This window comes from Veillonella sp. CHU110 (genome assembly GCF_003992255.1).
GTDB lineage: Bacteria > Bacillota > Negativicutes > Veillonellales > Veillonellaceae > F0422.
The window spans coordinates 1-57671 of sequence record NZ_RQVA01000004.1; the positions used below are offsets into that span (position 1 = coordinate 1).

General features: G+C 37.2%; 62 protein-coding genes and 1 riboswitch (1 of these 63 running past the window's edge). Of the genes, 51 read left to right on the forward strand and 11 right to left on the reverse strand.

Annotated features, from left to right (window positions below):
* The first annotated feature begins 175 nt into the window (after positions 1–175).
* Positions 176–306, forward strand: a riboswitch (FMN riboswitch).
* A 95-nt stretch (positions 307–401) separates the two neighbouring features.
* The 12 genes from ribD (at position 402) to EO122_RS02415 (ending at position 13390) form a co-directional block, all read left to right on the forward strand.
* Complete coding sequence (ribD, locus tag EO122_RS02360; RefSeq protein WP_164725941.1) at positions 402–1532, forward strand: bifunctional diaminohydroxyphosphoribosylaminopyrimidine deaminase/5-amino-6-(5-phosphoribosylamino)uracil reductase RibD; 1131 nt, start codon at positions 402–404, stop codon at positions 1530–1532.
* 22 nt (positions 1533–1554) lie between these two features.
* Positions 1555–2166, forward strand: coding sequence for a riboflavin synthase (gene ribE / locus EO122_RS02365; protein ID WP_240632634.1), 612 nt, complete (start codon positions 1555–1557; stop codon positions 2164–2166).
* Between the two features lie 14 nt (positions 2167–2180).
* The gene (locus EO122_RS02370) at positions 2181–3377 is read left to right on the forward strand and encodes a bifunctional 3,4-dihydroxy-2-butanone-4-phosphate synthase/GTP cyclohydrolase II (protein ID WP_127009213.1); all 1197 of its coding nucleotides are present in this window, start codon (positions 2181–2183) and stop codon (positions 3375–3377) included.
* 89 nt (positions 3378–3466) lie between these two features.
* Positions 3467–3925 carry a 6,7-dimethyl-8-ribityllumazine synthase gene (gene ribE, locus EO122_RS02375; RefSeq protein ID WP_009353515.1) on the forward strand — a complete coding sequence of 153 codons (459 nt, stop codon included), beginning with the start codon at positions 3467–3469 and terminating at the stop codon, positions 3923–3925.
* A 14-nt stretch (positions 3926–3939) separates the two neighbouring features.
* Positions 3940–4812 (forward strand): Hsp33 family molecular chaperone HslO, encoded by an 873-nt coding sequence (gene hslO / locus EO122_RS02380; protein WP_127009214.1) that lies wholly within the window; start codon positions 3940–3942, stop codon positions 4810–4812.
* 29 nt (positions 4813–4841) lie between these two features.
* The gene (mtnA, locus tag EO122_RS02385) at positions 4842–5894 is read left to right on the forward strand and encodes an S-methyl-5-thioribose-1-phosphate isomerase (RefSeq protein ID WP_127009215.1); all 1053 of its coding nucleotides are present in this window, start codon (positions 4842–4844) and stop codon (positions 5892–5894) included.
* 9 nt (positions 5895–5903) lie between these two features.
* Positions 5904–7181 carry an amidohydrolase gene (locus EO122_RS02390; RefSeq protein ID WP_127009216.1) on the forward strand — a complete coding sequence of 426 codons (1278 nt, stop codon included), beginning with the start codon at positions 5904–5906 and terminating at the stop codon, positions 7179–7181.
* Between the two features lie 297 nt (positions 7182–7478).
* Positions 7479–8429: an ABC transporter substrate-binding protein gene (locus tag EO122_RS02395; RefSeq protein WP_164725931.1), complete on the forward strand. Its 951-nt coding sequence runs from the start codon at positions 7479–7481 to the stop codon at positions 8427–8429.
* Between the two features lie 21 nt (positions 8430–8450).
* The gene (locus tag EO122_RS02400; protein ID WP_127009218.1) at positions 8451–10598 is read left to right on the forward strand and encodes a TonB-dependent siderophore receptor; all 2148 of its coding nucleotides are present in this window, start codon (positions 8451–8453) and stop codon (positions 10596–10598) included.
* A gap of 124 nt (positions 10599–10722) precedes the next feature.
* Positions 10723–10902, forward strand: a complete 180-nt coding sequence (gene rpsU / locus EO122_RS02405; RefSeq protein WP_009353131.1) for a 30S ribosomal protein S21 — start codon at positions 10723–10725, stop codon at positions 10900–10902.
* 20 nt (positions 10903–10922) lie between these two features.
* Complete coding sequence (locus EO122_RS02410) at positions 10923–11375, forward strand: GatB/YqeY domain-containing protein (protein WP_062402848.1); 453 nt, start codon at positions 10923–10925, stop codon at positions 11373–11375.
* A 119-nt stretch (positions 11376–11494) separates the two neighbouring features.
* Positions 11495–13390, forward strand: coding sequence for a glutamine synthetase (locus EO122_RS02415; protein ID WP_127009219.1), 1896 nt, complete (start codon positions 11495–11497; stop codon positions 13388–13390).
* A gap of 248 nt (positions 13391–13638) precedes the next feature.
* Here EO122_RS02415 and EO122_RS02420 read toward each other — a convergent pair whose 3' ends face one another.
* Together EO122_RS02420 and tpx are read right to left on the reverse strand one after the other, a co-directional pair.
* Entirely contained in the window at positions 13639–14058 is a 420-nt protein-coding gene (locus tag EO122_RS02420) for a phosphate-starvation-inducible protein PsiE (RefSeq protein WP_164725932.1), read from the reverse strand.
* A 69-nt stretch (positions 14059–14127) separates the two neighbouring features.
* Positions 14128–14643, reverse strand: a complete 516-nt coding sequence (tpx, locus tag EO122_RS02425) for a thiol peroxidase (RefSeq protein WP_127009220.1) — start codon at positions 14641–14643, stop codon at positions 14128–14130.
* Between the two features lie 122 nt (positions 14644–14765).
* Here tpx and EO122_RS02430 point away from each other — a divergent pair, with 122 nt between their 5' ends.
* From EO122_RS02430 to EO122_RS02475, 10 genes are all read left to right on the forward strand, one after another.
* Complete coding sequence (locus EO122_RS02430; protein ID WP_127009221.1) at positions 14766–16502, forward strand: ABC transporter ATP-binding protein; 1737 nt, start codon at positions 14766–14768, stop codon at positions 16500–16502.
* Positions 16492–18225 carry an ABC transporter ATP-binding protein gene (locus EO122_RS02435; protein ID WP_127009222.1) on the forward strand — a complete coding sequence of 578 codons (1734 nt, stop codon included), beginning with the start codon at positions 16492–16494 and terminating at the stop codon, positions 18223–18225. Before EO122_RS02430 ends, EO122_RS02435 begins: the two co-directional genes overlap by 11 nt.
* A 102-nt stretch (positions 18226–18327) precedes the next feature.
* Complete coding sequence (locus tag EO122_RS02440) at positions 18328–19134, forward strand: RNA methyltransferase (RefSeq protein ID WP_127009223.1); 807 nt, start codon at positions 18328–18330, stop codon at positions 19132–19134.
* Positions 19135–19190: 56 nt separating this feature from the next.
* Complete coding sequence (locus tag EO122_RS02445) at positions 19191–20057, forward strand: ChbG/HpnK family deacetylase (RefSeq protein ID WP_127009224.1); 867 nt, start codon at positions 19191–19193, stop codon at positions 20055–20057.
* Positions 20054–21052: a flippase-like domain-containing protein gene (locus tag EO122_RS02450; protein ID WP_127009225.1), complete on the forward strand. Its 999-nt coding sequence runs from the start codon at positions 20054–20056 to the stop codon at positions 21050–21052. Before EO122_RS02445 ends, EO122_RS02450 begins: the two co-directional genes overlap by 4 nt.
* Positions 21053–21054: 2 nt before the next feature.
* On the forward strand, positions 21055–21507 hold the full coding sequence (locus EO122_RS02455) for an ACT domain-containing protein (RefSeq protein ID WP_126937264.1): 453 nt from the start codon (positions 21055–21057) through the stop codon (positions 21505–21507).
* 18 nt (positions 21508–21525) lie between these two features.
* Positions 21526–22818, forward strand: coding sequence for a homoserine dehydrogenase (locus EO122_RS02460; protein WP_127009226.1), 1293 nt, complete (start codon positions 21526–21528; stop codon positions 22816–22818).
* Between the two features lie 9 nt (positions 22819–22827).
* Complete coding sequence (thrB, locus tag EO122_RS02465) at positions 22828–23757, forward strand: homoserine kinase (RefSeq protein ID WP_127009227.1); 930 nt, start codon at positions 22828–22830, stop codon at positions 23755–23757.
* Positions 23758–23833: 76 nt separating this feature from the next.
* Positions 23834–24697: a zinc metalloprotease HtpX gene (gene htpX / locus EO122_RS02470; protein ID WP_126937261.1), complete on the forward strand. Its 864-nt coding sequence runs from the start codon at positions 23834–23836 to the stop codon at positions 24695–24697.
* Between the two features lie 66 nt (positions 24698–24763).
* Positions 24764–25267 carry a cob(I)yrinic acid a,c-diamide adenosyltransferase gene (locus EO122_RS02475; protein ID WP_127009228.1) on the forward strand — a complete coding sequence of 168 codons (504 nt, stop codon included), beginning with the start codon at positions 24764–24766 and terminating at the stop codon, positions 25265–25267.
* A 129-nt stretch (positions 25268–25396) separates the two neighbouring features.
* Here the strand turns inward: EO122_RS02475 and EO122_RS02480 are convergent, their stop codons facing one another.
* Positions 25397–25747 (reverse strand): hypothetical protein, encoded by a 351-nt coding sequence (locus tag EO122_RS02480; RefSeq protein ID WP_127009229.1) that lies wholly within the window; start codon positions 25745–25747, stop codon positions 25397–25399.
* Positions 25748–25820: 73 nt separating this feature from the next.
* Here EO122_RS02480 and cobU point away from each other — a divergent pair, with 73 nt between their 5' ends.
* From cobU to pcp, 28 genes are all read left to right on the forward strand, one after another.
* Positions 25821–26408, forward strand: a complete 588-nt coding sequence (gene cobU, locus EO122_RS02485; RefSeq protein ID WP_127009230.1) for a bifunctional adenosylcobinamide kinase/adenosylcobinamide-phosphate guanylyltransferase — start codon at positions 25821–25823, stop codon at positions 26406–26408.
* Complete coding sequence (locus tag EO122_RS02490) at positions 26401–27921, forward strand: cobyric acid synthase (RefSeq protein WP_127009231.1); 1521 nt, start codon at positions 26401–26403, stop codon at positions 27919–27921. Before cobU ends, EO122_RS02490 begins: the two co-directional genes overlap by 8 nt.
* A complete protein-coding gene (cbiB, locus tag EO122_RS02495) occupies positions 27906–28898 on the forward strand; it encodes an adenosylcobinamide-phosphate synthase CbiB (protein WP_240632635.1) in 993 nt (330 codons plus the stop codon). The genes EO122_RS02490 and cbiB overlap by 16 nt, the downstream gene beginning before the upstream one ends.
* Positions 28899–28904: 6 nt before the next feature.
* Positions 28905–29642, forward strand: a complete 738-nt coding sequence (cobS, locus tag EO122_RS02500) for an adenosylcobinamide-GDP ribazoletransferase (RefSeq protein WP_127009233.1) — start codon at positions 28905–28907, stop codon at positions 29640–29642.
* Between the two features lie 19 nt (positions 29643–29661).
* On the forward strand, positions 29662–30540 hold the full coding sequence (locus EO122_RS02505; RefSeq protein ID WP_127009234.1) for a GHMP kinase: 879 nt from the start codon (positions 29662–29664) through the stop codon (positions 30538–30540).
* Between the two features lie 20 nt (positions 30541–30560).
* Positions 30561–31661 (forward strand): threonine-phosphate decarboxylase CobD, encoded by a 1101-nt coding sequence (gene cobD, locus EO122_RS02510; protein ID WP_127009235.1) that lies wholly within the window; start codon positions 30561–30563, stop codon positions 31659–31661.
* 1 nt (position 31662) lies between these two features.
* A complete protein-coding gene (locus tag EO122_RS02515) occupies positions 31663–32307 on the forward strand; it encodes a histidine phosphatase family protein (protein WP_127009236.1) in 645 nt (214 codons plus the stop codon).
* Positions 32297–33022: a pseudouridine synthase gene (locus EO122_RS02520; protein ID WP_127009237.1), complete on the forward strand. Its 726-nt coding sequence runs from the start codon at positions 32297–32299 to the stop codon at positions 33020–33022. The genes EO122_RS02515 and EO122_RS02520 overlap by 11 nt, the downstream gene beginning before the upstream one ends.
* 74 nt (positions 33023–33096) lie before the next feature.
* The gene (locus tag EO122_RS02525; protein WP_127009238.1) at positions 33097–34167 is read left to right on the forward strand and encodes a Xaa-Pro peptidase family protein; all 1071 of its coding nucleotides are present in this window, start codon (positions 33097–33099) and stop codon (positions 34165–34167) included.
* 14 nt (positions 34168–34181) lie between these two features.
* A complete protein-coding gene (efp, locus tag EO122_RS02530; protein ID WP_126937372.1) occupies positions 34182–34739 on the forward strand; it encodes an elongation factor P in 558 nt (185 codons plus the stop codon).
* Positions 34740–34836: 97 nt separating this feature from the next.
* Positions 34837–35199 (forward strand): Asp23/Gls24 family envelope stress response protein, encoded by a 363-nt coding sequence (locus tag EO122_RS02535; RefSeq protein WP_127009239.1) that lies wholly within the window; start codon positions 34837–34839, stop codon positions 35197–35199.
* Positions 35200–35207: 8 nt separating this feature from the next.
* Positions 35208–35588, forward strand: coding sequence for an Asp23/Gls24 family envelope stress response protein (locus tag EO122_RS02540; RefSeq protein WP_127009240.1), 381 nt, complete (start codon positions 35208–35210; stop codon positions 35586–35588).
* Positions 35575–35967 carry a transcription antitermination factor NusB gene (gene nusB / locus EO122_RS02545; protein WP_127009241.1) on the forward strand — a complete coding sequence of 131 codons (393 nt, stop codon included), beginning with the start codon at positions 35575–35577 and terminating at the stop codon, positions 35965–35967. Before EO122_RS02540 ends, nusB begins: the two co-directional genes overlap by 14 nt.
* A 1-nt stretch (position 35968) precedes the next feature.
* Positions 35969–36964, forward strand: a complete 996-nt coding sequence (locus tag EO122_RS02550) for a metallohydrolase (protein ID WP_127009242.1) — start codon at positions 35969–35971, stop codon at positions 36962–36964.
* Positions 36964–38172 (forward strand): exodeoxyribonuclease VII large subunit, encoded by a 1209-nt coding sequence (xseA, locus tag EO122_RS02555; protein ID WP_127009243.1) that lies wholly within the window; start codon positions 36964–36966, stop codon positions 38170–38172. Before EO122_RS02550 ends, xseA begins: the two co-directional genes overlap by 1 nt.
* Positions 38165–38374 carry an exodeoxyribonuclease VII small subunit gene (gene xseB / locus EO122_RS02560; RefSeq protein ID WP_126937244.1) on the forward strand — a complete coding sequence of 70 codons (210 nt, stop codon included), beginning with the start codon at positions 38165–38167 and terminating at the stop codon, positions 38372–38374. Before xseA ends, xseB begins: the two co-directional genes overlap by 8 nt.
* Positions 38375–38456: 82 nt before the next feature.
* A complete protein-coding gene (locus EO122_RS02565; protein WP_127009244.1) occupies positions 38457–39335 on the forward strand; it encodes a polyprenyl synthetase family protein in 879 nt (292 codons plus the stop codon).
* Positions 39336–39344: 9 nt separating this feature from the next.
* Positions 39345–40148: a TlyA family RNA methyltransferase gene (locus tag EO122_RS02570; protein WP_127009245.1), complete on the forward strand. Its 804-nt coding sequence runs from the start codon at positions 39345–39347 to the stop codon at positions 40146–40148.
* 8 nt (positions 40149–40156) lie between these two features.
* The gene (locus EO122_RS02575) at positions 40157–41035 is read left to right on the forward strand and encodes an NAD(+)/NADH kinase (RefSeq protein WP_127009246.1); all 879 of its coding nucleotides are present in this window, start codon (positions 40157–40159) and stop codon (positions 41033–41035) included.
* A complete protein-coding gene (locus EO122_RS02580; protein WP_127009247.1) occupies positions 41032–41607 on the forward strand; it encodes a class I SAM-dependent methyltransferase in 576 nt (191 codons plus the stop codon). Before EO122_RS02575 ends, EO122_RS02580 begins: the two co-directional genes overlap by 4 nt.
* Entirely contained in the window at positions 41607–42062 is a 456-nt protein-coding gene (gene argR / locus EO122_RS02585) for an arginine repressor (RefSeq protein ID WP_127009309.1), read from the forward strand. The genes EO122_RS02580 and argR overlap by 1 nt, the downstream gene beginning before the upstream one ends.
* Before the next feature lies 1 nt (position 42063).
* Positions 42064–43737 carry a DNA repair protein RecN gene (gene recN, locus EO122_RS02590; protein WP_127009248.1) on the forward strand — a complete coding sequence of 558 codons (1674 nt, stop codon included), beginning with the start codon at positions 42064–42066 and terminating at the stop codon, positions 43735–43737.
* 14 nt (positions 43738–43751) lie between these two features.
* Positions 43752–44546: a 4-hydroxy-tetrahydrodipicolinate reductase gene (gene dapB / locus EO122_RS02595; protein WP_127009249.1), complete on the forward strand. Its 795-nt coding sequence runs from the start codon at positions 43752–43754 to the stop codon at positions 44544–44546.
* Positions 44547–44731: 185 nt separating this feature from the next.
* Positions 44732–45763 (forward strand): aspartate-semialdehyde dehydrogenase, encoded by a 1032-nt coding sequence (locus EO122_RS02600; protein WP_127009250.1) that lies wholly within the window; start codon positions 44732–44734, stop codon positions 45761–45763.
* Positions 45764–45786: 23 nt separating this feature from the next.
* Positions 45787–46671 (forward strand): 4-hydroxy-tetrahydrodipicolinate synthase, encoded by an 885-nt coding sequence (gene dapA, locus EO122_RS02605; RefSeq protein WP_127009251.1) that lies wholly within the window; start codon positions 45787–45789, stop codon positions 46669–46671.
* A 196-nt stretch (positions 46672–46867) separates the two neighbouring features.
* The gene (locus tag EO122_RS02610; RefSeq protein ID WP_127009252.1) at positions 46868–47542 is read left to right on the forward strand and encodes a DUF969 domain-containing protein; all 675 of its coding nucleotides are present in this window, start codon (positions 46868–46870) and stop codon (positions 47540–47542) included.
* A gap of 14 nt (positions 47543–47556) precedes the next feature.
* Complete coding sequence (locus tag EO122_RS02615) at positions 47557–48486, forward strand: DUF979 domain-containing protein (protein WP_127009253.1); 930 nt, start codon at positions 47557–47559, stop codon at positions 48484–48486.
* Positions 48487–48502: 16 nt separating this feature from the next.
* Positions 48503–49156, forward strand: a complete 654-nt coding sequence (gene pcp, locus EO122_RS02620; protein WP_127009254.1) for a pyroglutamyl-peptidase I — start codon at positions 48503–48505, stop codon at positions 49154–49156.
* Positions 49157–49244: 88 nt separating this feature from the next.
* Here pcp and lexA read toward each other — a convergent pair whose 3' ends face one another.
* A complete protein-coding gene (gene lexA / locus EO122_RS02625; protein ID WP_126937232.1) occupies positions 49245–49925 on the reverse strand; it encodes a transcriptional repressor LexA in 681 nt (226 codons plus the stop codon).
* Between the two features lie 196 nt (positions 49926–50121).
* Between lexA and EO122_RS02630 the strand changes: the two genes are divergently transcribed.
* Positions 50122–50439 carry a LysM peptidoglycan-binding domain-containing protein gene (locus tag EO122_RS02630; protein WP_164725933.1) on the forward strand — a complete coding sequence of 106 codons (318 nt, stop codon included), beginning with the start codon at positions 50122–50124 and terminating at the stop codon, positions 50437–50439.
* 227 nt (positions 50440–50666) lie between these two features.
* Here EO122_RS02630 and EO122_RS02635 read toward each other — a convergent pair whose 3' ends face one another.
* The 7 genes from EO122_RS02635 to dnaJ form a co-directional block, all read right to left on the reverse strand.
* On the reverse strand, positions 50667–51662 hold the full coding sequence (locus EO122_RS02635; protein ID WP_127009256.1) for a site-specific integrase: 996 nt from the start codon (positions 51660–51662) through the stop codon (positions 50667–50669).
* Between the two features lie 132 nt (positions 51663–51794).
* Positions 51795–53306 carry a beta-Ala-His dipeptidase gene (gene pepD, locus EO122_RS02640; RefSeq protein ID WP_127009257.1) on the reverse strand — a complete coding sequence of 504 codons (1512 nt, stop codon included), beginning with the start codon at positions 53304–53306 and terminating at the stop codon, positions 51795–51797.
* A 16-nt stretch (positions 53307–53322) separates the two neighbouring features.
* Positions 53323–53673 carry a histidine triad nucleotide-binding protein gene (locus tag EO122_RS02645; RefSeq protein WP_127009258.1) on the reverse strand — a complete coding sequence of 117 codons (351 nt, stop codon included), beginning with the start codon at positions 53671–53673 and terminating at the stop codon, positions 53323–53325.
* Between the two features lie 169 nt (positions 53674–53842).
* Positions 53843–55144 carry a tRNA (N(6)-L-threonylcarbamoyladenosine(37)-C(2))-methylthiotransferase MtaB gene (mtaB, locus tag EO122_RS02650; RefSeq protein WP_127009259.1) on the reverse strand — a complete coding sequence of 434 codons (1302 nt, stop codon included), beginning with the start codon at positions 55142–55144 and terminating at the stop codon, positions 53843–53845.
* A 7-nt stretch (positions 55145–55151) separates the two neighbouring features.
* Positions 55152–55892, reverse strand: a complete 741-nt coding sequence (locus EO122_RS02655) for a 16S rRNA (uracil(1498)-N(3))-methyltransferase (protein ID WP_127009260.1) — start codon at positions 55890–55892, stop codon at positions 55152–55154.
* A gap of 12 nt (positions 55893–55904) precedes the next feature.
* Positions 55905–56786, reverse strand: a complete 882-nt coding sequence (locus EO122_RS02660) for a 50S ribosomal protein L11 methyltransferase (protein WP_127009261.1) — start codon at positions 56784–56786, stop codon at positions 55905–55907.
* A 24-nt stretch (positions 56787–56810) separates the two neighbouring features.
* Positions 56811–57671: the 3' portion of a molecular chaperone DnaJ gene (gene dnaJ / locus EO122_RS02665; protein ID WP_127009262.1), read on the reverse strand. The gene runs 327 nt beyond the window's last position; 861 of the gene's 1188 nt are visible here — the last part of the coding sequence; its start codon lies off the right edge, out of view; its stop codon occupies positions 56811–56813.

A 57671-nucleotide genomic window follows, 5' to 3' on the forward strand; every position in this document is an offset into this window, starting at 1 on the left:
ACCCAATGAATATATAGCAGAGTACTTCTTAAATAAACTTTTAGGAGGTTGTGTCACAAATGTTTGACTACCGTAGAGTGATATAGTTACTCTGAATGGCAACGTTCATTGCTATATCAAGCAATGTATGATACAATAAACTCATCTTATAAAGATAAGAACAACAATCAAATACACGAGTCTTTGAGGCAAGGTGCGAGGGAAACCTCAATTCCTGACCGGCGGTATAATAGTCCGCAAGCTCTTAGGAGCAGATCCGGTGGTATTCCGGAACCGACAGTAAAGTCTGGATGGGAAAAGACAGTATATTGGTAGCTATATATAAGCTATCAAATAATTGGAATGCTAAAGGGACTATGTAGATAGTCCCTTTTTTGTGTAGAGGTGAGCCGATGACACACATGACAACTGATGAAAAATATATGGCAAAAGCTATTGAATTAGCTGAAAAAGCAAGAGGATGTACTTCACCGAACCCTATGGTAGGTGCGATTATCGTAAAAGATGGTCGCATTATAGGTGAAGGATATCATCAAAAAGCGGGTGAACCCCATGCGGAGGTGTATGCCTTACATCAAGCAGGTATGGATGCTAAAGGTGCGACCTTATATGTTACGTTAGAGCCATGCTCGCATTATGGTAAGACGCCTCCATGTGCCAAACGAGTAATCGCAGCAGGTATTTCTCGTGTCGTAATAGGTATGATTGATCCAAACCCATTGGTAGCTGGAAAAGGATTACAAATGTTACAAGAAGCAGGTATTTCTGTGGAGGTTGGTGTTTTAGAACGGCAATGTGTAGAAATGAATGAAGCTTTCATTACCTACATCAAAACAGGAAAGCCCTTTGTAATTTTAAAATCTGCTATGTCTATGGATGGAAAAATAGCTACTGCTAGCGGAGAGTCAAAATGGATTACAAATGAAGAGGCTCGTATTGATGGCCATCGTATACGAAAAGAAGTAGATGGCATGTTAGTAGGTGTCGGAACAATTATGGCGGACAATCCATTGTTGAGCTGTCGCTTACCACAAGAAACTGTAGATAATCAACCGCATTTGTATATCTTAGATTCCCAAGGGCGAACGCCATTAGATGCTACGATTTGGACTGTACCGAATCGTTCAATTACTATATTTGTAGGTGAAGATTGTGGGTTAGAGCAAATGGGTGCCTTTAGTGACAAAGGTGCGGAAGTGATTGTGACACCATCTAATGAACGAGGCTTAGATATTTCTTTTATATTGGAGGAATTAGGCGCTCGTCAATGTATGAGTATTCTCATTGAGGGCGGTAGTCAAGTCATGGCTAGCTTTGTGGAAACGAAGTCTTTTGATAAATTGGTAACCTATATTGGTAACCGCATTATCGGTGGCATAGGTGCCACGCCTGCAGTAGGTGGACTAGGGTTTTCCAGCTTAGCAGATGCTGTACAATTAGATATCCACGAAGTGATGTCTGTAGGGGATAATATGAAGGTCATTAGTTATCGAAAAGAAAGAGAAGGTGTCTATGTTTACGGGGATCATTGAGGAGATTGGCACGATACATAGTGTGAAGCGAACTCAGAATTCTCTTACATTAGAAATTTCAGGCACCCAGATTTTTGATGACTTGAAAATTGGTGATTCTGTAGCGGTGAATGGTGTATGTTTAACTGCAACGACTATAGGATCCGATCGTTTTACCGCTGATGTCATGCCAGAATCTGTAAAAATGACTACTTTATTGAATCTTTCAGCAGGCAGTCCAGTGAATTTGGAGCGGGCTATGGCTGCTAATGGTCGTTTTGGTGGTCACGTAGTAGCAGGACATGTAGATGGTCAGGGAAGTATTATAGGAAAAGACCATGTAGGTAATTCCATTGTATTCCGTATTACTACATCTTCTGATATTTTGCACTATATTATATATAAGGGATCTATCACAGTAGATGGAGCTAGTTTAACAGTATCAAAGGTAGGACAAGGATGGTTTGAAATTTCCATTATCCCTCATACAATTGGAAATACTATTTTACAATATGCTTCTATTGGTACAACAGTGAATTTAGAAACAGATATTTTTGGCCGTTATATTGAACATTTCATGAAAGATTCTTCTCAAGAATCTACTACACCTAGTAAGGTGACGATGGACACATTGTTGCGTAACGGCTTTTTATAGAAAGGATGATACTCATGTCCTATACATTAAACTCTATTGAGGAAGTAATTGAAGATTTAAAAGCAGGAAAACCTGTCATAATCGTTGATGATGAAAGCAGAGAAAACGAAGGTGATTTAGTCATTGCTGCTGAATTTGCTACTAGAGAAACGGTAAACTTCATTATTAAAGAAGCACGAGGATTACTTTGCACTCCTATGCTAGAAGCAGACTTGCTTCGTTTAGGCATTCCACAAATGGTTGAAAAGAATACAGATAATCATGAAACTGCGTTCACTGTATCTGTAGACCATGTAGATACGACTACTGGCATTTCTCCTGAAGAACGTGCTATAACGATGCAGAAGCTCATTGACCCTAATGCAAAACCAGAAGACTTTAGACGCCCTGGACATGTATTCCCGTTGCGTTATAAAGAAGGTGGCGTATTGGTTCGTCAAGGTCATACAGAAGCTTCTATTGACCTTTGTAAATTAGCCGGATTATATCCAGCAGCAGCGATTTGTGAAATTACAAATGATGAAGGCTATATGTCTCGTATGGATGATTTAGTGGCGTTTAGTAAGAAGCATAATTTAAAAATTGCTTCTGTGGAAGCCTTAGTGGAATATAGAAAACGTCATGACAAATTGGTGAGTATTGCTGCAGAAACTAAGTTACCTACCAAATTTGGTGAGTTCCGCATCATCGTTTTTAAAAATGAAGTGGATCACAAAGAACATCTGATGATTGTAAAAGGTGATGTGCGTGGAAAATCTGATGTGTTGATGCGTATTCATTCTGAGTGCTTAACAGGGGATGTATTTGGTTCTCATCGTTGTGACTGTGGGGAACAATTGGAAAATGCATTGCGCTCTATTGAAGAGCAAGGAGAAGGCATTGTTATATACATGCGTCAGGAAGGTCGTGGCATAGGTTTAACTAATAAAATCAAAGCTTACACATTGCAAGATCAAGGTTATGATACAGTGGAGGCTAACGTAAAGCTAGGGTTCCCTCCTGATATGCGTGAATATTCGTTGGCGGCACAAATGCTTCGTGAATTAGATGTGAAAAGTGTTAAGTTATTAACGAATAATCCTGAAAAGAAAGAGGATTTAGAACGTTGGGGTATTACTGTATCTAAGCGCGTTCCTATTGTGATTAAAGCCAATAGCATCAACGCTAAGTATTTGAGCACAAAGAAAGAAAAAATGCGTCATATGTTGTAATATTGTTTGAAATGCTATGTATGACTACTAGTATGATGAAACGTTTGATGCTATAGTTAACTATATTGAAATTAATAAGGAGATATACAATGATTCAAGAAGGTAAATTGATAGGTACTGGTAAAAAATTTGCTATTATCGGATCTCGTTTTAATGAGTTTATTACATCTAAATTAATTAGTGGTGCTAAAGATGCCTTGTTACGACATGATGTACAAGATAGTGATATTACTACAATCTGGGTACCAGGTGCATTTGAAATTCCTCTAATTGCTCAAAAAGCTGCAAAAAGTGGAAAATATGATGCTGTGATTTGTTTAGGTGCTGTTATCCGCGGAGCAACGACTCATTATGATTATGTATGCAATGAAGTAGCCAAAGGGATTGCACATGTATCTTTAGAATCTGGCGTACCTGTGATGTTTGGTGTAGTTACTACTGAAAATATTGAACAAGCTATTGAACGTGCTGGTACAAAAGCAGGCAATAAAGGTTTCGATTGCGCAATGGGGGCTATCGAAATGATCAATCTATTGGAGTCTATGTAGAAAGAAGGATATCCGTGGATTTTATTAAACGTTATACAACAGCAGAAGGACTTAGACTTTCCATTGCTGTTACAACAGATACAGTAGAAGAGGCGAGAGTTCGCCATGATTTATGGCCGGTGGCAACAGCGGCTCTTGGTCGTACTATGACGGGAGCTATGTTAATGGCCAGCGACTTTAAAAATGATGAGAATGTTAGCATTCGTTTGCGTGGTGATGGTCCGTTGGGGATTGTTCATGTAGATGCATTTAGTAATAATACAGTTCGTGGCTATGTAGATCATCCACATGTGGATGTACCATTGCAACGAGCAGGTAAATTAGATGTGGGGGCTGCTGTTGGACGCACTGGGGAAGTGCAAGTTACACGATTTACGAAGCTACGACAAAATTATACATCCCAAAGTCCAATTCAAACAGGCGAAGTAGCTGAAGACTTAGCTTATTATTTAGCGATGTCCGAGCAAGTGGGGTCCGTTTTAAGTTTAGGAGTCTTAGTAGATCCTGACTATCATACAGTTGTAGCTGGCGGATTCTTAATTCAAGCCTTACCAGATGTTACGAATGATGCTTTTGACATGATTGAAGCTAATTTGCAGACAATTGGTCCTATTACAAAATACTTAACAACACATCCTAATGCAGAGCAATTAATGGAGAGAATCCTTAAAGGGTTTACTGTACAGGAAGTGTATAGTGAAAGAGTACATTTTGAATGTCCATGTAGCCGAGATAGATTCTTCGATCGTCTAGCTAGTTTACCAATGCATGATAAAAAGGAGCTTGCTCAAGACGAGGTAACTGAATTAACATGTCATTATTGTAATGAAAAGTATCATTTTTCCAAAGAGGATATGCAAACATTATTGATTGAAGATGTGCATTAACAGAAATAATCTCTACGGAGGGAATAAGTATGAAAAGCATTGAATGGAATGGAACAGAAGTCATCATCTTAGACCAAACCAAATTACCTACATCTGTGGAATACTTACACTGTACAGATTGGCGACAGGTAGCAGAGGCTATTAAAATGCTCCGTGTTCGAGGTGCACCAGCGATTGGTGTATCCGCTGCCTATGGATTGATTTTAGCCTTCCGTGAAAGTTTTCATCGAGGTGGATCCAGTGTAGAAATTCTAACGGAGTTTAGAGCTTTTGCGGAAACCTTACGTCAAACTAGACCTACAGCCGTCAATCTGATGTGGGCTATTGACCGGATATTACGAGTGGTTGATACTTTTACAGGTCATATTAATGAGTTAGATGAAGTTCTTGTTAAAGAAGCGATTGCCATCGATACAGAAGATGTAGCCTTAAATGTGAGCATGGCAAAACATGGTGCTACTTTATTTCAGGATAAAGAAAACTATCGTATTTTGACTCATTGTAATGCAGGAGCCTTGGCTACTGCTGGCATTGGGACTGCCCTAGGAGTGATTCGAGAAGTACATGCACAAGGACGACTAGAGCGTGTGTATGCAGATGAAACACGACCACTATTACAAGGGTCTCGTCTGACTGCTTTTGAGTTGCATCAAGATGGTATTCCTGTCACATTACAGACGGATAATATGGCTGGTTATGCTATGCAACAAGGTTTGATTGACGCAGTTATCGTGGGTGCTGACCGAATTACGTTAGAAGGAGACGTGGCCAACAAAATTGGTACCTATAGTGTAGCTGTATTGGCAAAGCATCATAATATTCCTTTCTATGTAGCAGCACCATATAGCACATTTGACTTTTCTATGGAAACAGGGAACAATATTCCTATTGAAATGCGTAATCCTCAAGAAGTGCTACAATTTCAGGGAGTTCCTTCTGCACCACAAGGTATTGAAGTATTGAATCCTGCGTTTGATGTTACACCTCATGAACTAGTAACAGCTATCATCACAGAAGAAGGAGTATTACGACCTCCTTTCATAGATAGTATTCGTGGTTTACAAGAAAAGAAAATGAAATAGGAGTATAGCATGGTAGATTTAGTCATTACACATGTAGATGTGTTACAAGGAAATACGATTATAAGAGATACTGCCATTGTAATTGACAATGGATATATCAAAGATTTTGTACCTAATACAGACGTACCACAATCTAAAGAAGTCATTGATGGTAAAGGTATGTTAGCTACGCCAGGTATGGTGAATACACATACGCATATTGCAATGGGATTGTTGCGTAACTATGCTGATGATCTAGAATTAATGGACTGGTTACAAACTGCGATCTGGCCAGCAGAGGCAAAATTGAATGATCATTTAGCCTATTGGGGTACGCAATTAGGTATTGCAGAAATGTTCCGGTCTGGTACAACTTGCTTTAGCGATATGTATTTTTTTATGGATCAAACAGCAGAAGCAGTGAAAGAAACAGGTATCCGTGCCGTATTATCCCGCGGCATGGCAGGTGTAGCTCCTACGGCAGAACAAGCATTAGTAGAAAGTAAAGAATTGTTCTTAAACTATCATGGGTATAATCAGGGCCAAATTAAAGTAATGCTAGGACCTCATGCTCCTTATACGTGCCCAGATGACTACATAGAAAAAGTTGTGAACCTAGGCCAAGAGTTAGGGGCTCAAATTCATATGCACTTAAGTGAAACTAAGGGTGAAGTAGAGAACGTTATCAAAGCGACAGGTAAAACACCTATTGCTCATATGAATGATTTAGGCTTATTTGATTTAGGCTGTTTAGCAGCGCATTGTGTTCATGTCACTGATGAAGATATGGATATTATGAAAGAAAAATCAGTTCGTGTAGCACATAATCCACAATCAAATCTGAAATTAGCCAGTGGCATTGCACCAGTTCCAGAAATGCTTGCCAAAGGGATTGTGGTAGGTTTGGGGACAGATGGTTCAGCTAGTAACAACAATGCAGACATGCTAGAAGAAGTGCGCTTAGCGGCAATGTTGCATAAAGCGCGTTTATATGATCCATTGGCTATACCTGCTCAAACTGCATGGGAATTAGGAACTGTAATGGGGGCAAAAGCATTAGACTATGATGATCTTGGTGTATTAGAGGCTGAATATCGTGCTGATATCGTTCTCTATGATACATCAGGATTACATTGGCAACCTCGCTACAATGACGTAGCCTCCTTGGTATATGCTGCGAATGCATCTGATGCAACTACTGTTGTAGTAGGCGGCAAAGCGGTGATGAAGGATAAAGAATTATTGACGATTGATGAAGAAAAATTGCGCCATGAAATTAAAGTGGCACAAGCTATCTTTCAAGCGTAGTAGGAGTTAGTATAAGTTGATCCAGCTATTTATTGGGGATGCTCAGTGATATATCGTAGTTCCTGACTTATGGATTTAATGATTCCTTTCATAGTGTTGTTATAGCTATATCATTTATAAGCGAGGTCTAATAGGCCTCGCTTTTAATTGACAAAAGATTTCATTTATATTATGATAATCATATTGATTTAACATTTTGTAAATTTAAGTAACAAGTGAGCAAGTGCTCAATATATAGTATTCGGATAAGTTCCATTTTCCTTAGGGAAGATGGATTTTTTTGTTGGGAGGAAACCAATGCGACGGTGGAATACAGTAGCTTGTGTCTCTGTTTTATGTGGATTGCTAGTCGTATCAGGGTGCTCTTGGACTGGAGATACTCCAACAGCAGTAAGCCAAGAGGCATCTACGAGAACAGAAATTGACAAAACTGGAGCCTCAGTGGTTATGCCAACTCATCCTAAACGGGTAGTTATATTAAATACGGCTAATATTGATATGTATTTAGCGGTAGAAGGTACAATTGTAGGGCGTATGGATGCGGCGTCTCTCACAGGGGATTTACGTGAAAAGGTTAAGGATATTCCTTCAGTAGGGAATACATATAATCCAGATATAGAAAAGATTATTAGTCTCCATCCAGATTTGGTGATTGGTATGAATATAGCAAATCACATAAAACTTCGGGAGGCTTTAACATCAGCTAACATTCCTTTGTATATTAATGATTTAGATTCTTTTGAAGATGTCAATCGGTCCCTGCAACTATTCGGTGAGCTTACGAATCATCCAGATATAAGCAAGATACAAATAGAGAAAATCAATACTGTATTTGCAAACTATCAAGCGAAAATAAAGGATAAGCCACATCCTAAAACATTGTTATTACTGGGTACACCAGGTAACCTAAATGTAAGTACAGAACATTCATTTAGTGGAAAATTATTGGATACCTTAGGTGCTGATAATATTGGCAAATATATAGGAAGCGATGCATCGTATGTACCACTTAGTTTAGAATTTATTCAGGAACAAAATCCTGAGCGAATTATTTTTGTTGTTATGTATCCAGACCCATCGATTAAGGAATCCTTTTTGAAAGAGATGCAGTCGAATCCAGCATGGCAACATGTAAAAGCTGTAGAAATGGGACAGATCCACTATGTGCCGGGTGGTTTATTTGCATTGAATCCTGGCACAAGAATTACAAACACATTGGAATTAATGTATAACGCATTATATGAATAATCATAATGGAGGAGAAAGATTATGAATACACTTTTAAAGGCATCTCTATACGGAGCAATTTTCAGTAGTTTGTTGGCACCTGCTTACGTAGCACAAGCTATGGATAGTAACGATAACCATACAGTTGTAGTTACGGCCTCAAAGCGGGCAGAAACAATTAAAAATAGTTCTGCAGCTGTACAAGTTGTTACTCAAGAAGACATGAAACGCTTAGGTGCAGATAGTGTTCAGAGTGCATTACAATTGGTTGATAATATTAATTTATCAGAAGCAGGAATGACTGGTAATCAAGTGATGATTCGGGGGATGGAATCTCGACACTCTTTGGTTCTTGTGAATGGCCGTCGTTTGGCAGGTGAAGATGCATCCAATACGACAAACGTATATACATTAGGACGTATCAATTTAGATCAAGTAGATCGAATTGAAATTGTGCGTGGATCTTCCTCTGCATTGTATGGATCCGATGCAATTGGCGGTGTCATTAATATCATTACTAAACAGCCAACAAAAACTTCTCAAACAATCGGCATTTCAACAGGGACTAAACGTGAACAGGCGCATTATTCCTATGCTAGTGGTAATCAAGGCAATTGGAATGTGACTTTCAATGTGAATGCCACTAAAGAGCGTCCTATTAACCGCCATATGTCTGACAAGACGTTCAATGAAAGAACAAAACAATTAACTGGCTACACAGAAGGATATCGCCGTATTATGTACGGTGATAAACAATCCTACAACGGAAGTGTAGAATATAGTTTTAATAATAGTAATAATAATAAACTAAAGCTAGATGTAAGTTATTATAAAGAAAAGTTGCAAACAGATAATGCAAATCGCTATTCCACTGTATTCCACAAAAGTGGAATGGTCTTTGCAGCAGCTCCCAAAATGGTACCTGTCAATTTGAATAAAACAGAACGTTTTGATAATAAGAGTTTACAAACGGGTATTATTTACAGTGGTAAAACCAATAGAAACAATTATGAAATAGGAGCTTATTATAGTCAATTAGATAAAAATTATCTAATGACAGATGACCGTACTTTACCTGAAGGTGTTATCAATGTGATGATGCCAAGTAAACCACCAACACCACCAACATCATTGAAGTTTGATTATCAGTCCTTATATCCAGCTCATGATTATGATGCAGCAAAATATAAAACCTATGTGGTAGAGGGTAAAGATACGATGTATGTAGGAGACCACCACAATGTAACATTTGGTGGTGAATATCGTTATGTGTCATATGAAGGCACTCGCCTAGGCGGACTAGATGGACACGGAGCAAAACAAATCAAAGGATTCCACTATGATTCTTGGGCTGCCTATGGAGAAGATTTATGGGAAGTAAATAAAAAACTTTCCTTAACCCCTGCGATTCGCTATGAACACAATAGTCAATTTGGTGATAATGTGACACCTAAATTAGGGGCTGTCTATGCATTTGATGGTGATACACGCTTAAAAGTTAACTACGGTAAAGGGTATAAAGCACCAAGTATTTCTGAAATGTATTTGAATATGTTCCACACTACGCCTATTGGTGTATTAAACATTGTGGGGAATCCTAATTTACAACCAGAAACATCTACTTCCTTTGATGTATCTGTAGAAGCGGAACGTGGTCGTACATTTGGTAAAGCAAGTTACTACCATAGTCGTGTAATTAATCTGATTGATAGCCATAAGGTTGAGTCTAGCGTAGCTGGTGTATCACAACGTCATCAATACTACAATGTAGGTAAAGCAAAAATCCAAGGTTTAGAATTTAGTGTAGGTCATAAAGTATCTGACCGTATCACTGTAAAGGGAACTTATAATCATATTGATGCTAAGGATGTGACAACTGGTGAGCGTTTAGATAACCGTCCACGTTCAATAAGTACATTACAAATCATGTATGATGATCATCAACCAGATGGATACAGTGCTGTATTGTGGGATAGCTTTACACATAAATATAGCTTTACTGCAGCACAAGCTAGAGGCACTAGCATGCATAATGAATATTCCTTCAACACATTGAACTTCAGTGTGAACAAAAAATGGAATAATGGTCTTTCCGCATATGTAGGCATCGACAATCTATTGAATCGACAAGTTCCGGAGTTATACCTTGATGGTCGCATGTTCCGTATTGGTATGGAAATGAAATTGTAAGATGAATTCCTAGAAACTATAGGGGAGTAGGCTTGACAAATGAAGGTCTACTGCTTATAATATCTGTATGTGCGTATAAGAATTACCTGCACTTCCATTATACGTTTTGGAGGGGGGGATATAGATGTCAGAAATTAAAGTCGGTAAAAATGAATCGCTTGAAAGTGCACTTCGTCGTTTTAAACGCTCCTGCCAAAAAGCAGGTGTTTTATCTGAAGTACGCAAACGCGAACATTACGAAAAACCAAGCGTAAAAAGAAAGAAAAAATCTGAAGCAGCAAGAAAACGCAAATTCAAAGCGTAAGTCAATCTTGGAGGTACAACATGTCCTTAAAAGATCAGCTTAAGACAGATATGAAAGAAGCTATGAAAGCTCGCGAAGCTGGTAAAGTAGCTCTTTCAGTCATTCGCATGGTAAATAGCGCCATAAAAAATACAGAAATCGATAAGAAAATTGAATTAGAAGACTCAGATATTATCGCTATCTTAGCGAAAGAAATGAAAATTCGTCAAGATTCTTTAGCTGAGTTTGAGAAAGGTCATCGTGATGACTTAATTGCTCAAGTAAAAGCTGAGATGGAAGTATTAGCAAAATATTTGCCTGCCCAATTAAGTGAAGAAGAAATTCGTCATATTGTGGTAGAAGCGATTTCCACCCTAACTGCACCAATTAAGATGGGTGACCTTATGCCGTTGGTAATGCCAAAGACTAAGGGGTGTGCAGATGGCAAGTTAGTCAATGCCATTGTCAAAGAAGAACTTGCAAAAGTCAACTAATCTGTTGACAGACTTAATTGATTATGTTACTATAATCGCATAATATAATACTAAGTCAATGAGGACTCTAAGAAACATAGTTTCTTGGAGTCTTTTTGTTTATTATGAGGAGGTTTATTATGAGCAAAGAATTATTATATTACATTCCAGCAGGTCAATATGGTAAAGAAGGTGTTCTTGCCTTACTAGAGCAACATCCTGAAATTCGTTTCGTATCTTTAGTGGGTGTTGATTTGGCCGGTAACGATACAGATGAAAAAATTCCAATGGAACAATTCTTTGACGATTATGAATCCTTCTTTGAAGGTCGTGCGGTACAAACAGATGGGTCTTCCGTTGTGTTGACAAATATTGCCACATTAAATAATGCTCGTGTAGATATGTGGGGGGATCCAAGTGTTAACTGGTTTGTAGATTATAACTATGAACATATTGATGAAGAGACTGGTAAACCGACAGGTACACTTCGTATTCCAGCTTTCTTAAAACATTGTGATCGCTATGTAGACTCTCGCTCTATTTTAAAACGCAGTTGTGAATATGTTAAAGATGAATTGATGAAACTGTTACAAGCTAACCAAGTAAAAGGTATGGAATTCATCGATGCTAATGAAATTGCTGATGTGATTTTTACATCTGCTACAGAATTAGAGTTCTGGGTAAAAACTCCGTCTAAAAATGTAGATGCGAAAGCCTTATCTGTATCTCAAAAACTACAAGAGCAATACTGGCAACGTACACATGGTTCTGTTCGTACTGCATTAGAACAAGCAGTGTCCTTGTTGGATAAATATGGCTTACATGCAGAAATGGGACATAAAGAAGTAGGCGGTGTCAAAGCAAAACTTGACGATGAAGGTAATGTGGACTGGGTATTAGAACAATTAGAAATTGACTGGAAATACACAAATAATCCATTACAAACGGCAGATAATGAACTACAAGCTCGTATCATCGTTCGTGAAGTATTCCGTGAAAATGGTTTAGATGTAACATTCAATGCGAAACCAATTATCGGTGTAGCCGGTTCTGGAGAACATACACATTTCGGTGTAATGGTTAAAATGAAAAATGGAAAAGTATATAATTTGTTCTCTCCAGCTGATTTGCGAAAAGAACATGCCAGTCCATTAGCATATGGTGCGATTATGGGTCTTCTTAAACATTATGAAGCGATCAACCCGTTCATTTCCTCCACAACAGATTCCTTGAATCGCTTAAAACCAGGTTTTGAAGCACCAGTATGTATCGTTACATCCTTGGGTACAGATCCTGCGTTGCCAAGCCGTAACCGTACGATTCTTTGTGGTTTGATTCGCGATGTGGATACACCAATGGCAACTCGTTTTGAATTGCGTTCTCCAAACCCATATACCAATACATACACAGCATTAGCATTGATTTACTTATCTGCTTTCGATGGAATGAAATATGTTATCACATCTGGTAAAGCTCCTGAAGAAATTTTAGCAGAATTATCTAAAAAAGAAGGAGAAGCTGCTGATTACTTAGAAGCATCCCGTGAATATCGCTCTGAAGTTGACGTGTTTGATGACTTTACGGCAGAAGAACGAGATCGTAAGTTTGGTAAAGCACCAGCTACTGTTTGGGAAAATATTAAAGGATACACGAATCATCCAGAAAAAGTGGCTTCCTTAACATTAGGGGGAGCATTTGATAAAGACTTGATGGACTCTTTCATGGCAGGTGTATTAAATCGTTGGAAACTAGAATTAGCAAATCGTATTGTCCCTGCTAATATTCAATTAGTGCGTTCTTTACAAGCAGTTCATGATCCTGCAGATGCATTCGATAGTGCTAATTGGAATAAAGTAAACACATTGCGTTTATACCTAGCTAAAGATAGTGTGGATACTAAATCTTTATTCTCTCGAATTACAGAGTCTTTAGGTAATGGTGACTATGATACAGCATCTACTTTACAAGTAGAAATGAATGAAAAAGTAATTGAATTAGAAGTGTTATATGCAGAATATACTCGTAATATTCTATAATAGATATCTATAGAATATTATCTAATAGCATATTATACGTAACACGATTATTTTGGAGTTGCCTAGATTGAACAACTCTGTAAAAGAAGTGTTATGAGAATCTAATAGATTATAATTTTATTGATGAAAAAGGACTGAACACGAAATCGTGAACAGTCCTTTTTTTGATGCATAGATCATAGATTGCTAAGAAAATAAACATTCGATAGATATATAAAATTCTAGTTTGCATAGGATAGATTAAGAGCTTATAAGCGTTCACCACTGTTAGGTTCTTTACCATATCGAACCACTAAGACTAAACTGATGACTAAAGCTAAAATGGAAGATGACCATAGGAATAGGTCCATAGATGATTCATGGGACACAATGATCAACCGAATAATAGCAGTTATTCCAATATAAATAAAGTATCTCAGAGGGAAGTGGAAATTATTTTTAAAATACTTAACTACTAAGGATAAAAATTCAAAGAATAAAAAGAAGTTAATAATTTCTTCCATAAAAGTGGTGTAAGCTATATCTGTTGTAAACAAACCTGGTATTAATGTAACTATATAATAGGCTGTATTAAGGACAGCTACAGTTAATACAATACCGATAGCAAATAATGTACCATTCAGAACCCACTGAAAAAATGTGGATATGTTTTTTAGAATATGATTCATAGAGACCTTTCCAATAAAAAAGGGTGGAGTGACGAATCACTGCACCCTTATATAGTTAGTACGTAACGATTAAACTAATTCTTTTGTTGCTGCTTCAGCTGCATCAAAGTTAACAGCAGAAGTTACTTCTGGTACGTATTCTACATAGCGAACTACATCATCTTTGTCGATAACAACGATACCACGAGATAATAAGCGCAAGCCTTCAAGAATGAAGCCATAGTTTTCACCAAAAGAAAGATCGCGGTGATCGGATAATGTTTCTACTTGATCGATACCAGCAGCACCGCACCAACGTTTTTGAGCGAATGGTAAGTCTACAGATACAGTTAATACAACTACGTTTTCACCTAATTTGGAAACGTTTTGATTGAACCAACGAGTTTGTGCATCACATACACCAGTATCCAAAGATGGCACTACAGAGATAACTTTTACTTTACCTGCATAGTCAGCTAATGTTTTTTCACCTAATCCATTGTCTAACAATGTGAAAGCAGGAGCTTTGTCACCTACTTTAACTTCTTTACCCAATAAAGCGATTGGGTTACCTGCAAATGTTACTACACCTGTACGTTTTTCCATTGTATGTTCCTCCTTTAATTACGGAATAATATCTTTTGTATAATGACATTATAACATGGTACAATAAAATTAGTAAATAAACTTTATCGAAAAAAATCGAAATTAATATAAGTGAGGTAGTTATGAAGGGTATTCATTTGTTTCGCCACTTTTTCAAAGAGCATTCGTACAAATATATCGTGGGTATTATTTTATTATTAATCATTAACGGACTATTCTTATTAGTTCCTACTTGGATGGGGGAAGCTATCAATACATTATATGTGGGTAAAGATGGAATCTGGAACTATGTAGGATTATTCATTGCCCTAGGACTTGTTGTTACATTTCTAAAATATATTTCAAGACATATGCTGTTGGGATCTATTCGAAATTTTGAGTTTTATCTGCGAAGAGAATTATTTCACCATGCATTACGTATTCCAACTTCCTATTACGATGAGCATGGACCAGGAAAAGTAATGGCATTGATGACGAATGATGTTACATCTTTGCGAGTTTCTCTTGGCCTAGGGGTGATGTTATTTGTAGATGCTATCTTTTTTGGAGTCATTGCATTCTGTATATTAGTACAAAAAATGTCTTTATGGCTTGCTGTGGTAACGATTTTGCCGATGCCTTTCATTGTAGTTGGTATGTTGCAATTATCTAAACGGTTACGTAGATGTCAAAAAGAAGCACAATCCTCCTATAGTGATGTTACAGAATATGCACAAGAGCTGTTCTTAGGAATGGCTGTTATTCAAGCTTTCAATAAGGAGTACAGAAGTTGGAAACGATTCACTGCTGTGAATAAAATAAATTATAATAACAATTTGGAAGTGGTAAAGATAGATTCTTTATTAACTCCTTTAACTTATATGGCACCATTTGTTTGTTATGCCTTGAATATGTATGTGTGTGGGCAAGCTATTATTCAAGGTAATCTGACAGTTGGTGAATTTGTTGCATTAAATGGGTACGTCATGCTAGTGATAGGACCGATTATGGCGATTGGATCCTTGACGGCTGTGTTACAAAAAGGGATGGCTTCTTTGGAACGGATGGTAGATTTTTTTGATCTTCCCCAGGAAGAAGTGCAAACAGATGTCCAAACCTTAGGATTGGAAGATATTACTATAAAACACTTAGATTTTACGTATCCATCTAGTAAAGAACCTATTTTGAAGGATGTTACTATGCATATTCCTAAGGGCTCTTTTATCGGTATTGTCGGTGGGCCTGGATCGGGTAAGTCTACGTTGTTTAAACTCCTATTAGATATTCAACATGCTCCAAAAGGTTGTATATATTTTGGAGATATGGATATTCATGAGATTCCTGTAAGTACGTTGCGGCGCAGTATTGCCTATGCACCGGCTACGCCATCTTTGTTAAGTGTAAGCATACGTGACAATATTCAGTTTGGCTATAGTGATGAAAATAGGCATACTCTCTCTATTGAAGAGGCTGCAGAACGAGCTGGTTTATTCAGAGATTTAGAAGAGCGCATTGAGGGAGCACGTAAAGATGATAGTCTAGGAGAAGGTGGAAGTGATGTATCCGGTGGACAGCGCCAACGCATTTCTTTAGCAAGAGCCTTTTATAAAGAAGCTCCTTATACGTTATTAGATGATGCATTTTCCGCTTTAGATGCGCATAGTCTTTCACATATTTTAGAAACATTGCGTACACATAGGAATCAAACAATTCTTTGTATTTCACAGAGACTGGAAGCATTGAGAGATGCAGATTGTATTTATGTATTCCATGAAGGTCGTATTATAGAGTCAGGCACACATGATGAATTACTAGCTAAAGAGGGTATGTATCATCAATTAGCGATGCTACAACGACGAGGAGAAGGTCATGAAGAGTAAGAAGAAAACTGATTATCATGTGCTGTTACATCTCAGTACGTTTATGAAACCCTATGTTGGATATATGTGTCTTGGCGTTTGTATGCTCATTCTTGTATTAGGGGTACAACTTGTTCGACCGGTTATTATGAAAGAGTTTATAGATGTAGGTATAGCCACTAAAGACATGGGTCTCATTACGAACTATGCTGTTATATACATTGGTGTCATCCTATTTGGTATGGTTGCCTTAGGCATCGAAAACTATGCCTTACAAAGTTTTGGACAACGAATCATTTATGATATTCGAAATAAAATTTTTTCTAAAATATTGGCCATGGGACCTAGAGAATTTTCTTCCTATCCTGTAGGAAATCTAGTCACTCGTGTCACGAATGATACAGAGGCTATACGCACATTATATACTGAAGTATTAGTTAAAATTAGTAGTAGTATTTTTCAGATTATAGGCATATTAGTGTTTATGTTTTGGATTGATACAACATTAGCTTCGATTATACTATTGCTGATGCCAGTATTTACGGGGATTATATTTGTATATCGCAAATACGCTAGAAAAGCATTTCGTGGTGTACGTAGCAAAGTAGCTGCATCTAATGCATCGGTTCAGGAAATGCTGAATGCTATTTTGATGATTAAAACCTATGTGGGAGAAGTCATCATGGAAAAAAGTTACGATCGTGTGAGTCGTGAGTTTTTGCAGGCGGGTCTATTTGAAGTCAAAACATTTGCTATTTTTAGACCGATTGTGGATGGATTATTTTTTATTGCTTTGATTGCTATCTTTACAGTAACGGGATACTTTGATTCTATTACGGAAGCCGGTACTGTATTTGCTTTTTTACAATATATCAATCGTATCTTTGAGCCTATTAAAGAGATTGCAGAAAAATATGGTAATTTACAATCAGCTTTAGCAGGAGCTGAACGTATTATTCCGATGTTAGAAGAAGGTAAGGGTAGTGTTGAGGCGACAATTTCTATTCCCTCTGAATTTGATACCATACGATCTATCGAGTTTGACCATGTGTATTTTTCCTATGATGGATCTGATAACTATGTGCTAAGAGATATTACTTGGTCACTGCAAGAAGGTGAGTTCTTAGGTATTGCCGGTCCATCAGGTGGTGGTAAATCTACGATGATGCAATTGTTATTAGGGTTTGAAACGCCCACCAAGGGGACAATTCGTATCAATGGAAAAGATGTACAGGACATGGATCTAAGGATGATTCGCCAGTCCATTGGATATGTATTTCAAGATTCTCATTTATTTAAAGGGTCCATAAAAGATAATATTTCTTTATTTGATGATGCAGTTACTTTGGAGATGGTGCAAGCAGCTGCTGAAAAAGCACATTTACATGCATCCGTGCAGCGGTTAGAAGCAGGCTACGAAACGCCAGTAGGGTATCTAGGATCTTTACTTTCACAAGGGCAAAGGCAATTGTTATCGTTGGCTAGAACACTAGTACAAAATAAGTCGTTGCTAGTATTTGATGAAGCTACTTCGAATATAGACAGCCATACAGAAGAATTATTGCAGCAATCTATTGGAAATATTAAAGGGGAAAAAACTATGATTGCGATAGCGCATCGTTTATCTACATTGCGAGATGCTACTAAAATTATTGTCATCTCAGAGGGTGCCATTGTAGAATCTGGTACATTAGAGGAAGTATTAGAGAATAAAGGACTATTCTATTCTTTATGGAATGCATAGTCGTATATACTTAGTCGTCAGTAGAGATTTCATAGTATGTAAGACACACTATGGGAAATATTGATACATCATTGCTAGTATTACCACAATAGAAAGGTGCTTATGGAAGAAATTAGTTCAAGAGATAATAAAAAAATCAAACATATTTTGCAACTATATAAAAGAAAGTATAGAAATACACATAAGGAATTTGTAGCTGAAGGATTTCGTGCTGTTATGGACATGTTACCTACCGGAACAATCCGCTATGTCATTGTTAATACAGAAATAGTAAAAGAGGAACAGTTACAAACTCTGATTACATACTGTCATACCTATGATGTAGATGTATACTCTATATCTAGTAGCATATGGAAAAGTATTGAGTCAACAGTGCATGGGCAAGGTGTGTTGGCAGTTGCATGTCAAAAAAAAAGTAGGCTACATGATTTTAGTATAGCACCTGACGGACTGTATATCTTACTGGATGGCGTACAGGACCCAGGTAATTTAGGAACATTGATACGTACGGCTGTTGCAGCAGGTGTAGATGCTATGTTTTTAACGTCTCATACAGTAGATATCTATAATGAGAAGACTGTACGCAGTACTATGAGTGGGCTTTGCAAAATTCCTATTTACAATAATTTGGAGTTGCAAGATATACAGTCCTTACTAGCCAATACTTCAATGACGGTGTATGGAACAGTATTAGAAGATAGCATTAGTTATGGCGTTCCCGACTATGAAGGACCGACGATGATTGTATTGGGGAATGAAGCAAATGGCATTAGTAAAGAGCTATTACAATTAGTACAACAACGTATTTCCATTCCTATGTATGGTCCTATGGAATCGTTGAATGTTGCTATAGCTGGAGCTTTGTGCATGTATAAAGTACAAGAAGTAAAAAAATGTCTATCCAAATAGGTATGATTCTGGTAAAATAATACATATATCCATTTAGTGTGTACAGGAAGGTAACTATGAAACGTCTTATTGTTAATGCAGATGATTTTGGGCTACATCCCCTTATCAATGAAGGGATCCTTGAAAGTCATCAAAAAGGGATTGTTACTAGCACATCTTTGTTAGCTTCTGGTGAAGCATTTGATGATGCTATCATATTAGCAAAAGAAACAGAAACATTAGGAGTGGGCATCCATATTTGTCTTGTCGGTGGATTAGCGCCTGTAAGTGATCCAAAAGAAGTATCTAGCTTATTAGTGAATGGTAAGTTTCCAGAAACACATACTGAATTTATGAAACGCTTATTTACTGGAAAAATAAATGGTCAAGAATTGCGCAAAGAGATAGAAGCCCAGTTTAATAAAATTATGAGTACCGGTGTTCCTATTACACATATAGATGGACATCAGCACATGCATGTATTGCCACAAGTATTACCGATTGTAGCGGAACAGATGAAACGATATGGTATCAATAAGATACGTATGCCTGATGAAAGTCCATTTCTATGTAATGGAGTGAGGTCCATTGGTCGATGGATTGGAAAAGTAGGATTAACGACAATCACACAACAAGCCTATACAACGTCTCGAGATTTAGGCTTTTCGTCCCCTCTTTATTTCTGGGGAATGATGAATGGTGGCCAGTTACATGAGGATGCGTTGCTGGGAATTCTGTCCAAGGTTTCCAATAAACACGGTGTACATGAAATTATGACACATCCAGGAAAGGACAATAGAAGTCTTAATGCATTATATCCATGGGGCTACCATTGGGACGAAGAGCGATGGGCTATGACGTCATCAAGAGTGAGAGAATATCTATCTGCTAATGAGATCAGTCTCATTCATTACGGACAATGGAATGAAGGAGATCGTCCATGAATACGATGGCTAAAAGAGGTATATTCATTGGACTTTTGCTACTCATCGTTTCAGGAGCAACTATTTATTTCACCATTGATCTTGAGTCACTAGGTACATTGGGGACATTTAATCTTACCTCGTTAGCGTTAGCAGGACTTGTGTTAGTAATGGGAATGTACTTTGATGGGTTGCGTTTGCAACGATTAGTTCGAATGGGTGGATATACATTGCCATTAGTTGCTATTTTGCGGGTTATCTTTGGTAACTATTTTATGGCTATGTTGACCCCTGGTGCTAGTGGAGGTGCTGTAGCACAAGCTTTGATATTACGCTCTTATCAGGTGCCTATCGGAAAGGCAGCGCCTATTGTATTGGTAAGAACTGTATTTTCTATATTATTTCTTATTGTTATGTTGCCTATTATTTTACTTACAGATCCTATTGAAATCCCTTATATTACAAATACAGAATTACTTTGGGCTTCTGTGTTTGTAGTTATTTCAACATTTATGGGAATGTATCTGTTACAAACGCGTTTAATGAAACACCTTGTGGCATGGCTTTCAAAAGTCACAAAAAAAGGAAATGCCAAAGCATGGTTGCTAAAACTAGATGAATTTAATAGTGGGCTAAGCTTATTATATGCAAACCCTATTCAATCTTTGATTGTATTCGTTGAATCTGGTCTAAGTCTACTCTGTTTATATGCAATTGCACCGGCATTGATGTATGCATTTACTACAGATATAAGCATTGTTGAAATATTGAATCGAATGATTTTATTAAATTTAATTTTATATTTTGCTCCCACCCCAGGAGGCACTGGAGTAGCTGAAGGTCTATTTGTCTATTTATTTGCTGCTTTTTTACCTGTTGGTACTGTGGGGCTAGTTGCGGTGGCTTGGCGGATTGTTGCTGAATACATTCCATTCTTTATTGGCATGTATTCCGTATTTACCTTATATGGTCAACATATTGCAAGTTCCGTGTCCACAAGTAGTGAAGAGGTATAGTTATGGCTGCAAAAGGAAAAAAAGACAAATTTTATTTAGTGAACGAAGTGATTTTACCAGAGGCAATTAAAAAGACGATTAAAGTAAAATCTATTCTTCAATTAGGAGAAGCAAAAACGATTAATGAAGCTGTTGAAAAAATGGATTTAAGTCGTTCTGCCTATTATAAATATAAAGATTATGTATTTCCTTTTTATGAGCTTTCACAGGGGAAAATTGTGTCCATTAATGCATTAATTTCAAATGAATCTGGCATGCTGTCCAATATATTGCGAATCATTGCTGATCATAATGGAAGTGTATTAACAATCAATCAAAATTTACCATTACAAGGTGTGGCTCATGTGAATATTTCTTTTGAAACAAAGGAATTGACGTTACCAGTAGAAGATGTATTGCACGAAGTTAGACAATTAGACGGAGTTATAAAGGTAGAGCTAATTGGTCAGGCCTAGTGTTCAAGGAGATAAAGAATGAAGCAAGGCGTAAAGATTGCCCTATTGGGTTTTGGTACAGTTGGTCAAGGTACTGTTGAATTGTTGACCACAAATTTGGAAGTGATTCAACATCGCATCAATGTTCCAGTCATTGTGGACAAGATTTATGTTAGAAATCCAGATAAATATAGTCATGTAACATTGCCTAGTACAGCAAGTTTTGTGACAGATTATAAAGAAATTTTGCAAGATCCATCTATAGATATTGTGGTGGAAGTAATGGGGGGCACAATCTTTGCTCGTACTTGTATTGAAGAGGCTATTATTGCTGGTAAGAATATTGTGACTGCGAACAAAGATTTATTAGCAGAAGCTGGCCCATACTTGATGGAATTAGCTAGTAAACATCAGGTAGATTTACGCTTTGAAGCTAGTGTAGCGGGAGCTATACCAGTGATTCGTGCTTTATATGATTCATTTGGAAGCAATCAAGTTTCTGAAATTATGGGTATTCTAAATGGTACCACAAACTTTATTTTATCCAAGATGAGCGAAGATGGATTAGGGTATGAGGAAGTACTGAAAGAAGCACAAGAGCTTGGATATGCAGAAGCAGATCCTACATCTGATGTAGAGGGCTATGATGCAGCTCGTAAATTGGCTATTTTAGGCTCCATAGCATTTAATAAACGTATCTTTTTTGAAGATGTAAGCTGTGAAGGCATCACAAAGATTGATGCCAGTGATATTCAGTTTGGTAAAGAATTTGGCTATACAATTAAACTATTGGGTATTGCGAGAGAAACTAAAAAAGGCCTGTCTTTAAATGTACATCCTGCATTCATTGAAAATACGCATCCATTGGCTTCTGTACGTGGATCTTTTAACGCGGTCTTCTTGCGAGGCAATGGATTTGATGATGCCATGTTCTATGGTCGTGGAGCAGGTAGCCTTCCGACAGGGAGTGCCATTGTCAGTGATGTTATGGAAGTAGCTCGTAATGTAGCTCAAGGCAAAACAGGGGAAATGAGACAATTCTATTACCCACAAAAAACAATGTATAATTCTAGTAAAATTGAGTCTGCCTATTATATTCGTATGACAGTAGATAATTCTACGGGAGTGTTGGCTAAGGTAGCTACTAAACTTGCGGAACAACGTATCTCGGCGCATTCTGTAATTCAACGAAAAGCTGATAATGATACAGCTACATTAGCAATTATTACTTCTAAGTGTCCACATGCATATATACAAAATCTAATCGATTCGTTCAATCATTTACGGGTAGTAAGAGAAGTAGGTAGTGTTATCCGCATCATGGTAGAATAAGGAGTTTTCATGAAATCAATTACGGTACAAGTACCGGCTACAAGTGCCAATTGTGGTCCTGGATTTGATTGTCTAGGTGTAGCATTAAACTTATATAATTTATTTACATTTGAACCAGATACAGAGGCTATGTCTAATTCATACACCTTTGAGGGCTTTGGGGCTAACTTGCTAGAGCAAGAGGACCATAGCCAAAACTTGGTGGGAATTGCTATGGAGCGGGTCTTTAAAGAAGTACATGCCAAGCCTGTATATGGTCGCATCCATTCCAATACACAAATCCCTCCATCTAGAGGTTTGGGGAGTAGCTCTACGGCGATTGTAGGTGGATTGTTGTTAGCCAATGCTTATTTAAAAGAACCGTTGACAAAAGATGAGCTATTGTTAATCGCTAATGATATGGAAGGTCATCCAGATAATGTAGCGCCAGCTATTATGGGTAATTTAGTATGTGCTGTAGGTGGCAATGACACTGTATTTCACTCCCATATTGATGTACCAAGTAATTTGACATTTGCAGTAGTAGTACCAGAAGTCATTGTAGAAACATCGTACGCAAGAAGTGTATTACCAAAAGAATTAAGCTATCAAGAGGCTGTGGCCAATGTAGGTTTTGCTACATTATTTGTTGGATCTATGATTCAAAATCGAATGGATAATTTATCCATCGCATTACAGGACTACCTACATGTGCCGTATCGTAAAACATTAATTCCGTATTGCGATGATGTATTTACAGCAGCCAAAGAACATGGAGCCTACGGCTCTACCATAAGCGGCTCAGGTTCTACTCTCATCGCGTATTGTTCTCCAGAACATGCGGTTACTATTGCAGATGCAATGAGCGCCGTATTTATGGAGCATGATATCGACTGTAGACGCTTTGTATTACATGCTGATCGAGAAGGTGCTAAAGTCGTTAAAATTAAATATGAATAGAAAAATTCATGAATCTTTTAATATTTATATGCTATACTTTAAGCATATATATTCTATGAAATAAGTAGGAGGATACATGAATACTATAAAAACAGCAGCTTTATTGGCTTTAATGACAGGGCTACTGATGGTAGTGGGACAACTAGTCGGTGGTCATTCTGGCATGATACTTATGTTTTTTATTTCTTTGGGAATTAACTTTTATACGTATTGGAATTGCGCATCTATGGTGTTAAAAGCCTATGACGCTATAGAAATTACACCACAGAATAATCCAGCAATTTTTCAAGTTGTGCAAAAGTTAGTTACTCAGGCTAACCTACCGATGCCTCGCGTATACTTAATTCAATCCGATGTACCAAATGCATTTGCTACGGGCAGGGATCCAGAACATGCCGCAGTAGCATTGACAACTGGCATTATGAATTTGCTAACTGTAGATGAAATCGAAGGCGTGTTAGCTCATGAATTAGGTCATGTGAAGCATAGAGATATATTAATTAGTACCATTGTAGCTAGTATGGCAGGATTTATTGCTATGGTAGCTAATATGTTGCAATGGACGGCGATATTTGGTGGAAATGATGAAGAAGGCAATAGCAATCCATTAGCATTAATTGGAACTATTATCTTAGCGCCACTGGCTGCTACATTAATTCAGATGGCGGTATCTCGTTCTCGTGAATATGCAGCTGATATGGAAGGAGCTATCATTAGTCGCAAACCTTTATCATTGGCATCTGCCCTTGCTAAAATCGAACACTATGCGAATTATGGTTCTTTACCATCTCAAAATCAGGGGCAAGTTTCTGCTACTGCGCATATGTTTATCATTAATCCTTTAAGTGGACTTTCATCCACCGTGACTCAGCTATTTAGTACGCATCCAAGTACAGAAAGTCGTATCCAACGACTACGTGAAATAGCAAGTCGTATATAAAGGGTGCTTAGGCACAGTATTCATTACAGAAATCGTAAGATTTCTTACATTCTAAGGAGGTATACTATGGCAAAAGTGTACACAAAAACAGGTGATGCAGGTTCAACTGGTTTATATACAGGTGAACGGGTAGGGAAGGCATCGCAACGAGTATGTACGTATGGAACAATTGATGAAGCACAAGCATTTTTAGGAGTAGCACGTGCATATTCAGACAAAGCTGTTGTACAGGAAACTCTGTTGCAACTGGAAAAAGAATTATGGATGATTATGGCTGATATTTCTAGTTTAGGCCAAGAAGCAACGATTACAGAAGAACATGTAGTCAACCTGGAGCAGATTATTGATAGATTTGATGAACAATTAGAACCATTGTCTAAATTTATTCTTCCAGGAGATAGTAAAACATCAAGCTTCTTGCATTTGGGGCGGACCATTGTTCGTAGAGCAGAACGTGATCTATGGAAACTAGGCGAAACAGAAGAGATACACATGTCTAACGTAAGATATTTAAATCGTTTATCTGATTTGCTATTTATCTTAGCCCGTGTAGAAGATGAAATAAAATAAATTAAAAAATACATGTCGGGAATGTACGGTTACAATTCCTGGACATGTATTTTTGTTTATAAGAAATTCACATTTGGTAATATGAAAGTCTTTAGAATATGCTATAATACTATGTATGATGATTTTGGATTAGTGTTGTACTTCTTGTACATCTACTGTTTTATTTAGTACATCTTCTGGACTAGGATAGAAGAAGTAGATTTGATCGATTTCATTTTTGAATTTTTCTCGAATATGAACGGATAATAGTGTTTCAAATTGAATGATATCCGCTGAATCCATTACGGCATCTTCCACTAATACAAATAATTGTGGATCAGCTTTAGGTGCATTTTGTGGTAATCTTTCTGGTGAAAGAGGGATATTCACAATAATACGCACAGAGGCTACATAGTTACCGTTTTGATCTTTAATGGCTGCACGATATGTATGTTCCCATAATGTAGCCATCAATTGAATGTCTAAATTTAATAATTCCATAATTGTCTCCTTTTAGCAATGAATGTACAGTACATATCATACCTGATAAGAGACAATTTTGTATAGGTATATTATGAAAAATCGTATAATATTTTGTACAGGTGGTGCTAGGAGTGGAAAAAGCGAATTTGCTGAAAAACTCGCATTATCTATTGAAGGACAAAAGGGATATATTGCCACGGGACAAGCTTATGATGATGAAATGAGACATCGTATTCACTTGCATCAAGAGCGTAGACAAGATAGGTGGCAAAACTATGAAGTTCCCTATTATATCAGTGAATATATACATAGTATTTTAGAAGAGTGTTCTGTCATACTGGTAGACTGTTTGACCATGTGGACGACTAACCTTTTATTGCAAGATGGTGAGTTTAGATCACAAGATGATATTAATCAAAGAGAAATATCCATTTTGGATGAAGTTCAGCAAGTGTTAGACTGCGTAAGAAATTATGAGAGTATTGAAGAAAAAACGATTATTTTTGTAACGAATGAGATTGGATTAGGAATCGTTCCAGAAAATAAATTAGCACGCGTTTTCAGGGATGTGATGGGACGTGTGAATCGCCTCGTGGCATCGCATTCTGATGCTGCATATATGACAATGAGTGGTATAACAATAGATTTGAAAGCATTGGAGGTTACTAACAATGGCTAAGAAAATTATGTTCCAAGGGACAAGTTCAAATGTAGGTAAAAGTATTTTAGCAACTGCCATGTGTCGTATTTTACATAACAAAGGATATAAAACCGTTCCTTTTAAAGCTCAAAATATGGCATTAAATTCTTATGTAACAAAGGCGGGAGATGAAATTGGTCGAGCACAAGTAGCCCAAGCAGAAGCGGCAGGCTTAGAACCTATTGTTCAAATGAATCCTGTTTTATTAAAGCCTACTGGCAATCAATCATCACAAGTAATCTTGATGGGAAAACCTGTCGGTGTATATAGTGCGAGAGAATACCATACAAAATACTCATTAACGGCCTTAGATAAAGTGAAAGAAAGTTTACAATATTTAGATGAAAACTTTGATATGATTGTCATTGAGGGGGCGGGGAGTCCTGCAGAGGTAAATTTAAAAGCTAATGATATCGTCAATATGCGTGTTGCTAAACTAGCAAATGCTCCGGTTATGCTCATAGCAGATATTGATCGAGGGGGAGCTATTGCATCGGTAGTGGGCACCTTAGAACTACTAGAGCCAGATGAACGGGATCTTGTGAAAGGTATCATCATCAATAAATTCCGTGGAGATGTAACACTATTGCAGCCTGCTTTAGATTTTATTGAAGAAAAGACTGGAAAAAAGGTTGTTGGTGTGGTGCCAGCCATTGAAAACTTAGACATTGACGAAGAAGATTCTGTGGCCTTGGAGAGTAAATATAGAGGCGTGGCGAAAGAAATTACCATTGCTGTTATGCAAACACCTAAAATCTCTAATTTTACAGATTTTGATGCCTTAGCGTATGAACCAGATGTATCTGTACGATTTGTGAAGCAAGGAGAACCCATTGGGCATCCAGACATGATTATGTTACCAGGGTCTAAAAATACATTGGCAGATTTATCCTATTTACAGGAACAGGGATATGCAGAAGAAATACAACGTCTTGCTGCAGCTGGTGTACCTGTCATTGGCATCTGTGGTGGCAATCAAATGTTAGGTGAAATGTTATATGATCCAGAAGGTATAGAAGGTGATATTCCTGAATTACAAGGACTGGGATTATTGCCTACGGCGACTACCATGAAATCAGAAAAGTTGACCCATCAAGTCTCTTTTGATGTGGAAAACTTATCGTTCCTAGATATCAATTATTCTGGCAAAGAGCTAGTTGGCTATGAAATCCATATGGGGGATACGCAACCAGTAGGGGATGGAGAGCGGTGCTTCCATATTCAAAAAAGAAGTGATGCAAAAGTGGATGTCATTGATGGATTTGTCACAAGCAATGGTCAAGTTATGGGAACCTATATCCATGGTATTTTAGATAATGATGAGTTACGTCGTTCTATTCTTAATGCATTACGCGCTAAGAAAGGGTTAGAACCATTGGATATTGTATTCCGATATTTTGAGCATAAAGAAGCTGCTTATAATCGCTTAGCTACGATTGTAGAGGAGCATTTAGATATGGAATATATTAACTCCCTATGGGAGCAAAACTAATGGAATGGATTACGCACCATTTGGTGTATGCCATACCTTTAGTAGCATTTCTATTAGATTCACTATTGGGTGATCCTAGAAGTAAATTTCATCCAGTTGTGTTAATGGGAAATTGTATTTCTTTTTATGAAAAGCTATTGTATAAAAAGTCGGCCACACCAACCCAACAAATTTGGGAAGGTATATCGACGGTCTTATTAGTCTTAATGACTGTGGTAGGTATTGTTACAGGTATACTATTTATAGGTGGTACAATTCACCCTATTTTATATTTTGTCATTTCCATACTATGTGTCTATATATCAATTAGTCCCCGTTGCTTAGCAGAAGCAGGCGTTGAAATAGCTAGATTACTGCGTAAACAAGATATAGGAGAAGCGCGCCGTAAGGTAGGCTGGATTGTAGGTAGAAAAACAACCGATCTAGATGAAAGTGAGATTACTCGTGCTACTATAGAGACCATTGCAGAGAATACTGTAGATGGAATTATTTCTCCTTTATTTTGGTATATCCTATTAGGTCCTTGGGGTGCTATTGGGTATCGAGCTATTAATACAATGGATTCTATGCTGGGCTATAAGAATGAAAGATACTTATATTTTGGATGCTTTGCTGCTCGTCTTGACGATGTAGTTAATTATATTCCATCCCGTATCACATGCGTTTTATTTATTATAGCGGCATGGATTTATGGCAAAGACTGGAAGTATGCAGCAACTATTGCGAAGCGAGATGCTTCTAAACATCCAAGTCCCAATGGAGGATACGCAGAAGCACCTGTAGCGGGAGCTTTGCATATCCGCTTAGGTGGGTATAATGTATATCATGATAAGGTAACATTTCGAGAGTATATGGGTGACCCTATACAAATCATGAAAGGTCGTCATATTTATCAAACCATATATCTAATGTATACTGTCTCGATACTAGGTATACTTATCACAATGGCAAGTAAGTATCTCATTAATCAATGGTAGGTGTATATGAAAGGATTTTTTGTAGGATTGCAATTTTTAACTCGTTTAAAAATTGTAAATCAAACAGAATGGAAAGTTGAAGATTTTGGTGCTTCTGTGACGTATTTTCCATTAGTAGGACTAGTCATTGGTGCCTTTATGTGGGGCATATATGCATTGGTACATCCGTATATTCCAGTATCTTTGTTGATGTTGTTACTAGTGATCTTTGAGTTTCTCTTCACAGGTGGTCTTCATGCAGATGGATTTATGGATACCTGTGATGGTTTGTTTTCTGGACGAGACCGAGAACGTAAATTAGAAATTATGAAAGATAGCCGTGTAGGCAGTAATGGCGTAGTAGGCTTTGTATTTTTAACATTGTTAAAATGGCAATTATTAGTCAATGTACCAGAACCATTCTTGCCTACCATATTGTTGACGATGCCTATACTGAGTCGCTATACTATGGTAATTAGCATTCAAAAATTCCCCTATGCTCGTCCGGAAGGAATAGGCAAGTTTTTTGCAGATAATGCACCCACCTATGCAGTATGGGTGTCGACAGTATTGGCATTACTTCCCACTCTATATTTTCAGTGGGTGTATGCATTTTTGTTTGTAATCGCTCTTATGTGCAATTATATTCTTAATTCCTACATCACGAAGCATTTAGGAGGAACTACTGGTGATACGTATGGCTTTGTCTGTGAATTGTCAGAAGTATTTTTAATATTGTTCACTATAATTTGGTCTATAGTGTAATAGAAAGGAGGATATAGGATTGGCATACTATGTACGAACACCTGGAACTTGTGGTGAATTTATACAAGGGTCCATCCAAGGACAACGCTTTTTAGTAACTTGTCCCATAAATCGGTATTCTTATGCTATTAGCGATGTTCAACATCCGCTGCCTATATCTTCTGTATCTTTGCAGTCTAAAGCATATAAGGCTTATCAATCTGTGAAGAAACTATTAGGAGTGCCAGATACTGTGGATACTCCCATTTATCTACACTCCGATATTTTACAAGGAAAAGGGTTGGCATCTAGTAGTGCAGATATCAGTGTAGTAGCCATGGCTACTGCACTTTCTTATGGATATACCCTTTCTATGGACGAACTCTCTAGTCTCTGTTTATCCATCGAGCCTTCTGATGCGCCTTTTTATCAGGGAATAGTACAATTTGATTATATTCAGGGAGCCTGCTGCGATATATTGGGAACTTGCCCTCCTATGCGTATCGCCATATTTGATGAAGGCGGCACAATTGATACGATTCAATTTAATCATCAAAAGAATTTACCACAACTGATCGATGAAAAGGAAGAGTTTATGGTAGAAGCTTTAGCAAAGTTCAAAGAGGGCATACAAACACATAATGTTAAGTTAATTGGTGAAGCCTCTACCATTAGTTCTTTTGCGAACCAACGAATATTACATAAGGCTAGTTTGTACGATTTACATCAAATTGGAGTAGCCTGTAATGCAATAGGTACAATTATCGCGCATAGTGGGACCATATTAGGATTGTTGTTTCCCCCTGACTCACCTAGCATTGGTCATTGCATTCAGCAAGTACGAAGAGAATTACCTACTGTAACCTATATAGATACAGTGGAAACTACTAATGAAGGTATCACATTTATGCAACGATAAGGACGTAGGAGGTGCGTACTATGAAAACAGTAAATGTTCATGGCGGTAATGTACATAAGGCTAGTCGCAACATGGGAACTTCTCTGGAACACATACTTGATTTCAGTGCTAATATTAACCCTCTTGGCATGAGTCCAGCAGGAACAGAATCTATGAAAAAACATTTTGAAGAAATTATTCATTATCCGGATCCTGAATTGCATGGTTTGATTAGTACACTGAGTCGAGTATGGAATATGCCAGAGTCATATATTGCATTGGGTAATGGGGCGGCAGAGTTAATTTATGGAATTTGTAGATTGTCCAATGTAGATACTGTCTATGTCCCAGCACCTGGGTTTTCAGAATATGCACATGCAGCGAATTCTTGTGGATTACACGTAAAAGAATATTCGTTAACTTATGATGCGCAACAACATACATTTATGTATAATCTAGATTTGTTGATGGACAAGATGAAAGAGTGCACACAGACTATCTTATTTATTGGTAATCCGAATAATCCATGCGGTACATTGTGGACGCATAGGAGTGAAGAACTATTTCATATTTGTAAAGAAAATCATCATTACATCGTGTTTGATGAATCATTTATCGACTTTGTTGGCGATAACTTTTCTATGCGTGAATATGTAAAGAGATACGAGCATTGTGTGGTAGTTCATTCGTTGACGAAATTTTATGCTGTTCCAGGCCTACGTGTGGGTGCGATGATGGGGCATCCTACAGTGATTGAACAAATCAAATCCTCTATCCCTACATGGTCGGTGAATCATTTAGCACAAGTATATGGGGAAGCAGCTGTGTTAGATAGAGCATATATAGAATCTACGAGAGAATTTCTTGGTAGAGAAAAAGAGTGGTTGTATACGCAGCTTAGTGCATTGAATGTATTTGAACTGGTTAAACCATCTGTTAATTATATATTGGGTAGATTGGATTCAAAATATTCTTTTGGGGATTTACAAGATTATTTATACAGTAAATCTATATTAGTACGTGACTGCTCTACATACAGTACATTAGGGCCCAACTGGTTTAGAATCGCCGTGAAAGATCATGACACAAATGTTACATTACTAACAGTATTAAAAGAATACTTTCAGAACTATAGGAGATAATATGATACAAATATATTTTGTGCGACATGGAGAAACTGATTGGAACCATATTGGTAAACATCAAGGTTTCAGTGATATTCCATTAAATGAAAAAGGGCTATCCCAAGCGATTGATGTAGGAGATGCTTTGCATGATGTTCATTTTGACAGAGCCATTGTATCTGACTTAATTAGAGCTAGAGTGACAGCAGAAGAGATTTTAAAAGGCCGCTATATTCCAACTACATTTACAGAAGATATGCGAGAAATTTGTTTTGGTGAATGGGAAGGGCTAACATATTCTGAAATTAATGAACGTTGGCCTGGACAAATTGAAGCTATTTATGAGGATCCCACAGAAAAAGAAATTCCTCAAGGAGAGACTGTAGAGATGGTCCAAAAACGTGCGTATGCTCGTTTACTCAAAGAGCTATCAATGATGGAGGATGGGCAACGATTAGTTGTGGTCTGTCATGGAGGTACCATTCGAACTTTATTATGTGCATTGACAGGGATTCCTTTAAATTGTTTGTGGAGGTTAGCCCAAGGGAATACGGCTGTTAGTGTCGTTGATTTCTGGGGCGATGCATCACCTTACAATCGAATTGTTGTGTTAAATGATACATCTCATACGCATGTTAGAGAAGGTGGTTACGGTGAGGATTGATAAATTTTTAGCGCATAAAGCTTTTGGTACTCGAAAAGAAGTACATGATTTAATAAAACAGGGTTTTGTGAAAGTAAATGATACTATCATTAAGAAAAAAGATATGCACATCAACCCTGACGTCGATGTTGTAACTGTTCAAGATCAAGTTGTGCAAGCTCAGTTGGAATATTATGTGAAATTTCATAAACCAGCGGGATATGTAACAGCCGTGGAAGATACAACAGATCCTACGATTATGGAACTGCTACCTGAGGAGTTTCAAACTTTAAAAGTATTCCCAGTAGGTCGACTAGACAAAGATACAGAAGGATTGCTTCTTTTGACGAATGATGGTCCGTGGGCTCATAAAATTATCCACGGTAAAAAGAATATTGGAAAAACGTATTATGTTGAATATAGTGGTAATCTATCTGAGGATGCTATAAATCGGATACGAGAAGGTATGGTCCTAGGTGATGGTACGGAATGTAAGCCAGCTCAAATCACTTTACATGAAGATGAAGGTGTATTGAATGAGCAAGGAGACATGATTCACTCTTGTGAACTGACAATCTACGAAGGCAAGTATCATCAGGTCAAACGTATGATTGGTGCATGTGGTGGTACAGTGACCTATTTACAGCGAACACATATTGATACAATTACTTTAGATTCCATAGAAGAAGTTGGTATGTATGTAGATTTGACAGACAAAGAAAAAAGTATCGTTTAATCGAATCTATTCAATTTGTCATAACTATACATTCTATGGTATCATTAGTTGATGCTGATTGAGGAGGCGATACTGTGAATGGATTAGTCACTTTGCAAGCATTTTTACAAAATGAAAAGTATGATGGTGCCATTTTAACAAGTCCTGTTAATTTGCATTATTTTGCAGGATTTACAGGGACCACAGCAGTGGCATTTATAGGGCCTAAATCTGCGTATATTTTGACGGATAGTCGATATACAGAGCAAGCTAAATCTGAGTGTGAAGGCTATGAGGTTATTCAATATACAAAAGATGTGTATGAAACTATCAAGGACCTTGTGAATGATTCAGGTGCTGCATTACAAACTTGTTGCTTTGAAGGTAGTATTATGAGTGTCGATGTATTTCAACAGCTTTGTGATACATTAGATGACACTGAGTTTTTATCTCTAAACTTTGCTACTCTACGAGCTATAAAGCGCGAAGATGAACTTGCGTCTTTGCGAGAAGCATTCCGTATCGGGGATGAAGCATTTGCTGCGATGCTCCCACAATTGCGAGTAGGCATGACAGAAAATGAAGCTCGCATTATATTAGAGACAGAGATGTTGCAACGGGGTTCTCGAGAACCATCTTTTGCTATGATTGTGGCATCCGGATATCGGTCGAGTATGCCTCACGGCGTAGCTAGTGATAAAGTGATGGAACGTGGTGATTTTGTTACTTTTGATTTTGGCGCTATGTATAATGGATACCACTCAGATATGACCAGAACTATCGTCCTGGGTAAAGCAACGGATTTTCAAAAAAAATTATATAGTATTGTTCTAGAAGCTCAAATGCGAGGCGTAGCTGGCGTAAAAGCTGGTGTATCTGGTAAAGAAATAGATACCATCTGTAGAGAGTATATTCAAGAGCAGGGCTATGGATCATATTTTGGTCATGGTACAGGACATGGTGTAGGATTGGATATCCATGAATTACCTGTGGCTTCACCTAGATCAAATGATATATTGGCATCTAATATGGTTGTCACTGTAGAACCGGGAATTTACCTTCCGGGGGAGATGGGACTTCGCATAGAAGATACAGTTATTGTAACTGAGGAGGGATGTGAAATACTGTCACAAACTCCTAAGGAATTAATAGAACTAGATGTGTAATGGAGGGATTTACAATGATTTCCAGTAATGATTTTCGTCCAGGCGTAACTGTCGAACTAGATGGTAATGTATGGCAAGTAGTTGACTTTCAACACGTTAAACCAGGTAAAGGTGCTGCATTCGTACGTGCTAAATTGAAAAACCTACAAACAGGTGCCGTTGTAGAACGTACTTTTAATGCTGGTGAAAAAGTGCCAAAAGCTCATGTTGATCGTCGTCGTATGGCGTACTTATATGAGTCTGATGGGGCTTATACGTTCATGGATAATGAAACATATGACCAAATTGAATTGACAATTGACCAATTAGGTGATGCTAAAAACTTCTTGTTAGAAAATATGGAAGTGTCCATTATGTTCTTCCAAGGCATTGTCATCGGTATCGACTTACCTGTAGCTGTTGAGTTACGTGTTGTTGAAACTGACCCTGGTATCCGTGGTGATACTGCAACTGGTGGTAATAAACCTGCTACATTAGAAACAGGTTATGTTGTAAAAGTACCTTTATTCATCGAAGTAGACGATGTATTACGTGTAGATACACGTACTGGACAATATATTGAACGTGCTTAAACCACAGATTTGATCTTTTAACAATTAGTATAGTATTGTAATTAAAAGCATTTGTTGGCCTGTGGTGGGACGACAAATGCTTTTTTTTGGTAAATATATGGAAGATAATCGTTTTTTTGAAGGAATTATACAGTTCGATTCATCTGTGTATGAGATGATTGCTGCCATGACAACACTAGAGTCAAAAGGAGTAGCAGGCATGCGTACTACATTTGGTGATACTGTTGGCAATTTATTCGGCAGAAAAAATGCCATGGATGGTGTTAAAATCCAGACCTTAGAGGATGGATCATTGCAGATTGAACTTCATATTGCTGTTCATTATGGATATCGGATTCCAGATATAGCGTTGCGGCTACAAGATAGAGTTAAATCAGCTCTCGTTTCAATGACCGATGTAACAGTGACAAGTGTCGATATTTATGTAGAAGATATTGTATTTGAAGGCACAGTATCTTAGAGGTGATTATGTCAGATCAGTTACAAATTGAAATTACAGATGCTGTTATTTTAGATGTAACAGCAAGAGTGTTGTCATCATTTGATGAAATACATTCGATGAGTAAACGATTCTTTGATGGAGTTGTAGATGGACTTTCACAGAAGTTTGGTCAAAAACGATGGCTTGGTATGAATGTGAAGCATAAAAAAGATAATCATGGAGAAGCGTTTATTGAAATCAATTTATATGTTCGCTTATATTATGGATGCCATCTATTAGAGGTGGCAAAACAAATACAACAACAGATTCGACAAGATTTAAGAAATATGTTGGATTTATATCGTGTACGTGTAGATGTACACATTGATGGCTTAGAGAGAAAGGAAGTAAGCAATGAACTATCGTAGGTTAGCGAGAGCATTTGCTTTTCAAATAATATATGCACAATCATTCCACACAGAAGGTACGCAAGAAGGTATGGAATCAGCACTAAAAGGGGATGCTAAACAATTTGCGAAGCAAATTATTGCAGGAGTATGTGAGGAACAAAGTATACTAGATGAGGCTTTGCAAGAGTTCTCGCCAAAACGAAAGATGGAACGGTTCCCGAAAGTAGAATTGACAATTTTGCGTATGGCCGCATGGGAATTAATGCACCCACAAGCAGATACTCCATCCAATATTGTTATCAATGAAGCAGTGTTACTAGCGAAAGAATATGGGGGAGAAAATTCTTATAAATATATTAATGCTATTCTTCATAATTTAGCGAAGTCGAGACAATAATATGGCCTATTATTTAGGGATTGATACGAGCTGTTATACCACATCCTGCGCTATCGTTGATGAAGAGGGTAGACTGATTCAAGAGGTGCGAAAGCTATTAGAAGTACCGATCGGAAAACGGGGATTACAACAGTCGCAAATGGTATTCCAACATACAAGAGCATTAAGTACTTTACTGGAATCATTACAGCTAGATGAACCCATTGCAGCAATTGGTGTAAGTGGATTTCCAAGAAGAGAAGAAAATTCCTATATGCCAGCCTTTCTAGTAGGGCTTAATGTAGCTAAATCTCTAGGTCATTGTATGCAGATTCCGGTGCATGTATTTTCTCACCAAGAAAATCATATTTGGGCCGCTTTACGAGAAATTGGTGAAGTTCCAGATGGACCTTTCTTAAGTTTACATCTATCGGGTGGAACTACAGAGTTTGTGATCTGTGAACGAATCAAAGGGAGTGGATTTCAAACTACATTGGTTGGAACTAGTGATGATATTGCAGCAGGACAATTAGTAGACAGACTTGGAGTATTAATGGGGTTACCATTTCCGGCAGGTCCTACCATGGAAAAATTAGCTAGGAAGACAAAATATCAAACAGATTCTGTGTTACCTATTGCTGTGCAAGGAGCTACCATTAGTTTTGGTGGACCTTATAGTGCAGGGCAACGTTGGTGGGAATCATTACATCATTCCATTATTGATTGGACAAATCCTAGTGCATTGCAAGATGAAGTAGAAGCTCAAACATTAGCATCTTCTGTATTTCATTGCATAGGAGATTCATTGGAAAAAGCCTTAACTTATATACTCAAGCATCACTCTCTAACTACTTTGGTAACTGCGGGAGGAGTGATGGCGAATACGTATTTGCAAAAGCGTTTAGTTCATTGGGGCCATCATCATAACCTTGATGTACTATGTGTATCACCTAAATATAGTGCAGATAATGCATCTGGTAATGCCTATGGCGCTATGATAATTGAAGGAGACAGCTAATGGAAGCCTATTCAGTAGGAGAACTAAATGACATCATAAAAAGAACCGTAGAAGGAGAATTTCTTTTAAAAAACTGTATTGTTGAAGGTGTAATATCGAATTTAAAAAAGCATTATTCTACAGGACATTATTATTTTTCTTTGATTGATGATACGGGATCTATTGATATGGCTTTATGGCGTGGAAAAGCGCAACAACGAGGCTTAGTAGATACGTTAGAAAATGGAGTATTAGTTCAAGTCCGTGGGAATGTGAGCTATTATTCAAAAACAGGTCGGATTAGTGTTATCTGTGAAGATATAAAAGTAGGTACAAAAAGTAGTTACCAAATTGCCTATGAAAAACTAAAGCAAGAACTATTAGCGTTAGGCTATTTTGATGAAAAATATAAGAAGCCCTTACCTCCCTTACCGAGCTGTATAGGTGTTGTTACTTCCGCATCTGGTGCCGTTATACATGATATTTTACATGTAGCGAAACAAAGAAACCCTCTTGTATCGTTTAAGGTATTTAATGTTCCCGTACAAGGAGATAGTGCTGGCCCTATCATAGCTAAAGGGATAGCGTTGGCTGATGCGGATCCTGATGTAGATCTTATTATTGTAGGTCGCGGTGGTGGAGCTATGGAAGACTTGTGGTGTTTTAATGATAGAACACTTGTAGAGTCTATATTTCATTGCTATACTCCTGTTGTATCTGCTGTGGGACATGAAGTAGATTATACGTTATGTGACTTTGTCTCTGACAAACGTGGTGCTACGCCAAGTCACGCAGCAGAATTGTCTATCTATCCATTGGATGAGTTGAAGGAAGAAGTAGCACAGAAACTTGATTTTATTGAAAATACTATTCGCTATCGCATTCAAAAAGAACGGCAGTTATTATTCTCTATTAGTAATCGTAGTATTACTATGCCAGCATTAACTCTATTGCATCAGCAAAATACTATATTACAAAAGTTTGAACATAGGCTACATAGTCAGATGCAAAAGAGACTGCAAGAAGAGAATAGTCGATTAGGCATGCTTGCTACACAATTAGAGGGAAAAAATCCTCTTTCAAAGGTAGTAAAAGGATTTGCAAAAGTTGATGTACATAACGTACCTTTACAGTCGATTCAACATGTACATATAGGAGATACCATAGAGGTACATATACAAGATGGATCGATAAAAGCGACGGTACAGGAGGTAATAGATCGTGGCTAAATCAATTAAAAGTTATGAAAAAAAATATACAGCTTTAGAAGAGTTAGTTCAAAAATTAGATGATGATTCTTTGTCTATGCATGAACTATTAGATACCTATAAAAAGGGTTTGACATTAGTAAAAGAATGTTCTGACCTATTGAATGTTGTAGAGGAAGAAGTACAACAAATTATAGAAACTGTACAAGTTGATATGAAATAGGCGACAAAGCAGAAATTTTTAGGTATAATAGATACAGAATAATTATACAAACTGTATTACCTATCAAAATGACGAGGATACGATGTTAAAAGAATACTTACAAGCTAGTAAAGCAGAGATAGAAGCATATTTATCTACTTTATTAGAATCACCTAATAGAGAATATGCACGTCTATATGAAAGCATGAAATACAGCCTACTAATGGGAGGTAAACGAATTAGACCCATTATAACAAAGGCTGTTATAGAAGCTCTGGGAGGAACGTGGGAGTCCTACAAAGATGTGATTTGTGCCATAGAATTGATACACACCTATTCGTTAATCCATGATGATCTTCCAGCTATGGATAATGATGATTTTCGTCGCGGAAAGCCAACGAATCACCGCGTCTACGGAGATGGTATGGCTGTATTGGCTGGTGACGGACTATTAACATATGCATTTGAGTTAGTGTCTAATCATTCCAGCTTGCGCCCAGATCAAGTGGTGTCAATCATACGATCATTAGCAAAAGGAGCTGGACCTAGTGGCATGGTAGGAGGACAATCCTTCGATTTAGAATCGGAAGGAAAATGTTTACCACTCGAAGAACTTGTTGTCTTACATAAGGGAAAAACAGGCGCTTTATTTAGTACAGCCGTTGAAATTGGTTTGATTGTGATGGATGCAAATTCTCACATAGCAACATCATATTTACAGTACGCGGATTATTTAGGTTTATTATTCCAAATTACTGATGATATTTTAGATGTTGTGGGCACACAAGAAGAACTAGGTAAAACACCAGGTAGTGATGAACGACAACATAAAGCAACCTATGTCTCTATTCTTGGTTTAGAAGAAGCAAGGGCTAGAGCATCGGAAGTAGCAAGTAAAGCAAAAGCTGAGTTAGAAGCATCTAATCAATATTCTCCTGTATTGGAAGGATTAATTCAGTATCTAATGGACCGCACACAATAGGAGAGTAGCATGAGTCAAAAAGAACGCCTTGATGTAGTACTAGTACAAAGAGGTTTATTTGAAAGCCGAGAAAAAGCTAAAGCAGCTATTATGGCAGGACTTATCTTTTCAGGTACACAACGATTAGATAAGGCGGGTACCAAAGTAGATGTAGGTATATCCTTAGAAGTGAAGGGAAATACCCTCAAATACGTTAGTCGAGGCGGATTAAAACTAGAAAAAGCATTAGAACTATATCCTATTGACTTAACTAATGCAGTGATGGTTGATATAGGTGCGTCTACAGGTGGTTTTACAGACTGTGCACTACAAAATGGTGCCGTAAAAGTATTTGCTATTGATGTAGGATATAATCAATTAGCATGGAAATTGCGTCAAGATTCGCGTGTTATCAACATGGAAAAACAAAATATACGCACTGTGACTTCTGTTCAGTTAGGAGAATTAAGTGATTTTATTTCCATTGATGTTGCTTTTATTTCGTTAGATAAAGTCTTGCCTGTGGCCACTACGCTATTAAAGGATACAGGTTCTTTAGTGGCTTTGATTAAACCGCAATTTGAAGCTGGCCGAGAACTTGTTGGAAAAGGTGGTATCGTTCGAGAAAAATCGACTCACGAGTTAGTACTTCATCGCATATTGGAAGTAGCACTAGACTGTGGACTGTATTTACATGGCTTAACATATTCTCCTATTAAGGGAATGGAAGGCAATATTGAGTTTTTAGGATACTTTACAAAACAATCAGAAGGATCAGTGGAAGTGACTAGTGATTTAATTATATCAATAGTCAATGAAGCCCATCAATTATAGGAGGATCTATGAGAATCGGTTTCTTTCCTAATATGAAAAAAGAGAATATTCGAGATATATTATCGAAAGCAATCACCTATTGTCATGATCATGGCATAGAAGTGTATATGCCAAAGGAATTAGAACATCATGATGTTTGTCAGTTGGGAATACAAAAGGAGCATCTATTACCTAGACCAGATATTTTTGAACACTTAGATATGGCGTTCAGTTTTGGTGGAGATGGCACAATTATTCAATTAGCACGTCAAATATACCCATACAATGTTCCTATTTGTGGGATTAATTTAGGTGAACTTGGTTTTTTAAATCAAATTGAACTAGAAAGTTTAGAAAGCTCCATTGCTAGGATTAGTAAGGGAGACTATTATGTGGAAGATAGAATACATCTAGTAGCTACTTTGCAAACAGCGGAAGGGGATCGTATTTTACGACCTATTATTAATGATATTGTCGTGTCTAGAGCAGAACCTGGTAAAATGGCTCGTATCAATCTATCCATCAATGGAGGGCATACACAAATGTATCCTGCAGATGGGTTAATAGTATCATCATCGACAGGTTCTACTGGGTATAATCTATCTGCTGGTGGTCCTATTATGGCTCCTGATAATCGTTCGATTATTGTAACGCCTATTGCACCGCACTTATTACAAGGCGTATCTCTCGTGTTAAAAGAAAGCGCAAAGATAGATATTACTATGCCAGAAAGACAAAAGTCATTGCATATCTCTATCGATGGCACCTTTGATTATGATTTTAACAATACTGATTCACTACATGTAGAGGCGCATCCGCAATATTGTAAATATGTACGGTTTAAAGATCAAAAATTCTTTGCTACTTTATTTAAAAAGTTAAATGCCCGTTCCAAGGAGGTAGTATGATTCCTCTACATCATAGTGTAGAGTTTCAACATCATCTTTGGGATGATGTGTTACCTCAAGCTAACATCGTGGTAGATTTAACATGTGGTAATGGTCATGATACTTTGTATTTGCTGCAGCATAGTCATTCAAAGGCAAAGATATACGCTATAGATGTGCAGGAAGAGGCTATTCAATCCACTATGGAACGATTGCGAGAAAAGGCTCCTGAAACATATCACCAAGTATGTGTATTACAGGGGTCTCATGATATAATCTTAGAGACCTATCCTATTTCTAATATTGACCTTATAGTAGCTAATTTAGGCTACTTACCAAATGGAAATCATTCCATTATGACTCATGAGGATACAACAATACGAGCTATTGCCATTGGATTACAGAAGCTTTCAGTACATGGATTATGCACTATAGTGGCATATCCAGGAACAGAACGAGGATTCAGGGAATCAAAAGCCGTAGAAAATTACTTATCAAGTATTGATCAAACAGTATATCACTGTAGTACTTGGCATCCCATTAATCAAAAACATAATCCGCCTATTTTATATATTATTCGTCGGAGGAAATGATGAAACGATATCGCTATAACAAGATTAAAGAGATTATTCAAACAAAAGCTATTGAAACACAAGAAGAATTAGCACAAGCATTAGTTGAAGAAGGCATTACTGTAACACAAGCTACTGTATCTCGTGATATTAAAGAACTTATGTTAATTAAAGTTCCTACAGGGGATGGGCACTATCGTTATGCATTGTCACCAGAAGAGAACATTATGCTATCTAGAACACGTATCAATCGATTGTTCCAAGATTCTATTTTAAGAATCGATCACGCGCTAAATCAAATTATTTTACATACATTACCTGGATCTGCACAATCTGTTGCCTTTGCTATTGACCATGCTAAATGGCAAGAATTGTTAGGAACGATTGCCGGCGATGATACTATTTTATTATTATGTAGATCCGTTGAAAGTGTTGAATTGGTACTAGAGCGTATTCAAGAATTGATGAGGGATTAATATGTTATTGCGGATGGGGATTAAGAATTTTGCCCTCATTGAGCACATGCACTTGGAGTTTAAAAAAGGGATCACTATTTTTACTGGTGAAACAGGGTCGGGTAAATCCATCCTAATGGATGCCTTTTCTATCTTATTAGGAGAGCGTGCTAGTAGTGATTTTATACGCCATGAAAAAGAATCCTTTTTAATTGAAGGTGTCTTTGATATCTCGGATGATACACAACTGCAAGATGTATTAGCTTCTAAAAATATAGTATTAGAAGATGATCTGTTGATTTTATCACGTACCTTCAATCGAAATGGGAAGTCTATCATTTTGGCGAATGATCAAGTCATTCCATTAAAGGCTTTGCGGGAAATCGGCATATATTTGGCAGATATTCACGGACAATATAATAATCAACAATTGTTGTTGCCTGATACGCATCATGTATATTTAGACTCTTACAATAGGGAAGCTGTAACAACCTATGATTCTTACGTAAAGGATTATGAGGCATATGCTTCTGCGAAACGAACCTTAGAAAAGCTGAGAAACGACTCTGCTCAACGAGCTAGGGAATTAGATATGTTACGCTTTCAAATTGATGAAATTGAAGAAGCCCAATTACAAATCAATGAAGATATTTCTGTATCCGAAGAACTGGAACGATTAGATAACTTTGAGCATTTACAATCTACAATTTCTAGTTGTTATGATGGGATCTATGGTGGCAGAAATCCTATCATAGATGGATTGAATACAGTTATGAGTGAAGTATCTGATTTAACTAAATATGATAAAGATATGGAGGGCATTGCAGAATTATTGCGTTCTGCTTACTATCAATTAGAAGAGGCAGGCCAAGCTTTGGACCGCTATCGAGACTCCATCAATTATGATGAAGAACGTTACTTCTATCTTCAAGAGCGTGATACATTAATTTATAACTTGAAACGTAAATATGGAGAAAGTATAGAAGAGATTCTTAGCTATGAAGAGAAGGCTCAATTGCGTTTAGAAGAACTAGAATCTTACCAAGATGAGGAATCATCCCTTGTACAGAATCTAGAAACTTTAGAGAAAGCGGCCATAGAATCATTGCATGCATTGACTACAGTGCGTAAAAATAATCACAAAGAAATAACGGATGCTTTGCAAACAAGCCTAGCTAAATTAGGAATGGAAAAAGCAAAGCTAGAGTTCGCTATAGAAGGAACTGATACATTAACACCGCTGGGTGCTAGTCGTATTGAATTATTATTTTCTGCCAATACAGGAGAAGCTTTGTTACCTCTTCACAAAGTAGCCTCTGGGGGGGAATTAGCTCGTATAGCACTGGCATTTAAGTCAGTCTTCAATATGGCTACGAATAAAACATTAGTATTTGATGAAATTGATGTAGGCATTAGTGGTGATGTGGCATTACAAGTAGCAAAACAAATCTTACAGTTGAGTACAGATAATCAAGTGTTCTGTATTACTCATTTGCCACAAACGGCTAGTGTTGCAAAACAACATTATCATCTTCAAAAAGAAGAGCAAGAGGGGCGTACTATTTCTAAAGTATCTATACTTTCAGAAGAAGAACATGTTATGCAAATAGCAAATATGATGTCAGGTCAATCTTTCTCAGAGACAGCACTGCAAACAGCTAGAGAAATGATTACATATTTTCAAGATGAACAATGATATAGGAGAATAATATGCGTGTTTTAGTGAATGGAGCAGCAGGAAAAATGGGACGTGAAGTCCTAAAGGCTGTTCATAATGATGTAGAGTTAACATTAGTTGGTGGAGTAGATCCTACACATGGTGGTAAAGATGTTAGTGAATTTATAGGATCTCAACCTTTACATATCAAACTGTATTCTTCTTTACAAGAAGGTATTGACGCAACAAAACCGGATGTGATCGTAGATTTTACTACACCAGCAATCATCTTTGAAAATGCCAAAACAATGTTATCCCAAGGTATTCATGTTGTGATTGGTACAACTGGCCTAAGTGCTGAACAGAGAGCAGAACTTGATAGTATTGGTAAAGCTAAAGCTGCAAATTGTTTGGTAGCTCCTAACTTTTCACTAGGTGCTGTTATGATGATGAAAACAGCGGCTGAATTGGCACCTTATTTTCCAGATGTAGAGATTATCGAATTACATCATAACCATAAATATGATGCACCTTCTGGTACAGCAGTGTTAACAGCAAAATTAATCAATGATGCTAAAACGAAAGCAAATGTAAAGTCTTCCGAAGATTTAACACGTGAAAGTTTACCTGGTGCTCGTGGTGCAAAAGTTGATGATGTGACTATACATAGCGTACGATTACCAGGTTATGTAGCACATCAAGAAGTTATTTTTGGTGGCTATGATGAAACATTAATAATCCGTCATGATTCATTAAGTCGCTTATCTTTTATGCCAGGTGTTGTACTGGCATGTAAAAAAATTAAAAATTATCCAGGATTAACATACGGATTAGAACATTATTTATAAAAGTTAGAACTATAGAGACATATATATGATTGGCTTATGATAGATAGTATTATGAATTATTTCATGTATGTTGATAGAAAAAGGCTAGTCTAAGTCACAATTCTATATTCTATATAATTCTTGCTAAACCTATGCTTAAATAGTATAATACTTAGTAATTATATGATTAATGTTAGGAGATATATATGAAAAAACCTCATCTTGCTATATTAGGTGCTACTGGAGCAGTAGGCCAAGAATTTATCACTTTGATAGAAGAACGTAACTTTCCTTATGAAAGCCTAAAATTATTAGCCTCTTCTCGTTCTGCAGGAACAGTATTGACTGTGAATGGTACAGACTATGTTGTGGAAGAAGCCAAACCAGAATCATTTGATGGTGTAGATATCGCCCTATTTGCTGGTGGATCTATTTCTAAAACATTAGCACCAGAAGCAGCAAAGCGTGGTGCCATTGTAATTGATAACTCCAGTGCATTCCGTATGGATCCAGAGGTACCTTTAGTAGTGCCAGAAGTTAACCCAGAAGATATTGATACACATAAAGGCATCATTGCCAATCCAAATTGTTCTACTATCATCATGGCATTAGGTTTGAAACCGTTGCATGACTTATCTCCTATTAAGCGTGTCATTGTAAGTACTTATCAAGCAGTATCTGGTGCTGGTAAAGAAGGTATCGAAGAACTTGATTCCCAAGTTGCGCAGCATGTAGCTGGCGAAGAAATGAAAGCTAATTTACTACCTACAGGTTCTATGGATAAGCATTATCCAATCGCATTCAATTTAATTCCTCAAATCGATGTATTCCTAGATAATGACTACTCCAAAGAGGAGATGAAGATGGTATTGGAAACACAAAAGATTCTTCATGATGATACAATTGCTGTTGTACCGACTACAGTTCGTGTACCAGTATATCGTTCTCATTCTGAATCTGTACTTGTGGAAACGGAATCTCCAGTATCTGTTGAAGATTTTAAAGCGGCATGTCATGCATTCCCTGGATTACGTGTTAATGATAATCCACAAGCACAAGAGTATCCTATGCCTTTATACACATCTAATCAAAATGATTGTGAAATTGGTCGAATTCGTAAAGATCTATTTAATGATAAAGGCATGAATTTCTGGATTGTGGGAGATCAAATCCGTAAGGGTGCTGCCTTAAATGCATTGCAAATTGCTGAATATTTAGTAGAACATCAATCTTTTTAATTATTTACATTGGGGGTGCAGTGATGACAACATTTGGTAATGTCTTAACAGCAATGATCACTCCTTTTACTGACGATGGACATGTGAACTTTAATGAAGCACTGTGTATAGCAGGTTATTTATTAGATCATGGTTCCGATGGACTCATCGTATGCGGTACTACAGGTGAAGGTCCTAATATTGAGGACAGAGATAAATTAGAACTTTTTACGTTGATTGCTAAAGAGTATGGTCATAGAGCTACTATTATTGCTAATACAGGAAGTAATTCTACAAAAAAATCAGTTGCTTTAACTCGTGCCGCTACTCATACAGGCGTAGATGCAGTCATGGCAGTCGTTCCATACTATAATAAACCAAATCAAGAGGGATGTTATTTGCATTTTAAAGAGATTGCAAATAATACAGATCTTCCAGTTATGTTATATAATGTACCTGGCCGTACAGGTGGTCGTATTGAACCTAAGACAGTGGCACGATTAGTCGAATCTTGTCCAACTATTGTTTCTATAAAAGAAGCCTCTGGGGATATACAGATTACGCAACAAATTCGGGAATTGATTCCTTCCAAAGATTTTATGATTTATTCTGGTGATGATGCCTTGACGTTAAATGTAATCCAACATGGAGGTGAAGGTGTTGTTTCTGTATCCTCTCATATCGTTGGGGATGAAATGCAACGAATGATAACCTTGTTTAAGAATGGGAATATCAAAGAGGCGAGAGATATTGAGCTCTCTCTAGTTCCTATCTTGAAGGCTATGTTTATTACTACAAATCCTATTCCTGTAAAATATGCGATGAAACAACTTGGGTTTGCGACAGGTCCATTATTACTACCTTTATGTAACCCATCGCCTGAAGAAGCAGATATTATCAATTTGGCAATACAACCATATATGAAGTAAGTTAAAGATAGTAGATGCAATGTTATCTACTATCTTTTTTACAAATATATTGTACATAATTATAATAAGTTCTATGATATTTTTAATATGGTATTATATGTATAAATTTGTATAAGTATATTAATTTGTAGGTTGTATTATTTTTAAAATAACATATAATAAAGATATGTTGTATTCCTATGGAAGGAGGATATTTATGCTAGTATTATCTGGTATTGTAGTGATGATTTTAGGCTTAGCCTTTCGATTTAATGCACTCTTAGTTATCTTGGTAGCAGGCATTATCACAGGCTTAGCTGGAGGCATTGGTGTACGTGATACGATTGCAGCCATTGGTAAAGCTTTCGTAACAAACCGTTACATGTCCTTATTTATATTAATTTTACCTGTAGTAGGTATTATGGAGCGTCATGGATTGCGTGAACGTGCAGAATATTTAATAGGTAAAATCAATGCGGCAACAGCAGGCCGTATTTGTATGCTCTATATGTTGATCCGTCAAATTACAGTTGCTTTAGGAATTACATTGGCGGGTATGCCTGCGTTTGTACGACCTTTAATTGCTCCTATGGCAGAAGCAGCTGCTTTACATGGTAAAGAAGCACCTCAAGAAGTATTAGATGAAATACGTGCTATGGCAGCATCTTCTGATAATATTGGTAACTTTTTTGGACAAAATATGTTTATTGCTGCAGGTGGACTTCTATTAATTAAAGGTGTTATGGACCAAGCTGGTATACCAGTAGAGTTAGGGGATATGGTGATATATTCTATTCCTACTGCTATTGTTGCCTATATTTTTGCAACGATTCGATATATTTTATTCGATAATAGAGTGAAAGCTTTATTAGCGAAACATTCTGCGCATTAATAGGAGGTACAATAATGGAATTATTTGGCTTACCTGCATTGGAATTAATATATATTTTAACAGGTATTATTTTAATTATCGTTTCAGTATTATCTTTTATGGATACAACTAATTCTAAGCGATTTGGGACAGGATTATTTTGGCTAATCTACGGCATAAGTTTTATTTTTGGTAAATATATCCCGGATGAAATTAATGGATGGATGGTTATCGCCTTAGCTGTTATTGTAGCTACAAAACAGTTAGGTAAAGGTACCTATAACGAATCTTCTATGGAGATGAAACAGTCTGAATCTAAACGGATTGGTAATGCTATATTTGTACCAGCTTTATTAGTTGGTGTTGTCACATTTATCATTGGTATCTTTACTAAATTAGGTGCTTTAGTAGGGTTAGGCATTGCAGCAATCGTAGCGTTATTATTAGCATTTGGATTGACGCGCGTATCTATTCATCAAGGTTTTAATGAAGGCCGACGTTTAATTGATGCCATTGGTTGGACTGCGATCTTATCTCAATTATTAGCTGCATTGGGATACGTATTTGGGCTTGCTGGTGTAGGACAAGTTATTGCATCAGGTATTTCTAGTATTATTCCTGTTGACAATATATTTGCAGTAGTAGCAACATATTGTTTAGGCATGGCTATTTTTACCATTGTTATGGGTAACGCTTTTGCTGCTTTCGCTATGATGACTACAGGTATTGGGATTCCTATGCTAATTCAAATGCATGGGGCAAATCCTGCCTATATTGGACCTATTGCCATGTTAGCAGGATATTGTGGTACATTAGTAACACCAATGGCGGCAAACTTTAATATTGTTCCTACTGCATTATTAGAAATGAAAGATCAATATGGTGTTATTAAAGCACAATGGCCAGTTGCTATGGCATTATTAGTAGTCAATATTTTAATTATGTATTATTTAGTAATTTCGTAAATAGAGGAGCCATACCATGAAAACAATATTAGTTACAGGATTTGACCCATTTGGAGGCGAGCCTATTAACCCTGCTTGGGAAGCAGTAAAAGAGCTAAATGGATATGAAAGTAATGGATATACAGTAGTCACTAAAATGATTCCTACTGTGCGTTATGATAGTGTTAATACTGTTCGTGAAGCCATTCAAGAATATAACCCTGAAGCAATACTACTAGTAGGGCAAGCTGGCGGACGACCAGATATTACTGTAGAACGTGTTGCTATCAATGTAGATGATTTTCGCATTCCTGATAATAAAGGAAATCAACCAAAAGATGAGATTATTGTAGAAGGTGGTAATCCAGCCTATTTTGCTACATTACCTATTAAACATATGGTAAGTGGATTACAACATGCAGGGATTCCAGCTAGTATTTCAAATACAGCCGGTACTTTTGTATGTAATCACATCTTTTATGGTGTAGCTCATGAAGTACATGACAAAGGCATTCGCTGTGGTTTTGTACACATTCCATATTTACCATCACAGGTAGTCACTAAGCCTGGACAACCTAGTATGTCAAAAGAAGTTGTAATTCAAGGTTTACAATGCATGGTTGATACTATTGCAACAGGTAAAGAGTATGAAGTAGTATTGCCAAAAGATTATGTAAAACCACATGATTAACTAGTAATACGAAAAAAAGCAGTCCCTATTTAGTGGGACTGCTTTTTTTGTTTTTGATTTATTATAATATCTATAGTATTTAAATGCATTAAATATGATCTCGAATAAGGCCAATTACTCGTCCTTCAATAACGCAATTTCGTGTAATGATAGGTTCAAAATCCTCATTTTCAGGCATTAAACGAATATGATCAGATTCTTTGTAAAAGCGTTTTACAGTTGCTTCATCATCTATGCGAGCAACAACAATATCACCATTATTAGCAGTAGATTGATTTCTAACTATCAATAAATCGCCTTCATACATGCCTATATCACGCATGGATTCGCCACGAACTCGTAATAAGAAACATTCGGAACTGCCAAGTAGAGCAGTAGGCAATACAAATTCGTCTTCTCGATTTTCAATAGCCGTTACAGGAAGCCCGGCTTGTACAGTACCAATTAGTGGAACACGACGTAAACCGGCTTCTAAAAAGTTAAATTCTGCACTTGATGTAACCTCATTAGTTTCTTGGTCGACCTCTAACTGGGGAACTTCAGGCATATTTACAACTGTAATAGATCTATTTTTATTTGCATCTCTAGTAATATATCCAAATTTTTCCAGTGTATTTAGGTGACTTTGTACGGTAGAAGTAGAGCTCAATCCTACATGATCACCAATTTCACGAACACTTGGACAACGATAGCGTTGTTGTAAGCTTTCAATAATAAAATCTAAAATTCTTTGTTGTTTGCTATTTATATCAGTAGCGGGACGTCTCAAAGGAAAAACCTCACATTCTAATCGATTATTCGTACTTGTAATATAATTCTATTATAAAATCAATAGTTATAATTGTCAAATATGCGTTCGAGAAATTATACTTGACCGAACATTTGTGTGTGTGCTACAATATGACTATAAACAAACAGATGTACTATATTTTATGTTCGATTAAAGTATGAGAGAGGTTATATATATGAAACAACTAGTATCTATGTTAGCAATTGTAGTAATGATTTTTGTAGGGAATTCTATTATATCTAAAACTACCATGGAGTTAGATACAAAAAATATACAAACAGTACAAGTTAATGCTGGTGATAGTTTATGGACTATTTCTAAAAAAGTATTAGCCGATACAGAAGACATTGATATTCGTGATTTTATTGAAACAGTAGAAGATTTAAATCACTTAGAAAATCGAAAAACATTACGCCCTGGTGAAACATTAAAAGTTCCTACGTTAAGAGAAAGAAATATGTTCGGTTTTATAACTGCTTGGGCAAATAACTAACCAATACTATATATATGTTCGAAATATTAGGCAAAGAAACATATTGAATGATAGAATAAAAGACTGCATATCTTATGTCAAAATCATAGGGATATGCAGTCTTTTTTATACTTATTATTATATTTTGGAACAAAAAATAGTATGTTTAGTATATGTAAGAATTAATATGGTTTACTTTTTTATAGAGTTCTAGTATATATCGTATAACCTTATGATATATATTGGTTCTAGTTACGATTGAATATAGACGAAATAGGGTTATCCACGAATTTATTGGCTTCATTAATATAGCGTCGAACCATATTGACACTATGGTGTCGTGTTTGTTTCATGATATTACGTTCTTCTACGCCATAATGAGCTGCTGTAGTAGCAAAACCATGACGTAAACTATGAGCCCCGTATAAGGATGGATCTTCACCAATGGCTGCCATATAGTATTTTACAATCTCTGCAATACTTTTATCACTGATTGCTGTTTTGCGTACGCTCATACTTTTTTTAAATCCCCGAAAAATAGGACCTGTTGTAATAGGAACAAAACGTAACCATGCTTTTACGGCTCTTACGGCGCATAATGCTTCATTATCTATATAAGGTATTGCTACAATGGCACCTTGGCCTTCTTGGTCAGCTTTGGAATTAGATACGAATATTTCTAACCCCTGTGGCAAAAACTTTAAAGATTCTACAGTTAATGCCGATAATTCGCTACGTCGAAAGGCTCCCATAAAACCTAATAACAAAATAGCTTTATCACGTAGCTTTTGTATAGGTGCTATATCGGCAGTTTCCATATAGTCTATGATATCCATAAGATCATCTAGTAGTACAGGTGTTTTACCTTGTTGGTAAGTACCTAAGGACCGACGTATACCTCGCATAGCTTGTTTAACGATAGGAGCGCTACAAGGGTTACTTTCAATACCAGAAGCATTAAAATTTTCTGATAAAGCGCTGATACGACGTGATATGGTATTAGCTTTAGCGTAATCAGCTAAATCATTAATATAATTGACAATAATTTCTGGTGAACTAGGAAAAAAGGATTCCTGTTTATGTTGACACCAATCCACAAAATCCATCCAATCAGATTCGTAGGCATCTACTGTATTTTCTGCCTTAGATAATAGAATACTAGTCTTAGCCTTGTCACTCAGCTTAGAGTTGTTCATGATCTCTTTATAATTACGTAAATAGAAGTGTGTATTAGATTGACTCATAAAGGCCTCAAATGTGCTATATAGAGCTGTTAGTACCTATATAGCTATTTTAAACTAAAAAATTACTTCCGATAATATATCGTTATCGGAAGTAATTATATCATAGGCCAAAACAAATGGCAAATATGTTGTTTATAAGGTTTTTAAGAACTCTTTCAATACATTCCAAGTAGTAACAAAACTTTCTAATTCCATACGTTCTGTAGGTGCATGTAAGTCATGAATATTTGGCCCAATATTAATCGCATCTACAGGTCCTTGTAAATTATCTAACATGTAGCCAACTTCAAGACCTGCATGGATCACATTGAACTGTAAGTCTTTAGCGCCTGTCACAGATTCATATGCCTTTTGATAGGCTTGTTGTAATGAACTATTAAATGTTGGTAGCCAGCCTGGATAAGGGCTTTCAAGTGTCGTCGTAGCACCATGAGTTTCTGCCAATTGCGCTAACCCTTTGTAATGAGTTTCTAGATTCTTCGTATCTGTACTGCGTACTTGCATTTTAAGGTATATAGCACAATCTGCCATACCTAAAATACCAATATTATTAGAGAACCAAACTTCATTAGGGTTTTCAGGAGCATGCTGTAATACGCCTTGTTCAATGCCTTGAATAAGGGCACACAGCTTTTGTACAGTGTCACTACTAAAAGCACGTTCCATGGTGATGGCTTCTAAATCTAATTCCACTAAATCTTCACGATCTACTTTAGGGACAACAGATAAAGATATTGTCATATTTTCACCAGCTGATGCATAGTATGCATTCCACTTGTCTTGCTCTTCTTGTAAGAGAACTTGCACATATGGTACATCTTGTAAATGTAGATACACATCCGCATAGGCACGCAATGGAATCGCATTAGGCGCACTGCCACCGCTTACTTCTGTGACACGAATGTTATGTTCCCCTGTGATTCGTTCTAATACCTTAGACAGAATGTAAATAGCATTACCTCGCCCTAAATGGATATCACAACCAGAGTGACCACCTTTCAAACCTTCAATGGTAATTCTGCGCTTTGTCATTTCATTATTCACAGATACGGGAACAATCGGTAATGTCACCGTAGATCCATGGCCGCCAGCACTGCCGATGGTCACTTCATTCATAGACTCTCCATCCATATTGATGAGACGTTTCCCACTTAAATGGCTATAATCAAGGGTTTTCACACCTTTGAAAGTAGTTTCTTCTTCTACAGTGAATACTACCTCTAACGGAGGATGTGGAATCATTGTAGATGCTAAAATAGCCATGCCATAGGCTACTGCAAAGCCATCATCTGCCCCTAACGTAGTTCCATTGGCATGTAAGATACCATCCTCTACATGCAAAGCAATAGGTCTGTTAATAAAGTCATGCTCCACAGACTCTAGTTTCGTGCAAACCATGTCCATATGACCTTGCAGTATTACCGGATCATGAGACTCATAGCCTGCTGTGCCTGCTTTTTTAATGATTAGATTGTACTGTTCATCTTGGAACACATCTAAGCCTAAGTTTAGAGCCCAGTCTTTAATATAATTGGAAATAGCTTGTTCATGCCCAGATTTTCTAGGGATATTAGCAATTTCTTGAAAGTAATGTAGAATATTATCCACATTATATTGATTCATTATAGTTTGATTGATTGACACTCTGTTGCCTCCTAGATTAGTCGATATTTGGCCAACCTAATTCTTTACCGCCTAATAAATGAGCATGTAAATGGAATACAGTTTGACCTGCTTTGGCGCCAGTATTTAATGTTAAGCGATATCCATCAGCGGCAAGACCTAATTCTTTTGCTACCAATTTAGCAAATGGCAAGATACCTTCCACATAGGCTTCATTGTTTTCGTTTAAATGAGCAATATTAGATACATGGTTTTTAGGAATGATTAAGACATGAACTGGTGCTACAGGAGCAATATCATGGAATGCTAAGAATTTATCATTTTCTAATACAACATTAGCCGGAATTTCTTTATTAATAATTTTACAAAATAGGCAATCTTCTTTCATGGGAGTCCCCTTTCTAATCTACTGTATGATACTTACATACTATGATATTAACTATATCAAAAATATTCTATATAGTCTATTATTTATTTCTTAAAATACAATCAATTCACCATTAAATATCTTCAAAAAATTCTATCCATTAGATGATGAACCTCGTAAAAAATTAACTCTAAATCTCCACTAGCACCACATCACTATGTACTTCTGTCACTGTACCGCTTACAATATCTCCTACATTGAATTGGTACTCTTGTTTAGGTATTTTACTATGAACATATTCATTAGTTAGTCCATAATAGTAAAAGTCATCGCTTTGTTCGATGAGAACCTTCACTGGTTGGTTAAGGAAACGGTTGGCATAGGCTTTAAAACCTTCCTTGCCAAGTTGATTTAACAAAGCTACCCGTGTTTTTTTCACGGCTTCTGGCACTTGGTCTTCCATCTTAGCAGCTGGCGTGCCTTCTCGAATGGAATATGGGAAAGCGTGGATGTGCGTAAAACCAACTTCTTTCACTGTACGCATGGTTTCCTCAAATAATTCGTCTGTTTCACCTGGGAATCCAGCGATAATATCTGTTGTAATAGATAAGTTCGGGATCCGACTACGCAAATACTTCACTAAATCTTTGTATTGTTGCAAATTATAGTGACGGTTCATAGCTTTCAACACAGGATCTGAACCAGCTTGTAAAGGAAGATGTAAATTAGGGCATACACGAGGGTTCGTTGCCATTAACTCGATTAATTCTTCCGATACTTCTACAGATTCAATAGAACCAAAGCGAATGCGTTCTAAGCCATCAATGGTCAATAATTCACGCACAACACGGCCTAAGGTTGGTTGCTCAGGTAGTTCAATACCATAGTTACCGAGATGTATCCCTGTGAGTACTACTTCTTTATATCCATAGGCAACAAGACGTTTTGCTTCTTCCACAATGTCTTCAATTTTTCTAGACTTTAATTTTCCTCGTGTATAAGGAATGATACAGAAGGAGCAGAAATTATTACATCCTTCTTGTATCTTCATGAAAGCCCGACATTTTTCGATTTCATTGCCAAATAAAGGCATTTCTTCAAAGGTAGACTCTTCCATCACATTACGAACGATGGAAATCTGTTCTTCTGTAGATGGAATATTTTCTACTAATTCTACAATTTTATTTCGATTTGCCGTACCGATGACAAGGTTGACCCCATCGATAGCAGAAATCACTTCTGGCGCCAATTGAGCATAACATCCTGTTACCACGATGAACGCTTCTGGGTTACGGCGTTTTGCTTGTCGAATTAATTGGCGTGATTTTTTCTCACCCATGTTCGTTACAGAACAAGTATTAATCACATAAATAGAGGCTTCTTCATCGAAGCCAACAGGTGTATATCCTGCTTTTATAAATAAACCTTTCATGGCATCAGTATCATATTGATTGACACGACACCCTAATGTAGTAAATGCTACTGTCTTCATGAGACTCCTAATCTAGTAATTCATATTGAATCATACTCACAGCACTTAATGCCGCTGTTTCAGCTCGTAATATAGTGGAGCCTAGGCTAACCTTATGGCCTCCACAGGATTCCAATAGGTCCATTTCAGTAGGACTATAACCACCTTCAGGACCAATGCAAATGGCTATGGTATGGTATGAATTAGTATGTAACTGTGTTTGTAAAATATCTTTGATTGTCTTGTCATCTTCTCGTTCGTAGGCACCTAACAAGAGAACTCCCTCATCAGATTGTAAGGTTTGCAGTACCTCTGAAAGTGACTGTTCCACTGTTAATGTAGGTACATCGGGACGTCCACATTGTTGGCTAGCCTCTATGATAATTTTTTCCCATCTACTTTTTTTGGCGTTTAATTTTTTAGCATCATATTTAGCTACACAATGGACCGAAGATACACCGTAGATATGATGAACATTTAATTCCGTAGCCTTTTGCAATAAAAACTCGAACTTATCGCCTTTCAAAAAGGATTGAATTAACACTACTTTCGTAGCTGATGTAGACACGTCAATGGTACGTAATCGTTTCGCCATATATATGTCTGATTCCTCAGATATTAGCACAAATTCACCTGTATGCCCTTCATGATTGCTCACAATAAAAGGTTCCTCTTTAGAATGGCGCAATACATGAAAGAGGTGATGTGCTGTATCTGCAGGTAACTGAATACTTTCATCTATAATGCCATCAATAAATATTTTTTTCATATACTTCCTATCTTATGCCAAGGCAAAGGTATGCCAAGGGCCCTCTACCATTTCTTCCATAATAGTCCAGTGGTTAGTAATATACGGCATAATTTCATCATACCGATCGTCCACAATACCACTTATTATTAGTATACCATTATCGTGCAATTTTTCCCTAATCATAGGCAATAAAATTTTTAGAGGATCTACTGTTAAATTCGCTAGTATAAGATGAGCTTTACCGTGAAAGTCATCGCTTAAATTGCCATGAATGATGGTTGCCTCAATACCATTATTTTCACAGTTTTCCTTGGCCTGTATAGCTGCCTCTTCTTCTAGGTCGATGCCCACTAGGTTAGGTATCCCTAAATGATGGGCTGCTAGTAATAAAATACCTGTACCAGTACCAATATCTAGGCAAACCTGTTGGCTCAAATCTGTGGGAATACGGTGTATATATTTGCCTAATAAAGTGGCGCAGTTTCTAGTAGTTTCATGGTCTCCTGTGCCAAAAGAAAGCTTTGTATCCATGGTCATTACCACATCTTGTTCTGTAGCGAGTGGATCTGTAGAGGTATCATAGCTTTGCCAAGCGGGACAAATCACCAAGTCTGGTAACAATCTCGTAGGCATAATATATTGTTGCCAACTATGATACCATTGCTCATCGTCTACAGTTTTACTTACCATATCACTATAGGAAATATTAGCAACTTGTAATGCTGTTTCTATGATCTGTTTCCACTGCTCCTCATCTTTGTCTACGCCTAAATAGATGGTCACACGGCTTAAGTTGGGGTTATTTTCTATTGTTTCTTCTATATATCCATTACTCTCTATATCATTAAAAATGGCAGCCATTTCATCAATGACTGCCACTTCTACAGTAATGGATATTTCTATCCATTTCATAGATGACTCCTTACTTACCAAGGTTTAATCTTGGCAAAATAACTGTTTCACCTTATCACTTAAATTTTCTAATATGCTTTTGTTCACTTTCAAAGTATTTACATCTTCTTTGTTTTCTGCAGCAAACTCAACTAATAATTGACGTTGTTTATCTGTCAATTTTTTAGGTGTTTCCACAGTGACAACTACGTGTTGATCACCACGTTGGCTTGGTTGACGTAAATACGGAACACCTTGTCCTTTAATTCTGAAAGCAGTACCAGTTTGTGTACCTTCAGGGATTTTTAATTCTACTTTACCTTCTAAAGTAGGAACTTGTATAGTAGCACCTAGTGCAGCTTGTGAGAAAGAGATAGTTTGACGTAATACAACATCGTTGCCACTACGTTCAAATTCTTTATCACGAGACACAGAGATATACACATATAAATCGCCCTTAGGGCCACCTAATGTACCAGGCTCCCCTTCTCCGGATACACGAAGACGTGCACCATCATCGACACCAGCTGGTATTTTGATTTCAATATCACGGCGTTTAATAGCTTGTCCTTGTCCACGACATACTTTACAAGGTTTTTCAACAATTTTACCTTGTCCACCACATCGAGAACATGTGCGAACCGTTTGCATACGACCAAATGGTGTATTTTGAATAACAGCCTCTTGTCCGGAACCATGACAGTTTGGACATGTTTCTACTTTAGAACCAGGCTCACCACCTGTACCATGACAATGATCACACTCTTCATGGCGTTGTACATTAACTTTCATTGTCGTGCCAAACACAGCATCTCGGAATGAAATGCGTACATCTTGGCGTAAATCGGCACCGCGCTCTGGACCACGTTGACCTCGGCCACCACCGCCGCCGAACATGTCAAAGAT

Excerpts from the sequence above, each read along its gene's own strand:
- ribD (WP_164725941.1), top strand. The coding sequence starts at position 402 with ATGACAACTGATGAAAAATATATGGCAAAAGCTATTGAATTAGCTGAA.
- EO122_RS02370 (WP_127009213.1), top strand. The coding sequence starts at position 2,181 with ATGTCCTATACATTAAACTCTATTGAGGAAGTAATTGAAGATTTAAAA.
- ribE (WP_009353515.1), top strand. The coding sequence starts at position 3,467 with ATGATTCAAGAAGGTAAATTGATAGGTACTGGTAAAAAATTTGCTATT.
- mtnA (WP_127009215.1), top strand. The coding sequence starts at position 4,842 with ATGAAAAGCATTGAATGGAATGGAACAGAAGTCATCATCTTAGACCAA.
- EO122_RS02390 (WP_127009216.1), top strand. The coding sequence starts at position 5,904 with ATGGTAGATTTAGTCATTACACATGTAGATGTGTTACAAGGAAATACG.
- EO122_RS02395 (WP_164725931.1), top strand. The coding sequence starts at position 7,479 with ATGCGACGGTGGAATACAGTAGCTTGTGTCTCTGTTTTATGTGGATTG.
- EO122_RS02400 (WP_127009218.1), top strand. The coding sequence starts at position 8,451 with ATGAATACACTTTTAAAGGCATCTCTATACGGAGCAATTTTCAGTAGT.
- rpsU (WP_009353131.1), top strand. The coding sequence starts at position 10,723 with ATGTCAGAAATTAAAGTCGGTAAAAATGAATCGCTTGAAAGTGCACTT.
- EO122_RS02410 (WP_062402848.1), top strand. The coding sequence starts at position 10,923 with ATGTCCTTAAAAGATCAGCTTAAGACAGATATGAAAGAAGCTATGAAA.
- EO122_RS02415 (WP_127009219.1), top strand. The coding sequence starts at position 11,495 with ATGAGCAAAGAATTATTATATTACATTCCAGCAGGTCAATATGGTAAA.
- EO122_RS02420 (WP_164725932.1), bottom strand. The coding sequence starts at position 14,058 with ATGAATCATATTCTAAAAAACATATCCACATTTTTTCAGTGGGTTCTG.
- tpx (WP_127009220.1), bottom strand. The coding sequence starts at position 14,643 with ATGGAAAAACGTACAGGTGTAGTAACATTTGCAGGTAACCCAATCGCT.
- EO122_RS02430 (WP_127009221.1), top strand. The coding sequence starts at position 14,766 with ATGAAGGGTATTCATTTGTTTCGCCACTTTTTCAAAGAGCATTCGTAC.
- EO122_RS02435 (WP_127009222.1), top strand. The coding sequence starts at position 16,492 with ATGAAGAGTAAGAAGAAAACTGATTATCATGTGCTGTTACATCTCAGT.
- EO122_RS02440 (WP_127009223.1), top strand. The coding sequence starts at position 18,328 with ATGGAAGAAATTAGTTCAAGAGATAATAAAAAAATCAAACATATTTTG.
- EO122_RS02445 (WP_127009224.1), top strand. The coding sequence starts at position 19,191 with ATGAAACGTCTTATTGTTAATGCAGATGATTTTGGGCTACATCCCCTT.
- EO122_RS02450 (WP_127009225.1), top strand. The coding sequence starts at position 20,054 with ATGAATACGATGGCTAAAAGAGGTATATTCATTGGACTTTTGCTACTC.
- EO122_RS02455 (WP_126937264.1), top strand. The coding sequence starts at position 21,055 with ATGGCTGCAAAAGGAAAAAAAGACAAATTTTATTTAGTGAACGAAGTG.
- EO122_RS02460 (WP_127009226.1), top strand. The coding sequence starts at position 21,526 with ATGAAGCAAGGCGTAAAGATTGCCCTATTGGGTTTTGGTACAGTTGGT.
- thrB (WP_127009227.1), top strand. The coding sequence starts at position 22,828 with ATGAAATCAATTACGGTACAAGTACCGGCTACAAGTGCCAATTGTGGT.
- htpX (WP_126937261.1), top strand. The coding sequence starts at position 23,834 with ATGAATACTATAAAAACAGCAGCTTTATTGGCTTTAATGACAGGGCTA.
- EO122_RS02475 (WP_127009228.1), top strand. The coding sequence starts at position 24,764 with ATGGCAAAAGTGTACACAAAAACAGGTGATGCAGGTTCAACTGGTTTA.
- EO122_RS02480 (WP_127009229.1), bottom strand. The coding sequence starts at position 25,747 with ATGGAATTATTAAATTTAGACATTCAATTGATGGCTACATTATGGGAA.
- cobU (WP_127009230.1), top strand. The coding sequence starts at position 25,821 with ATGAAAAATCGTATAATATTTTGTACAGGTGGTGCTAGGAGTGGAAAA.
- EO122_RS02490 (WP_127009231.1), top strand. The coding sequence starts at position 26,401 with ATGGCTAAGAAAATTATGTTCCAAGGGACAAGTTCAAATGTAGGTAAA.
- cbiB (WP_240632635.1), top strand. The coding sequence starts at position 27,906 with ATGGGAGCAAAACTAATGGAATGGATTACGCACCATTTGGTGTATGCC.
- cobS (WP_127009233.1), top strand. The coding sequence starts at position 28,905 with ATGAAAGGATTTTTTGTAGGATTGCAATTTTTAACTCGTTTAAAAATT.
- cobD (WP_127009235.1), top strand. The coding sequence starts at position 30,561 with ATGAAAACAGTAAATGTTCATGGCGGTAATGTACATAAGGCTAGTCGC.
- EO122_RS02515 (WP_127009236.1), top strand. The coding sequence starts at position 31,663 with ATGATACAAATATATTTTGTGCGACATGGAGAAACTGATTGGAACCAT.
- efp (WP_126937372.1), top strand. The coding sequence starts at position 34,182 with ATGATTTCCAGTAATGATTTTCGTCCAGGCGTAACTGTCGAACTAGAT.
- EO122_RS02535 (WP_127009239.1), top strand. The coding sequence starts at position 34,837 with ATGGAAGATAATCGTTTTTTTGAAGGAATTATACAGTTCGATTCATCT.
- EO122_RS02540 (WP_127009240.1), top strand. The coding sequence starts at position 35,208 with ATGTCAGATCAGTTACAAATTGAAATTACAGATGCTGTTATTTTAGAT.
- nusB (WP_127009241.1), top strand. The coding sequence starts at position 35,575 with ATGAACTATCGTAGGTTAGCGAGAGCATTTGCTTTTCAAATAATATAT.
- EO122_RS02550 (WP_127009242.1), top strand. The coding sequence starts at position 35,969 with ATGGCCTATTATTTAGGGATTGATACGAGCTGTTATACCACATCCTGC.
- xseA (WP_127009243.1), top strand. The coding sequence starts at position 36,964 with ATGGAAGCCTATTCAGTAGGAGAACTAAATGACATCATAAAAAGAACC.
- EO122_RS02565 (WP_127009244.1), top strand. The coding sequence starts at position 38,457 with ATGTTAAAAGAATACTTACAAGCTAGTAAAGCAGAGATAGAAGCATAT.
- EO122_RS02570 (WP_127009245.1), top strand. The coding sequence starts at position 39,345 with ATGAGTCAAAAAGAACGCCTTGATGTAGTACTAGTACAAAGAGGTTTA.
- EO122_RS02575 (WP_127009246.1), top strand. The coding sequence starts at position 40,157 with ATGAGAATCGGTTTCTTTCCTAATATGAAAAAAGAGAATATTCGAGAT.
- EO122_RS02580 (WP_127009247.1), top strand. The coding sequence starts at position 41,032 with ATGATTCCTCTACATCATAGTGTAGAGTTTCAACATCATCTTTGGGAT.
- argR (WP_127009309.1), top strand. The coding sequence starts at position 41,607 with ATGAAACGATATCGCTATAACAAGATTAAAGAGATTATTCAAACAAAA.
- recN (WP_127009248.1), top strand. The coding sequence starts at position 42,064 with ATGTTATTGCGGATGGGGATTAAGAATTTTGCCCTCATTGAGCACATG.
- dapB (WP_127009249.1), top strand. The coding sequence starts at position 43,752 with ATGCGTGTTTTAGTGAATGGAGCAGCAGGAAAAATGGGACGTGAAGTC.
- EO122_RS02600 (WP_127009250.1), top strand. The coding sequence starts at position 44,732 with ATGAAAAAACCTCATCTTGCTATATTAGGTGCTACTGGAGCAGTAGGC.
- dapA (WP_127009251.1), top strand. The coding sequence starts at position 45,787 with ATGACAACATTTGGTAATGTCTTAACAGCAATGATCACTCCTTTTACT.
- EO122_RS02610 (WP_127009252.1), top strand. The coding sequence starts at position 46,868 with ATGCTAGTATTATCTGGTATTGTAGTGATGATTTTAGGCTTAGCCTTT.
- EO122_RS02615 (WP_127009253.1), top strand. The coding sequence starts at position 47,557 with ATGGAATTATTTGGCTTACCTGCATTGGAATTAATATATATTTTAACA.
- pcp (WP_127009254.1), top strand. The coding sequence starts at position 48,503 with ATGAAAACAATATTAGTTACAGGATTTGACCCATTTGGAGGCGAGCCT.
- EO122_RS02630 (WP_164725933.1), top strand. The coding sequence starts at position 50,122 with ATGAAACAACTAGTATCTATGTTAGCAATTGTAGTAATGATTTTTGTA.
- EO122_RS02635 (WP_127009256.1), bottom strand. The coding sequence starts at position 51,662 with ATGAGTCAATCTAATACACACTTCTATTTACGTAATTATAAAGAGATC.
- EO122_RS02645 (WP_127009258.1), bottom strand. The coding sequence starts at position 53,673 with ATGAAAGAAGATTGCCTATTTTGTAAAATTATTAATAAAGAAATTCCG.
- mtaB (WP_127009259.1), bottom strand. The coding sequence starts at position 55,144 with ATGAAGACAGTAGCATTTACTACATTAGGGTGTCGTGTCAATCAATAT.
- EO122_RS02655 (WP_127009260.1), bottom strand. The coding sequence starts at position 55,892 with ATGAAAAAAATATTTATTGATGGCATTATAGATGAAAGTATTCAGTTA.
- EO122_RS02660 (WP_127009261.1), bottom strand. The coding sequence starts at position 56,786 with ATGAAATGGATAGAAATATCCATTACTGTAGAAGTGGCAGTCATTGAT.